Consider the following 57,402-nt stretch of genomic DNA (forward strand, 5'->3'; position numbering starts at 1 on the left):
CCCGCCCGTCCACTCATGACGGGCGGGACGCCCATCCCACAATCTTGTGGAAGTTATTTAATTCTCATTCCTTAGACTGCGACTGGTGCGGGTGCAGGCTACCTTACCATTCGGGTAAAATCACGCCGTGATAGGCATAAATCGAAACACCGTCGGCCAATTGTACCGCTGGTTTTCCTTCGGCGTGCAAGCGGTGGTTGCTGTCATGGCACGACCTCCTTTAACTATATTTATAGCAATTTGAATTCACCAAAGTTTGCCAGCACATTGGTATGGTGTGTCCGATCCCAAAAAAGATATTTAAATCGAAACGATAGATTTCTGACGCACCATACAAGTTGATTTAACTATTATATTATCCTTGAAATGTGGCAACCGAAACCCGATCGCGCCCTGCTTCTTTCGCCCGATAAAGTGACTCATCGGCCATCGCAATTAGCTCACCAGGCTGCGATTTCGCCCCCGGAATGCAGCAAGCTACACCCAAACTCAGCGTCACATATTCGCTGACAGCAGACTTATCGTGAGCTATGTGCAAACCCCGCACCTGTTGTGCGATCATTTCAGCTACGGAAGTGGCACCTTCAATATCGGTATTCGGCAAAACTACTACAAATTCTTCTCCACCGTAACGCGCTACTAAATCTGCCGCTCGCTTTACCGAATGCTGGATCACCGTCGCCACTTGCCGCAAACATTCATCCCCCGCTTGGTGCCCATAAGTGTCGTTGAAAAGTTTGAAATAATCAATGTCGCACATAATTAATGACAGCGGTGCTTCTTCCCTCGCCAAACGCCGCCATTCCGTATCGAGGTATTCATTAAAAGAGTGGCGGTTTCTTACCTCAGTCAAACTGTCGTAATTGGCCAAATACTGCAAGGCTCGATTCACTGTTTCTAACTGCTGTTTCTGCTGCTGCAACTGACGGTTGAGCTCCGCCAACTGCTGTTCGGCTGAGTGCGATCGCAACAAATTTCTCACCCTCGCCAGCAATTCCCTCTCGTCAAAAGGCTTTGAAATGTAATCGTCAGCACCCGCATCCAAACTTTCGATCCGAGCGTCCATCCCCGATCGCGCTGTCAAAAAGATTACCGGAGTAGATTTCAATTCTGGCGTGTTCCGAATCTCCTTGAGCAAATCCAGTCCGTTTTGTCGGGGCATGATTTGGTCGCTCACAATCAAATTTGGCTGCAAACTTTTTGCTTTTTCTAAACCTTCAACCCCGTCCCTCGCCACAGCGACTCGATAGTACGGAGTTAATAAAGTTTGGAGGTAAGCCAGCAGAAAATTGTTGTCTTCTACTACCAGCAACAGCGGTAATTCTCTGCTGTCACTTGTTAATTGTTCTAGATAATTTTTGTCGTCAAAACTGTTAGGTTCCGGCAGCGTGGCCTGGGGTGTGGCCGCCCGGATATTTCCCGAACCCCACTCTCCAGATCCGAATCCAGTCAGTCCAGCCAATTGGGCGATCGCACTCACCAACTGATTCGCTTCCACCGGCTTCGACAAATGCCTCTGAAACCCCGCCTCCAGCGCTTCGGCCGAATCTTCTTCCTCAATCCCTCCCGTCAGCGCCACGGCCGGCAGCAGTTCCCTGTGCTCGGACATTTCCATGGCTCTGATGCGGCGGATTAAATCGCAGCCGTCGGCTCCCGATACCGTCATATCGCTCACCAACACGTCGGGGCGCGACTGTTGCAACTCCGCCATCGCTTCGGCGGCGCTACCCACCGCTGTTACCTTGGCTCCAAATGCTTCGAGGCCAGTTTTGAGAAATTGCCGGATTTCGGCGCTGCTTTCCACCACCAGGACTTGCTTTCCCGCTAGGGGTTTGGAAACCGATCCGGGTCTGCTTTCGCTTTGGGCGATCGCAGCAGTGCGATCGTCGGGTGCATTTTTGTTGGCGCCCGGTAGCAGCACATCAAAGGTCGCCCCCTGACCGAGACCGGGACTCGAAGCCCAAACACTTCCCCCGTGCAGTTCCACCAACTGTCGCACAATTGAGAGTCCGAGCCCAAGCCGATTTTGTTCCTTGTTCTGGAAGTTGTCTGCAGGGCGGAAGTAGTCAAAGATGTGCGGCAGAAATTTGGGGTCGATGCCGCAACCGCTGTCGCTGACCCGAATCAACACGCCCGACTCAGTAGGCTCGATCCGCACTTGAACTGGGTATGGTGTGGATTCTGGGGTGAATTTGATGGCGTTGGCCAGGAGGTTCCAGACTACTTGCTGCAAGCGTTCTGCATCCGCCAAAACGTAGCTGACGGCGGGGTCGAAATGTTTTTCTACGCGGAGGTTTTTAGCATGGGCGGTGGGACGGAGGGTGTCGATCGCAGATTCCACGATCGACGGGAGGTGAACTTCGCCGATGTTCAGGCACACTTTCCCCCGCAGCAACCGCGAGAGGTCGAGGAGATTGTCTATTTGCCTGTTTTGTAATTTGGCGTTGCGCTCGATGATTTCCAAAGCGCGGGTGGTGGTGGCTTCGTTTAAATTGCGGGATCGAGCTAGCTGCGCCCATCCCAAAATCGCGCTCAGGGGCGATCGCAGTTCGTGGGAGGCGATCGCCAGAAATTCGTCTTTTGCCCGGTTGGCTTCGGCTTGGGCTGCTTCCACGGCTTTGCGATCGGTGATGTCGAATCCGATCGCCAAATACTGACAGGGTTTTCCCTTACAGTCCAACAGTGGAACTACTGCTGCGTACACCCAATAATCACTTCCATTCTTGGCTTTATTCTGAATGTCTCCTTGCCAAACTTCACCTTTGGCAACAGTTAATAGCAGATTTTTGATTATTTCCGAAGATTTATATTCCGAATGGAGGATGCCGAAGTGGCAGCCGATTAGTTCGGCTTGCGAATAGTTGGAGATTGAGCAAACTCGATCGCTGACATAGTTGATAATTCCTCGCGCGTCAGTCCTCAGCGCCAGTGTCGATCGGTCGATCGCTCTTTTAAAATCTAAACATTCTTGTAGCGACCAATCTAGTTCTTTTGTCGTAGAAAATTGACCGAGCCGATCGGACGCGTTTTGTTGCGGGCGATCGGGCTTATCCTTACTCCGTTGTTGGATTTCCATTGCTTCTATTTTCCCCTGACGGCTGACACCTAATCTACTCGCATCCTGATTCATTATCACAATTTTCTTTCCCGCACCGGCGGGTGTAATATTTTGTATCTCTTCATCTTCCTGACAAATTGGCAGGTACCACATCCACTCGGGAGTCACCTTAATTTTTGTTTATAGTTGGCTAAAGTTTGTCAATCTGAGGACTGATTTTTTCATGTCTAGCCGATCGTCGGCTGCCGGCTCATTCCTTTTTATCTGGTATCTTTTATATTTTACTAAGGGGAATCACTGATAATTTTATGGTGTGGATCACACACCGACAGTTGCATTCTTGTTTAAAACTGGTATCATAACCGTCAACTTTTTGCTCACAATTACTCCTAGTATCTGGCACAAAGTCTGGTCTTCGGCAGGCTTTCGCGTCTGTGGCATTCTGCCTCATCTGCACTGAAGGAGATATATGTGCAGGGCTAGACAGTTCCCAAATCACGGGCGGGTTTGGGCGCACAAAGTCCCTGTCTGGCGATCGTCCCTAACTTCTTTTAAATTATTTTCTTCAACATCTTGACAGGTCTGTATATTTTTTGTATTATCAAATGTAATATGCTTTCAGAGAAGACAACCGGCAAACTGCCTTGGTGCACTCAACTATTAACAATTTGAGGAAAATCGTCTGTGAATTTAGACGCTGTACGCGAACAATTTGAACAAACAGCCTTTGATTATGACCAAGAATTTCTTCATGTGGTACCCGCCACGTGATTTATCAGTGGAATCAATCCCAAATCGAAAATCGAAAATCACTTATTGCCCCCGCATTTATCCGTGGGGTCGCCTCTAAAATCTAAAATCTAAAATCTAAAATCGATTGACGGCTTAATTCCTCGCCTCATTCCGCGCTATCGCGAGCAACACGATGTAATATTGCAGTTAATCCCTTCTGAAACGAATGGTAACATAAAAGTTCTGGATTTAGGCGCGGGAACTGGCATACTGTCGGCTCTGATTCTGTCAGCATTTCCTCAAGCAAAAGTCCTAGCCTTTGACATGGCACAAAATATGCTGAAAACTTGCCAAACTAACTTGTCAGCTTTCGGAGAACGGCTGACCTTGCAGCAAGGAAATTTCGCCGAAGATGATTTCGGCAGCGGTTACGATGTGGTAGTTTCTGGGTTGGCAATCCACCACCTCGACAGCGCAGGTAAACAAGAGCTATTTCACAAACTTTTCCACTCCATGAATCCAGGGGGAATCTTGCTAATTCGAGATATTGCGACAGGTGCTACCCCAAAGCTGACTGAGCAATACGAACAGTTGTGGCGGCAGTACATGAAAGCTAACGGAGAAGACGATGCAGCCTGGTTTCAAAAATATCGAGAAGAAGATATTCCCTCCTCTGTGGAAGAGCAGACAAAGTGGCTTGCAGAAGCTGGTTTTGCCGACGCAGGATGTCACTGGCGCTATCTAAATTTTGCTGTTTTTGGCGGAGTTGTCCCCAGGTAGAAGGCCTTCGGCAAAATGCAGAGTTTTGGATAATTATCAAAAGATAAAACGCGTAAAAAACTGCACCCATAAAAGTTTTTGGTTCCCGGACGCCTCACCTAATTATGTAAGTGCTTAAGGCTGAACCTTACCGCTATAATTCGCGCGTGAGACCATTTTTTACGTCCGGGAATCATTTTCCCAAACCTGTAGAGGCGGGTTCACTCAAACGCCCTCTGGCAGTGCAAACAGATTCAACAAACCCGCCTCCCATCAACAAGATAACCCGTTATTGACATTTTGTAAAAGGTGATTTAAAAGCTCAATAAATAAAGTAAAACTATGAACGATTCTCGATTAGTAAAAATCAGCAGATATCTCAGCAAACACCTGCGTCACGCGCCCTCGCGCATCGGCATTGAACTCGCTCCCGGTGGCTGGGTTCCTGTTAGCGAACTCCTCGCTGCGTGCCAAAAAAATAACTTCCCTGTTCAGCTTGCAGAACTCAAGGAAGTAGTCGCGGAAAACGACAAGCAGCGCTTTTCATTTGACTCCACAGGCACTCTAATTCGTGCCAACCAAGGGCACAGCGTAGAGGTTGACTTGCAGTTAGAACCCGCTGTTCCCCCGGCTATTTTATACCACGGAACAGGTAGCACTGCCGTCGAGTCTATTCTCAGTCAAGGAATGAGGAAAATGTCGCGGCATCATGTTCATTTGTCGGTGAATATCCAGACGGCGCGCCAAGTAGGTGCAAGACATGGCATCCCGGCAGTCTTTACTGTAGATGCCGCAGCCATGCAATGCGATGGTCATACATTTTACTGCTCGGAAAACAAAGTTTGGTTGGTAGATTTTGTGCCGCCAGCTTATCTCAAAATAACTTGATAATTTTCCTTCTTTTTGTAGAATGTGTGCCACAAAAAATGTAAAATAAGAGTAAGTAGGACTTTGGCAAAATGAGTGCGGAATATATGGGCGATCGCGAAAACAATTTTCATCAAAACAATTCTCAAAATAGAGGTCTGCTAGGCTCTGGTTGGCGACCTTTTTACCGTCAATTTGATTGGCAACACCTGGTACATTTAGCGTCTAGCGACCCCCAAGAACTAGCTCAAAAAACTTTAGGGGCAGCTAGCGATATTGCTGACGCAATGGGACGACACCAATATACTTGGTGGGCAAATATTTTAAATGTATTTTCGGAAAATACTCGCTACGAAATGGATGAATTTTGGGATTACATTACTCCGCAGCCAGTTTACCCGGATTACCGCTACAAAGACGTTTTAGTTACCGAAACGCCTGTGGTGCAATTGGTCAGCCGCGCTAGCATTCCCATCGACTACGTTCTCAACAAACTCCAAGAAATTACTGTTTTCAAAGTTCTGGATTTGCTAGGGAAACCGGATGCAATTACCCAGTCTTTTATGGAGAGACATTTTTCTTATCCCCCGGAGCGGTTTGTTAGCTGGGAACGCTTGGAAGTTTTGGGTACTGTTTATGCTTCTTGGGCTCGATTCGGCTGCTGGCTGCAAATTGACAGCTACGATAGGGGAAGACGCTGTTACACTCTGATTTGCCAAGATATGGCGCCGCTCGTTAGCAAGGCAACTTATAATTTAGCAGTGATTCTGGGCGGGTACAAAAGCCGCGTCGGACAGGTTCACAGCCAGTTCCCAATTCGCACGTTTTCTGCGGAGGTTCAAAGTTTTACTGATACAGTTCAGCAGGCAATTTTGGATCAAAATCAGTTGGCTGTTTTGGTTAGTGGCGAACCGGGAACAGGCAAAACTGCTTGGACGCAAGCGGTAGCCAAGGAAATTTTAGTGCCGCTGGGTTATGTGATTTTTATCTTAGACCACGATGCTGTGGAAAATTTTGTGCCACCGAGTTATTTGGAGCGGATTTGTATTATTATCAATGAGGCTGATAATTTGGCTCAAGATCGATCGACTGCAGAAGCACAACGCACTAACAAAACCGAACATATTTTGAGTTTGCTGGATGGCACTTTGTATCAAAGCGTTATCGACGAAAACGGCATTCAATTTCAGCAAAAACTCGTAGTTTTGATGACTTGTAACACGACGGAAAGATTAGATCCTGCAATGTTACGGAAAGGGAGAGTGGATTTTACCAGTGAATTTACGCACAAATTTGTTTGAGCGCTATCTTGGATTATCAAGCTATCTGGCGATCGCACTGGCTACACGATCTCATAGTCGGGGGACAAAACAGAGCACTCCAGTCCCCTCCGACTATTCCGGCGGCGCCGACGCGATCTATGCCTAATGGTCAAACAGCAGGCGGGCACTAGATTTGCTCTTAAATTGACACTAATGCCTATAGACATATCCCCATCAAAAATGATATCAATGATGGGTGATACCCTCTAAGGGTATCGTCCGAGAGAGCAAATCAGGGAAAAACAGCATTTTTGGTCTCAAACAGAATTTTTCAAACTTGACAGCTATGGAGGAAATCCCAAACCGTGCAAACTAAGCCAGTTCAGCAAAAAATTCAGGGACTGGGAAGGTACGTTGACGGGACTTTCCCGATCGCCCAACAACCCGCAGAGGCAACCGTGTCGGAGAGTAAAGACAGATTTCGGCGGTTTGTGGAGCGCTCCGCCGAGGCCGTGGCAATGGTAGATTGTGAAATGCGCTATCTGTCGGTTTCTCGTCGCTGGGAAACAGATTGCGGGTTGGGCGACGGCGAGGCCATCGGCCGATCTCATTGGGAACTGTTCCCGAATCTCCCGGAATATTGGGAGCAAAATGCCCAGGCTTGTTTGAGGGGAGTTTTGGAATACAGCGAGTTTGTGGCAGGGCGATCGATCGCATCTGTATCAGGAAAAATCGCAAGCGGCTGTGTTAGCGAGCCGGTAAGATGGGTATTTCAACCTTGGAAAAATAACGAAGGTGCGATCGGCGGTTTGATTTTGTTTGCATCTAAGGTAGGTGAGGCTTCCGCTCAAACCAATTGCTATAATAAATTTCAGTCCGAGGTCAAAAGTAAGCAGTTAGAAACAATACCGCAACTAACTCAAATTGCCCTCGAAAATGCTGCTGATACAATCTTTTTTAGTACCTCCGACGGTCAAATTTGCTACGCGAACAAAGCCGCTTGCCATCTTTTTGGCTACTCGGAATCGGAACTGCTAAACATGAGGGTTAGCGACATCGATTCGCGGTTGCCAGCATCGGATTGGCGAGAACACTGGGCTCTTCTCAAGCAACAAAACAACCTCACTTTTGAAACCAGTTACAAAACCAAAGACGGCGCCAGTTTTTCCGTCGAAGTTAAAGTCAATTATTTAGTATACGGCGGCTGCGAATACCGCTGCGCGATCGCCCGCGACATTTCCGCCCGCCTCGCAGCAGAATCAGCGCTCGTAGAGGCAAAAGAGCAACTTCAAGCAGTTTTGGACGCGGTGCCGGGATTAGTTTCTTGGGTAAGTTCCGATTTGCGTTATTTGGGAGTAAACCGACATTTAGCTAGCGCTTACAAAATGCCAGCCGAACTATTTTTCGGTCAAAAAGTAGGTTTTTTAGAGACAAGTCCCAAATTTAACGATTTAGTATACGATTTCTTTGCAAACCATAAAAAGAAAACATCTCAAGAAGTAACAGCGAGCATCAGAGGAGAAAATAAAACTTATCTAATAGTGGCTCAAAAATACCATAATAATACGGCGGCGGTATTTGTGGGATTGGATATTACAGACAGCAAACAGTCTCTTTTAGCTTTGCAAGAATCCGAAGAACGCCTGCGACAACAAGCGGCAAAATTAGAGCAGACGCTGTTAATTTTGCAGCAAACTCAAACTCAACTGATTCAAACAGAAAAGATGTCATCTCTGGGGCAGTTGGTAGCAGGAATAGCCCACGAAATTAACAATCCAGTTAGTTTTATTTCTGGCAATGTCAGCCACGCCACTGGCTACATTCAAGAACTGCTGCGAACGATCGAGCTTTACCAAAAGTATTATCCCCATCCCGTGCGGGAAATTCAAGATTTGATAGAAGAATTAGACTTAGACTTCATCAAAAAAGACTTGCCAAAACTGCTAAATTCCATGAAAGTCGGTTCGGAAAGGATTCGCGATGTCGTGCGATCGCTCCGCTTGTTCTCGCGTACCGACGAAGCCCAAATGAAGCCGGCTGATATCCACGAAGGTTTGGATAGCACTGTGCTGATTTTGCAAAATCGCCTGCAAGCTAAAGGGGGACGGCCAGGAATTTCTCTAGTTAAAGAGTACGGAGATTTGCCACGAGTTCACTGCTATGCGGGACACTTAAACCAAGTGTTCATGCACTTGTTGACAAATGCGATCGACGCTTTGGAAGAAGGGGGGAGAAATGCCGAAAAGTATGGTAAAATTCAAAATCAGTCTTACTTAGCTTCAGCCAAGTCGAAATCTGAAATATTCAATCCCGAAATTCGGATTCGGACTTCCGTGGTAGGGGAAAACGAAGTTACGATCGCCATTAGTGACAACGGCCCTGGCATGACTGAAGAAGTCCTCGACTGCATCTTTGACCCTTTGTTTACCACTAAATGTTCAGACACGAGCACTGGTTTGGGTCTAGCAATCTCCCAGCATTTAGTAGTAGAAAAGCACGGCGGTAAGTTGCACTGTGTTTCGCGTCCGGGAGAGGGAACGGAGTTGATAATTAAAATTGCGATCGGCAACGATTAATTGGCTATTTACAAATAGGAAATAAGATGGTAATTGAGTGGCTAAAATTTAAAGTACCTCAAGAAAAGTGGGAGCAGTTTATTCAACGAGATCAGGAAGTTTGGACGGCGGGACTAAAAAGTTGGGACGGTTTTTTAGGCAAAGAAATTTGGGTAGATCCGGTGGAAAATGAGGTGGTGATGTTGATTCGCTGGGAAACTAGGGAGAAGTGGAAGTCGGTTCCGCAAAGCACAATAGATGAGTTGGATGCCCAAATGGGCGATTTGCACATTGCGATCGCCGAAAGTCGCGAATATCAAGTTCGCAAGTTTTTACATTAGTTAGTCACCAGTCAGTTGAGCGTGGTAATTTTTGAAAGATTAATCATGCGTTTTACCTTGATTGTACCGCAGACATCGATTTGGTATTTGGTGTGAAGGGCGATCGAGCTGGGTACAATCATCGCAGTGTTTGGTATCTGGTGTTAGGGGCGATCGCACCACCCCTTGCTTTCCACCTATGCAACCACAGATAACCTGGAAACTTTCGGATCTGATTTGTTGTGCTCTATGCGCTACCTAAACAGTGACAGACTTGGCAATTTTTGCCAGCAATCGCAACGCTTCATTGACAGAAGCTGAGTCTCGAAATATTTCTGCTACGTCTGGATCGAGAATCACAACATTACTTGATTTCATATAGGCTTCATAGTATTTGCCACGGACACCACCTGAAAAATCGTATTCAGGTCTCATCTCGTCATTAATTGTTACTTCAGGTTCCTGACTCATAGCTTTTTCTCTCTTGTCGGGTGGCTAAACGGGCGCTGATTAAACGCACTTCACCTTGTCGTTCTGTATGGGACACAACAAAAAGGCGCTGTAAATTTGATTGACCGATCGTTAAAAGACGGAACTCACCTACAGAGTGGTTAGGGTCAGAAATTGTAATAGCCAGTGGATCTCCGAAGACAGTGACAGCTTCTTCAAAAGACACACCATGCTTTTTGGCATTACTAATCGCTTTGTTTGAGTCCCACTGAAACTTCATAGATCTATTGTACTCTCAAGCAGAAGAGGGAGGTTGGCAATTGCCTAGCTTACTTCTGTATTTTACTATTTAGGGCAAAATGGCGAAAATCAAAAATGTCAATGTGACTGACTTCTAGGAACTCATAGACTCTGAGGAATGTTGAACTGCTGCTGTAGCGCTGTCATGGCTTTCTCGACTGGGATTCCTTCACCTCGATCGAAGCTTTCGAGTCCTTTGCGAATGCCGATGATAGCTTCGAGGTAGTCGATTCGTTCTAGCAGTTGTTCGTAGGTATTAAGTTGGGGGTTTGGAGTGGATTTTAGCGATCGTACCAAACTGAGAAGATCCGCAAGCAGTTCGTCAGGGGTGCTATCTATTTCTTGGATGAGGAGTTCTTTGATGGTCATCGCGGCATCTCACGAGGATTGATACTTTGATTGTAACGGCGATCGCTATGAGTTTTGATGGGCGATCGATCTTGGTAGAATCATCGCAGTGTTGGGTATTTGGTGTGAAGGGCGATCTGGCTCCCTTGGACAAGCCTTGAAAGAGCGCGATCGCACGCTACGCAATCTGCCGATCGCTCTGCGGGCAATGATTTTGAGATATACTTGTACATAAATATAGGAGGTAAACTTTACACTTTGAGTTTAGATCGGAGTAGTTTAGATGAAATTCGAGAAGATATCGCTAAAATTGCCAGTCGCTATGGGGTTTTTCAGTGTGTTGAATGTAGTCAGGCTATCAAAGAGTTCTTGACGGTCAGAAACCTACATGGTAAGCAGATTAAACTGGATTTAGAAAGGCAAGACCTACCTTGGTCAGTGATTTATGATTTACGACGACAGCAGCAAATTGCTACTAATGGCTACCATCAAGGGATATCAATTACCATCGACGAACAGGAAATTGTTTTTGATAATATAGATTGTAGTGGTGTGACTCGGCAGGAATGGCTGCAAAATTTAACATCTCCTACTCTGGAACTGGGCATGGGAAGCTTTAAGATTATAGAAGAGGAGTTTTGAACTGCAAAATTTGCAGTTATTTTAAAAATATTGAGGTAAAAAATGCACGATTTATATACCCTGATTGAGAAAATAAAGAAAGCTCCTTCAATGTACTTGGGACGACATTCAATTATTTGTCTTCAGGCTTTTTTATCGGGTTACAGCGTCGCTAAATATGAGTTGGGAGAACAGCCAACGAAACAAGATAGCGATTTTAGGGAGTTTCCTGAGTGGATACGAAAAAGATTCAACGTGCAGACTAGCCAATCTTGGGCTAATGTCATTCTGTTTTATTCTGAGGATGAAAGCAAAGCACTTGATAAGTTTTTTGAGCTGTTATGTGAGTTTATGGATCGTCATGCTTCGGCTGATACTTTAAGCGAAGGCGGATTAGATATAGAGGAAAAAGCGCAAGTTCTTAGGAGTTGATAGAAAGGGCGATCGCTCTTTCATTTTAGGCTATCGATCGTCAGAAACAAGAAAGGGCGATCGATCTTGATGGGCGAAGGGCGATCGCTCTTGGTAAAATCATTGCAGTGTTTGGTATTTGGTGTGAGGGGCGATCGCTCTTTCATTTTAGGCGATCGGTCATCTGAAACAAGAAAGGGCGATCGCACCTGTTTGAAGAAAATCATCAGGGCGATCGCTCTTATTTGAAAAGAATCAGAAAGGCGATCGCCCTTTCTTTCGCTGTGGCGATCGCCCAACGGGATAGCTACACTTCACACCCTGCGTGCAATCCTCGCCCTTTGGGATGGTGGAAATCGATCGGATTGTCAGTGGAAAGAGAGGTTGGGGTGACAGGAGGGTTAAGGGAATATGTAGGATGGGCGATCGCCCTTTTATTTGCTGTGGCGATCGATCTGATTTGAAAAAAATAAGAAGGGCGATCGCGCTGTGAATCAGTTCGTAATAACAACCATCAGGTTATCTGAAATTACCATCATCATATATTCTGCACTTTCCTGGTTCAATTCTTCCCATATCAACAATGCCTCCCAGGTCAATTGTTCTACCTCTACTATGATTAACGTGAATCGAAAATTTGACGGGTGAGTCAACAATTGATTGAAGTGGGAAAAACAGTGAACTTGTGTCGTAGAATCTTTTATCACGCCGTCTACTATTAGACTCAATCCTCAGCCTTCGCCAGTTTTCACCACTAGTAAGACCAAATGGTTGTCCTAATGCATTTACACCGAGACTATATCTTGTGTACATTTGAAATTCTACGCTCTGAACTCTTGAATCTCTACTACCCGCTTCGGCAATAACTCTTGCCCTCAGATTACCAGATATATTACAGAATTCAGCAAATTTTATTTCGCCATAGATTCCGTCTCGTTCTTGATAGTTAGGAGAAGCTTGCCCAGGAATAGCTGAAAAAGGTAAAACCAGTGCTGCCAAAAGAAGGCTTTTATAAAAAAACGCCAAACTGTTAGCTCTATCGACTACTTTGACTAAATTGAAAAGCATTGTTAATTTTTGTTGATAGATATTTCTCCTATCATTATTTCAAAAATCCCAGCTTTGTCTAGGCCAAAAAGCTTAATTTTGTTGGCAATTTTGTCTGCTAATCTAACCCGCCCTGTGTAAAAAATGTTAGAATATGCCAGAAAATGTTGGAAAATGTTAGGTATAATACGGAAAATCACAACATCCACGATACTGCATGAATCTTAAGGAAGTGCTACAAATGGCTGACGAGATGGTATTTGCCAAAACTGGTCAGCACCTCGATAACTTACAAGAGGCCATTCTGCGAGGAACCATGCAAGGTGAGAAATATACCAAAATTGCCGAGGATATTCACTTTAACGAGAGTTATCTTAGGCAAGTTGGATCGCAATTATGGCAGATACTTTCAGAAGAGTTGGGAGAAGATGTTAATAAAACGAATGTTCGATCGGCAATGGAGAGGTTGCAAGTCTCGATAGTTTCACATTATGCACAAGACTCTGTGCAAATAGGCTTCGTTAATTTTTGTGGAGAAAACAGAGACCCGCCAGATAGACCAAACTCCCACCCACGAAATCAGGAAACATCTAATTCAAAACCAATTAAAACTCCACATCAAGATTTAAGCGAAATGCCCGAGTTGGGCGACTTCTACTCGCGCACCCACGAACTCCAAACCCTCACAACCTGGATTCTACAACAAAACTGCCGCCTCATCACCCTCACCGGTATCAGCGGCATCGGCAAAACATCCCTAGCAGTACAACTCGTACAACAAATCAAAAACGAGTTTGAGTACGCAGTTTGGTACACACTAGACGAATTCCCCACCATAGATAAATTGCAATCCAACCTAACACAGCTTTTTTCCCAGTCAGAAAACCCTGATTCATCCGCAACAAACCAGAAACCCTTACCGCTGATTAAATATTTACAAAACCATCGCTGTTTAATAGTCTTAGATGACATTCACAACCTTTTCTGTAGTGGCGAATTGGCAGGAAAATATAAACCAAAATACGAAGAATATCGCTCCCTATTCAAACAAATAGAAAAATTATCCCATCAAAGTTGCTTTCTGCTAGTCGGTTGGGAACCGCCGAAAGAAGTTCCTCAACTCACCAGCGAAAATACTCCCATTCGTACCTTACAACTCACTGGCTTAGACACCGCAGCCGCAGGAGAAATTCTCAGAGATAAAGGATTAGTAGAAATCGATAACTGCGAAGCACTCATTCACCGCTACCAAGGCAACCCCTTCTGGTTAAAAAGCGTGGCGACTTTGATTCAAGAGTTGGGAATCGGCGCGAATGAGTTATTAATAGATGATACCATATTGTTACCCGAAGATTTGAAAGATGTTTTACAACAGCAGTACGATCGCACTTCCGAACTAGAAAAACAAGTCATGTCATTGTTGGCGACAGAAAACCAGCCAGTCAACGTCGCCACATTGCTACAAAATGCACAAAGATCATCATCCGATTTGCTAAACGCATTGCAATCTCTATCGCGGCGCTGCTTGATCGAAAAACAGGAAAGTCTTTACACTTTGCCACCTGTACTAAAGCAGTATATCAAAACTAGACGATCGCACTTAACAAACATCGACAGTGAATAAACATTTCAAACAACACCGCTTGTCAACTCTTGTTTCCTCAAATTCGGCAACAATGCCAAAACATCCAAATACCACCACCAACGCTGAGGTGTAATCTCCTCAAATTTGCGCTTCTGCATTAAATCCACAAATCTCGACAACTCCTCATAAAACTCCCTTGCTTGTTCAACTAACCGTCGATCTGCATTTGCTAATACACCTTTCTCTTCCTCACTCAGTTGAGATTCAACTTTTGCCAACTCATCTCTAAGTTGCAACATTTCTAAATGTTCAGCCCCACTCACATCAGGAAATTCAACCATTACACAATAGTTTTTTACCAAAGTATTCATAACAAATCCTTAACTAAACCTACATAAATAAACATTGAATTAGCCAGGTAGCTTTCCGGTTCCTTTGGAGGAAAAGCCGTTTCTAAAACTCCATCCAAGCCCATCATTACCAGCCATATTGTGTTATTTACACTGCTGGTAACTGTCGGATAAAACGTTTTTCCGTAGACATACACATAAACTTTAGCATCAGCATTCCTAACAATAAAACTGATAAGTCTATTATATTCTTCAAGGGTCGCGTCCGGCCCTAAATGGCCTAAATTAATCCTTTTGAGTAAATGAGACATTGCTTTTCCAGGTTTCCAGAGAATTCCGTCTCTCACCCGCTCAATTGCCTGCACAACCTCTAATTGCCTACCTTCGTCAAAAATCAACTTTAACCTTATCTGAGAAAAACTGAACTGCAAACAAATATATCATAACCTATTGGGCATTATGGCAAAATTGCTACAAAACGGACAAATATCATCATCAGATTTGCTAAACGCCTTGCAATCTCTATCGCGGCGCTGTGCGAGCGAAAAACAGGAAAGTCTTTACACTTTGCCACCTGTACTGAAGCAATATATCAAAGGGTTGTAACGGAGATGTCGCACCAATATCAATAAGGGGCTTTTTCGTGGGTGGGGGCGGGTTTACGAGATTGTTCGTTTTAGGCAATTATTGTTGGTGAACCCGCCCCTACAAATTTTTGACAGAGGGTAAGATTTCAGTTATACCCAATCCGGCTTAAACACCTCCTTTATTTCTTAGTCTGCAGAGGCAGACTTTGTTTGACAAGAAGCGGTTTCAACCGCCCCATCATAAAGAGTGGTGACTGTGCTATCATAGAATACAAAACTTATTGAGTCGAGTTATATGACCACAATAACTACAGTCACAACAGCCTCAAAACTCGCTGATTACTACCTCTGGTTCGCGAATGATGTAGGCTCCTATCTCAGCAACCACAAGCTACAAAAACTATTGTACTACGCCCAAGCATGGTATTTAGCCTTTGAGGATACACCGCTTTTTGATGAAGATTTTGAAGCTTGGGTGCACGGGCCGACTATCCCGGCTTTATTTTATGAATACAAAGAACAATTTGACTGGAAGCCAATTCTGAAAGAAGTCGAAAAACCAGAGTTTCCCAAAGAAGTACAAGAGTTTTTAGACGAGTTATCCGACGAGTATTTCTTTTGCGATGCCTATGAGTTAGAATTGATGGTGCGCCGTGAAGACCCTTGGATTAAGGCTAGAGGGAATTTGCCAAAAGATGAACCTTCTCGTGCTATTATTACCAAGGAATTAATGAGAGAATTTTACAAAACCCGTGTCATCGAAGAAAATTAAAAAAGCAGATATACGCCGCCAGCCATCTTTATCTAGCATCAATCGTCTGGATGTAAAAATACCGGAAGGAATTAGTTTTTCTTTCCGGTATTATCAGGATGATAAAGATAAGTTTTCCATTGGCGGTAGAGATGCTAAGTATCTAGCATCTCTATTGAGAAGGCTGCGCGATTTGTCACAATTGAATGCTCAAGAAATTATCAATAATCAGAGTAAAAGTCTGCGCTGTCATGGCAGAGTTTGGAAAAATACTACTCAACCTAATGGCTTTGGCATTCCCAATGAAGACGAGCTAGTAAATGTTCCCTACCAGTTTCAAATATCTGCTAATGAATACGGCAGGGTGCATGGCTTTTTTAGTGAAAATGTTTTTTATATTGTCTGGCTAGACCCAGACCACAATCTTTACAGTTGAAATTATGATAAATTTTGAAAAAAACACAATATTCCACATTCCCGACAACTTCGGCGAAATTGGAAATCTAAAAAAAGAACGTTACTCATCAGTCATTTTCAGGACTTACGCATCAAAGCCAAAGAAACCGGGTTTTTCAGGGAATCTGTGGCTGCGACCAAATATTCTCGCAAAAAACCCGGTTTCTGGGACACCATGCGTCCAGGACTAATTTTAAGAAAATTTTGCATAGAGAGCTGAAATAAAATTCACGCTTAAAAAGCCTACTCCTAGTACGAGAATGATAAAGATGGCGATACTGAAAATAGACTTTAGCCGATCGCCAATTCCGGGTTTTTCTGAATTCATTGGTCAATTTTTACAGTAAATTGGAGAGGGGCAATTGAGAAAGAGTAGATTATACCAATGCGCGAACAAAAAGGCAACTCCCGACAAGCTCCAAACGACGATCGCCCTGAGTAGGTCGCATTTTTTAACTTTTAATCTAAAATCTAAAATCTAAAATAGTCTTAGGCATTTTTCGGTGAGCCTGGGCAGCCCGAAGTCGATCGCCCGAACCCGATCGCGCTAACTCCTGTAAAATAGAGGGCGCGTGGGGGCGAAGCTTTTAACAGCCGAAATTAGGGGCGATCGCCACAGGCTCCCAAATACATAATAATATGTCAGTCATCCTTAACTTACTCACAAAGGTAAAAATAGAAGAGTGCCAAGAAATAATCTAAAACATATAACTGAAAAAAGGATAGAAATCGATGCTCCACCCAGTCTCGCAACCTTACCCACAACGAGCAAATACTATGACCCAAAGAGCCGTGCGGAAGCCAAAACCCTCTGTTGCAAACCACTTGAGACCAAGTTTTCCTCAAAGGCACTGGCTGGAGATGGCAGAGTACGCCTCTCTGGCGGCCTCTGGTGTGGGTTCCCTGGCGGTGGCAGTGTCGGGTCAAGCTTTTTACGGGGTTGCTCCCCTAACTTTGGCTTTGTCGCTGAATGTTGCTAACCGGTATCGGTTCGAGCAGCAAGTGCGGGTGCATCAAAATTCGGAAATGGCCCAAGTCCAAAAGTCTGTCAATAAAGTCGAAAAAACGGCGGTGACGGTAATTGTTAAATTACGCAAGCAGTTGTCTGCAGATATTGCAGCGCTGCGCCAGCAAATGGCTGCACTACCTAGGCATGAGGCTGTTGAGGAGTCGATCGATATTCAGCGGCAGTTACTGAGTTTAGGAGAGTCGGTAGCTTCTTTGCAAGAAATCGTGGCGTCTGCTGTGCTCGATGTCCGCCAGCAGGTGAGCGAACAACTGCAAGATTTATCGGTTGGCCAACGGGCGAATCTCCAAGCTGTGGAACAGGCTATAGAGCAACTGCAAAGTGCGACGCAAGGCTTGGCAGAAACTTCTATCACCAGAGACGACTGGGAAGTAGTAAATACTAGATTTTTGGAAATCCAGAAAGTCATGGCCAATTTGCAAAGCCAACTGCAAGCTCCCGCACACCAATCGAGTGCGGATTTGTCGATTGTCCAAGCTCAAATCCACCGTTTGGAACACGAGCAGCAAGAAGTTGTCAAACCTCACCTCAAGCGCTTAATCTCAGTTGTCAAGGAGTTGCAGCACACACCAGAGAACCGTCAGTAGTCATTAGTCAGCAGTCATTAGTCATCAGTCAGAAGGAATACTTTTGCCCTCGGACACGCTCGACACTCTCCGACTCTCCGACTCACGCCCGATCGAGTCCTACTTTTTCGACAACTGTGTTAAAAGATTAAAAGCTAATCTGTCTAGTTCAACTGTTTTCAACCTGTTACAAGAAAAATCAATGACTGCAACCGTAACTATTGCTGATAACCCGTTACTAATCGGTCAAGGATTGCCCCCATTTGACGCGATCGAACCACAACACGTAGTCCCCGCCATCACCCAACTGCTGACCGAACTAGAAGCCTCGCTAGCTGCCTTAGAAGCCTCTGTAGAGCCGACTTGGAGCGGCTTAGTAGAACCATTGCAGCGACTCGGAGAGCGTTTAAATTGGAGCTGGAGCATTGTCGGACATTTGATGGGCGTGAAAAATAGCCCGGAACTGCGATCGGCTCACGAAACAGTGCAGCCGGAAGTAGTAAAATTTTGGAGCAAGCTCAGTCAAAGCAAACCGCTTTATGAAGCTTTTAAAGCGCTGCGGGCAAGCGAAAATTGGGACAGCTTAGAGTCAGCTCAAAAGCGAATTGTCGAAGCCGCTCTCCGAGACGCCCAACTCTCCGGCGTCGGTTTAGAAGGCGAGCAAAAAGATCGTTTTAATGCCATTCAATTAGAATTGGCCGAAATTACTACCCAGTTTTCTAATCACGTCCTCGACGCTACCAAAGCATTCAGCATCACCCTCACAAACAAAGACGAAATTGACGGTTTGCCACCGAGTTTGTTGAGTTTAGCAGCTCAAGCCGCTCGCAGCGCGGGCGAAGAAAATGCGGATGCCGAAAACGGCCCTTGGCGGATTACTTTAGACTTTCCGAGTTACGGCCCTTTCATGCAGCACAGCACCCGCAGTGACTTGCGCGAAAAGTTGTACAAAGCTTTTATCGGCAGAGCAAGTAGCGGAGAATTGAATAACTGGCCGTTGACCGATCGCATTTTAGCTTTGCGCCAGGAAAAAGCTGCTTTGGTAGGGTTTAGCAGTTATGCCGAATTGAGCTTGGCGAGCAAAATGGCTCCCGATGTTGCAGCAGTGGAAGCTTTGTTAGAAGAATTGCGTCAGGCTAGTTATGATGCTGCTGTCAAAGATTTAGAAGAATTGAAAGCTTTTGCTGCCGAAAAAGGCGCGGCGGAAGCTGGGGATTTGAAGCACTGGGATATTGGTTTTTGGTCGGAACGGCGCCGGGAAGAAAAGTTTGCTTTTAGTGCCGAAGAATTGCGGCCTTATTTTGCTTTGCCACAGGTATTAGAGGGATTATTTGGATTAGTAAAGCGGCTGTTCGGTGTGACAGTAACTGCGGCGGACGGTCAAACTCCTGTGTGGCACAAAGATGTGCGCTATTTCCAAATAGATGATGCAGCAGGAAATACGATCGCCAATTTCTATTTAGACCCCTACAGCCGCCCCGAGGAAAAGCGCGGCGGTGCTTGGATGGACGAGTGCGTGGTGCGCGCTAAATTTGTGGAAGCGGGAAAAACAACCACGCGGTTGCCGGTGGCTTATTTGGTGTGCAACCAAAGTCCTCCGGTTGACGGCAAACCGAGTTTAATGACTTTCTTGGAAGTCGAAACTTTGTTTCACGAATTCGGTCACGGTTTGCAGCATATGCTGACAACGGTAGACTATCCGGGGGCTTCGGGCATCAATAATGTTGAGTGGGATGCGGTGGAATTGCCCAGTCAATTTATGGAAAATTGGTGTTACGACCGCGCGACTTTGTTCGGGATGGCAAAGCATTACGAAACCGGGGAAACTTTGCCGGAACACTATTACCAAAAACTGCTAGCAGCGCGCCACTACATGAGCGGCACCGTCATGCTCAGGCAAGTACATTTTAGCAGCGTTGACATCGAATTGCACCACCGCTATCGATCGGGCGGCAGCGAAACTGTGGCCGATGTCCGCAACCGTATCGCTAAAACTACGACTGTTTTGCCTCCTCTGGAAGAAGACGCATTTTTGTGCGCTTTCGGACACATTTTTGCGGGTGGCTATGCGGCGGGGTATTACAGTTATAAATGGGCGGAAGTGCTCAGCGCTGATGCTTTTGCGGCGTTTGAGGAAGTGGGTTTGGAAGATGAAAGTGCGATCGCATCTACAGGCAAGCGCTTCCGAGATACAGTGTTAGGATTGGGCGGCAGTTTGCACCCGATGGAAGTGTTTAAAACTTTCCGGGGACGCGAACCGAGCACTAAAGCTTTGTTGAGACACAGCGGTTTAGTTGCTGCTTAATCTGGCTTAATCTAATCTGGAATAATTGGGGATTAATGCGGGTGAATTTCTTTGCATTAATCCCTGTTTTTTTGTTGAATAAGATTTGGGCATATGCTGTATGTTTAGGGTGTTTATACAGCATATTCCATGTATATGTAGTACACACTATCTTGTAGTAAATAAGGTGCGGATACACCCATCAATCTGCAAGTTCTATTTAAAAGGTCGATAAAACTTACAGATTGACGGGTGTATCCGCACCAAACAGCAGGCGATCGCTCTTCTTGTGTGTACCACATCTACATGGAATATGCTGTATCTCAAATGAGTTCAAAAGAACCACTCTTGACACGATGATCCTTTATATCTTGCCCTTAAAGTCAAGTACAATTTATCCCAAATTAGATGAGCTTACCCTGCTGTTTCAACCCCCATACAGTCCGGAAGTAAACCCCATAGAATGACTGTCGGGCTACGTAAAAAAACATTGAAATGGTTGAGATTTGACCAAATAGAAGAGTTGAGAGCAGCGGAGAAAAAATAGTTAAATAAGTTGACGTTGGAAGTTATTGCTTCTTTGAGGGGATGGAAATTTATTTGATAGGATATCTCTGTAGCAGGACTTTAGGAAATTGGTAAGCAGTCGCGCATTTAAATTGTATATTCAGGGCGGGCAGGACGCCCATCCCACAAGACTTTGATTTTTTTTTGACATACAATTTAAAGGCCGCAACAGCTTATAAGTCGGCGCTTTAAAACGCCACTATGTAAACGATGTAAAATGTCTAAATGATCTCTACTGGCTAACTTAAGCCTATTTACATACTGTTACAGTATTCGGTTTAATCCCGCCTACCTACTTAAAACCCCTGTTAGTTTTGCCAGTTCCGGTGGAAAGGAAAATGAGTTGGTCGCTCCATTGTTTATAGTTGCTGTGGGATCTGATAGTTGCCAAGAAAATGTAACCCACTAAAGAATACTTGATAACCTATGGAACAAGTGCGATCGCCCAGTCGAGTTGGATGCTATTAAGTTTGAGAAAAACATCTAAATCTAATGACGATCGCTCGCCTCAACCATTGCCTTTACAAAACCTCCGATTTCCGTGGCTACCTTAATGAAACCTGTCTCAATCATAGGCAGAAGGATTCTTAAGGCAGTTGACTGTACGCCAAAACCATATCGGGAGCATCACATACTTGACTTTCGGTGACTGGATTAGGCCGCGTTGAGTAGGCAATAGCGTGCATATGTTTTACGCGAGCTTGAAAAGTCTTCTCAAATGTGTGCTGTTGAGCAAACTTGAGGGACTTGAACGACATCGATTTAATTTCTTCCCGGTTGTGGCTGAGTTCTGCAATTTTCTTCGCCATCTGTTTAGGCTGATTCATTGGCACAACCCATCCCGTCTCCGACATTTCTGCAATTCCCTCGAATGCTTCGTTAGCATAGCCAACAATCGGCACGCCAGCAGCCATAGTTTCTATGTAAGTACAAGAAGGATCGCCCTGCCGGTGACAGCAAACAAACAAATCAATATTGTTCTTCACAAAGGGGAAGAAATCTGTTTTAAAGTCAGGCACTCCAAGCATTTTTACACAATCATTAAGTTGATTGGCCGCTATTTGCTGGTGCATCATCTCTTCTAATTCACCAATACCACTGATGAACATTTCAAATTTCACCTTCAGTTGTTTGAGTTCTTTAGCGACCTCAAGTAAATGATCTGCTCCTTTCATCTTAATTAGGCGACCTGAGAATACTAGCCGCAGAGGCATATCTGGAGAGCGGTTTTCAGTGCGCCGTTCAATATCAGCTTCTGTTGCTAACATATCCTCGCTAATCCGCGTGTCAAAGAAAAACTGTGGATTGCGATTGATATGCTTGTATTCTTGGTAAGTAGGGGTGCCGTTGCACTGCAATCCATCTGCCATTGCGATTGCCTTGCGCTGCTTATATTCCTGAATGTAAGTCCAAATAATTCTTCGCAAACGGAGCAAGGGATTGCTCGTACTCACATTCACGATTTGTTTGCGAGTTTTCAGACTGTATTCGGAAACGTAAATACACGGTACTCCCGCTATTTTACACACTTTACTGATATGGTTCTGTCTGTATTCCGGGGCTGCCAATACCAGCGAACTCTGATGCTGATGTAGTAAAGCTGGGGTGATTTTGTCAAAAGAAATTATTTCCAGTTTGAATGGCAATTCATCAAGTTTGAATATTTTTGAATCTATCTGGTCGTTGTCTTTTTTCGTTTCTTCCATCATCACCGTAATAGATCCCGACCAATACTCGGCTAACTCACCAACTGCTTCAATCAATTTGCGGGTGAGTAAAACTTCACCGTTTGGCAAAAGCTTTACTTTGAGTGGCTGTACGATAGTCAGATTGTTGTTAGTAAGCATAGGTTAGGGACTCCCTGATTGTAAGTTTTTACGGTTGATGCGGTAGTGAATCTTTGCTGTTCTTGGCAAGGGCTGTTTATCAATATAACAGACATTTACCGAATTTTAATTTCGCCGCCTGATACGAGAAGCATTTCAGACTCGGTTTCGGAGATATCTAATACTTAAGATTGATTCAGCAACTGGATTAGACCTTTATTATTTAATGGGAGGTCTGTTTGATATGTAGCAATCATCTGCGATCTACGTATAAGTGTCAATAATCTTTTCCGAGCTTTACTAAATCTTTATAGTTTAGGGGTAAATTATAAAGAAAAGTGCAATTTTAGGGTGAATTTGGTTAAAGCAATGGCTGTTCTAAGTATTTTTACTTAAGTAAAATCATCTAACTAGCAAGAATGAGCGCGAGTTGCGAATACGGCGATCTCAATGCTTTAAGTAAGTCGATGGGAAAAAACGCCCCTAGGTAAACGAGGGCAAAGTCTCCAAATGCTCTCTAATGGCTGACTTAAACCTGTTTACATGGTGTTACATTATGCGGTTTAAGCAGGTCTACGTAATGAAACCATAGATTTATAACAAATTTATTATAAACTTTACATAAATATATATCTTGTAATATAATAATATTTTTTGACAATTACCCTGGCGAAGTAGAAGGAGTAAAAAAAATTTTTACCCCTTCTGTCTTCGCTAATGCGAAGCCTTGATGCTGAACTTTTCTTTTATAAACCGGATATAAAGGTGCTTGAAAGCCGACTTCACCACGCGGGGCATACCAAAGTCGATCGCCATCATGCTTTCGGGCAACTTCCAATCCAAAACCTTGAGATTTTCCGGCTGCAAAAGCGGAAAATCAATCGCCTCTAAATTCGAGCAAAGCCCCAATCTCATCGCCGCAGCTACAGTGGGAACCGCCTCCGGATCGGCATTAATAATTTCCACTAAAGTTCTGTCCAAAGCAAACACATCATCAGAGGCGGCCAAAATTCCCAAAAACTTAGGTTCGCCCCCACTTGGCCCGTTACCTTCGTGACCGATAATTCCATCCAAAATCGTCAAATTTGGGTTAATTGCCCGAGCAGTTTCTACCAGCATTTCACCGAATCTGGCGCTATCTTTGCCAGCTTCCATGTGCCACCAAGCCTTCATTTTGCCGGGAACGCAGCCGAACAAATTTTTCACGCCCATTGTCACCGTTAATTGAACGTGAGATTTGAGTTTGGGCAAATTAATCACTACATCCGCTTCCATTGCTTCTTTGCAAATTCGCAGATGATTGAAATCTTTGCTGACTGTTTCGTAGCGTTTTCCTTGAAACTCAACAACTGGCAAATTCAGTTCTTCCAACAGAGGCAAATAACCATTAGCTTTTGCCACACCCATCGCGCTACCAAAAGCCGGACTATCGCCTAAAAAGGGTTTTCCTCCCGCCTCAATGACCATTTTAGCGACGCAGTAAACCAATTCTGGGCGGGTGACACATTCTTTTGTAGGGCGAGAACCGGTGAGGAGATTGGGTTTGAGTAAAACCCGATCGCCCGATTTGACAAAAGCCGAGATTCCGCCCAAGGGTGCGAGCAAACTTTCTAAAGATGTTTGTAAAATTTGGCGATCGTAGGAATTGGCCTGAATTAAGCTAACAGCAGACATAATTATGAATTCCTTGGTAATTGGTTATCGATCTGGAATAATATACCTCTTGCAAAAAAGATATATGTTATCATCACAGGTGTTAAATTGAATCCCCTAGAGCCAACTCATAATTGTAAATTGCTGACAACAAATTACAAAGCAGACCATAACGACTCGACAATATTTTAAAAAATTTGAGACTTCGATTAACCTGTTCAATTCCCTATTCGCTCCTGTGCTAAAACTCTATTGTAGTCTTTTTCTCAAAGATACAGTTTCCCCTTTTTAGGTTGATTTTTAGGGAGATAACTATTGGTGCGCTCATTCTTTATCCCTTGATAGCCACTATCTTGTAAGCTATTTGTTTCGGGATGAAAATTAATTTTATTTTTTTAGTCGAATTAAAATCGTGGTAATGCTCCGAGCCAAAAGCAGTGAGGAGTTGGGATTCAATCAACTAAAGCAAACATTTTCATTATATCATAAAAATCTTTTGCAAGAGGTCTAATAGGGACTTCTCCAGTGCGCTTTTGAGGAGATATCGCAGGAGTCACCCATTTTTTTGCACCTTCCAAAAATAAATCATATCAAATCCTTGATAGCAAAGGATTTGATATGAAGCGAATACTCTTCGCCAGGATTGGGTATAGCGCGGTTTCTACAATTTGTCGATCGACCTTTTGGCTTTATCTGCCAGATTTTTCACCGCATTTTTAGCATCTTCTGCAGCGTGGCGGGCGGCAGCTTCCGCTTGTTTGGCTTTACCTTCAACCTGGTCTTTTCTGTTGCCCGTAATATTACCGAAAATTTCCTGAGCTTTGCCTTCTAAATTTTTGCCGATCGCCTTCGCTCTGTCTTCTGTAGTCATGATAAGCTCCGTTTGGCAAGTTGCTATAGTAACATTGTAAAATTAACTCACCTGCAATTGCCTTTAACTTCATATTAATTTATATTCTGCTTGACCTCGGTCTTCTGCTGATGATTTACTTTGTGCAAATTACTCACTCACAAAGCGAAGGCTTCCTTTTTTTTACCACTGAATACGTCGGCCAAATTCGTCATAACTGAGATGTTGCACCATTCTCAAGAACGGGCTCTCCGGCCCGTTCCACAAAAGATAAATTTTCTTGTGGAACAGGCCGAAAAGCCTGTTCATAAAAGCCTAATTGAGAATGGTGTAAAATATGAGTCCTAAAAAACTATTTCAAACTCGCCGCAGCAACTTTAATCGGTTCGAGTAATTCTAACGGCAAATGCAGCATATTCAATTGGGTGCTATCTGCGGCTTTCCTTTCCGGATCGGGGCCGTGATAATCGCTGCCACCAGTTGCTAGCAAACCGTAATGAAGACACAAATCTTTTAACTTTTGGATTTGGCTAGAACTGTGGGTGGGATGGTATACTTCAACTCCCATTAAACCAGCATCTACTAATTCTTGTAAAACTTCCTCAACACCGCCGCCGCGAAATAAATAAGGGTGAGCCCAAACTGGTACTGCGCCGCAACTTCGCAATAAATCAATGCCTTCGACGATCGAGAATTTCTCGTAATGCACATAAGCCGGGCCGTCATCTCCCAGCCAGCGATCGAATGCTTCCCGCGATGATTTCGCGTGACCTGCTTTTACAAGTGCAGAGGCAATGTGAGGCCTTCCCGGTGCCATTCCTGGCGATGTTTTTGGCAGTTCGATCGCGTATCCCATTGCTGCTAATTTTTCGACCATTTCCTGCGATCGGCGAAACCTTCCTTCCAGGCGATCGTTCAAAGGAACGCGCAACTTATTTGCATCAGGATAAAAACCTAAAATGTGCAGGGAACGGCCGTTGTGAACGGTGCTGAGTTCTAGTCCGGGGACTATTTCAATACCGTGCAAAGCAGCAGCGGCGAAGGCTTCATCCCAACCCGACATCGTATCGTGATCCGTGACAGCCAAGGCGCGAACCCCCGATGAAGCGGCCGCGGCTACGAGTTCGGCAGGAGTGAGAGTGCCATCGGAATAAGTTGTGTGACAGTGGAGTTCTAGCATTTTTTTTGGTAAGTTAAAGTCTGCGAAATCTGCAATTATTCCCCTCACTCACGCCACATATATCGTCATACTATTTTAGATTTTAGATTTTAGATTTTAGATTGGGCATGAGTGACAATATAAGGGTTGGGAGCTTGTCTACTGTTGCATTTTTTTTCGTAACTGGTTTCACAACCAGCAACATTTTTTTTATGTTTATCGTTATTTGTAATAACTTCTTGCGCCTTTAATGGGTACACATTTATGCTTATTCAAACTCGGCATGACATGGGTTTCAGCCCGCCTTTGCAGTTTAATTTAGATGCAGAACACCTTAGCTATTTCTTGATTTCTCGCATTGGGTAAAGCACACCCTCTGGCAATTTGGGAGGAACCGGCGATATTTCAATACTTTGTATGTTGTGAACTGGGATAACTACCAGTTTATCTGCCAATTCGAGAATTATCGGGTCTGCCGTCAACATTTTGTGCAGGCGAGTGCCTAAAGTTGCTTGCTCTCCTACTGTTCCCTCTGGCGCAATGAACTGGAAGTGTTGCTGTTTGCCGTTGGTATAGTGGATTGTCAGATTGATAATTCCTTCTTGGTTGGTTGCTTGCATAATTTTTTCCCCCTAACAGTCGATCGGGACTTGGCAAAATTAACAATAAATCAAAACTGGCGATCGCACCACCGTTGGAAAGCTCGTTGCAAAGCTTTTGACCAAACCAGGCTGTCGGTACGAAAGTCCGGTTACTGCTAATTTTACCACAAAAACTGTACGGAAACTCGCCAACTTACCCAGTATACAATTGGCAGTCGCGCTGTCTTCGCTCCTTAATGCGCGAGCTCCTTCGCCAACAATATTTGGTCGATCGGGCTTTCTTCTATGCCAGTTGGCAAAGTGGCTCAATTTAGCCTCTGTAGCGACTTGACTCAAAGCGGTCTCAAGTCTTACAGCAGAGGCATTTGAGCGCTTTGGGTGTCAAGGTTTTTCGAGGTGGGAACTGTGGAGGTTAGGATAGTGGCATTCTGCTTTCACTGCCGTAGAAGATTTTTTTATAAATTAATAACATAACATTCAGGTACAGCTTATGAAATCCACACTTTGTTTTCCCGAAACTTCTCTTCACTCTAACGCAGTCACTGTTAATAATAATGTTATTGACTCTTGTATCCTTACAGCTTGGATTGACTTAGTAGGAGGAGATTTTGAGAGCTTGGGAGGAGATGATTGGCTTCCCTTGTGCGGCGACATTGATGACGGCGAAATTTACCGGGAATGGTTTTTGTGGCAAGACAGCGAAGTGACTCAAGAATGGGAAGCTTACGATCCCATTACTAATTATCGAGTTGTGGCACCTAGCCGAGAAATGATGATTGCTAAAATCGACCAAATAGAAGATACCAGAACAATTTAGTTGAGAAGGAGAAGGTTAAATCTTGATTTTCAACTTTAATAAAAATTATGTAAACAAACCCGGTTTCTCCCAACCACACTCAAGAAACCGGGTTTTTCAGACCTCAAATCTAGGTGTGAGTTGAGTCCAACTGGTTGAACATAATAATTTATCTCGCTACTGCTTTTTGTTTTTCTCGTTCTAATTTGCGCTGCTTCAAGGCTGCCAGATTTTGTTTAATCGTGTCGATCGCAAATCCAGCCTCCTGCTGTTGGTATAATTCGCTGGCACGGATCAAATCTGCAACAGCCTCGTCATCCGATCGCAAATTTGCAAAAGCTAAGCCGCGATTGTGGTAAGCTTCTGCCAAAGTTGAAACTTGTTCTACAGCGCTGCTAAATTTATCTTTGGCTTTGCGGTACTTTCCCGACTGATAAGCCTCAATTCCTTGTTGAAAATAAACGGAAGCTTTGCTGCCACTGTCGGTATCGGGAAATTCTGGGGAATTTAAAATTGGTTCTTTAAATATTACAGAAATGCTGCCCTTGCCGAAGTAAGCCCAAGTCATTGTTCCAAACCCAATCCCCAGCACAAGGGCAATAATGACAGACAGAGCAATAAAATTGGTGAGTTCCATAGAGCAATATTTGTTGTATTATAATATGATAAGTTAATTCCTAACTTCTGCAACAATGGCTGCACGGATTTACCTTAACTGGAAATGGTTTTTCCGGTCGCTAGCTTTAGTATTGTCGATCGGCTTAATGATTGCAACTGCAAGTTCTGACGCAGCAACCAACGCCCAAACTCAAGCAGGGTGGCAATTGTTGCAGCGGGGGGAGACAGGGTTGGTGGTAGCAATGCGACACGCGATCGCCCCAGGTACGGGAGATCCTGCTAACTTTAAGTTAGGCGACTGTTCCACCCAGCGCAATTTATCAGCACAGGGACAAACCCAAGCCAAGCAAATTGGAGCCGAATTTCGCAACCGCAACATCAAAGTTGCCAGAGTTTTATCGAGTCAGTGGTGTAGGTGTTTGGAAACAGCAAAATTGATAAAGTTAGGCAAAGTCGAACCCTTCCCAGCGCTGAACTCGTTCTTTAGGGACAGCAGCACAGAAGCCAGACAAACAGCGACAATCCGCAAATTAATTGTTGATAATCGCAACACAAAAGGCGCGATTATTCTGGTAACTCATCAAGTAAATATTACCGCGATTACTGATATTGTACCGCAAAGTGGCGAAGCTGTGATTCTCAAAAGCGATCGACAAGGTAAAATCCAAATACTCGGACGAATTGGAGGATTTTAAATAGATAGAAAGTTATAATATTATCAATTCCCCATCACCAACTACGCAGTGCCAATTTATATGAGTTTCCAATACAGCGCCGCCCTAGTGACTTTAGCAGACCTTGATAAAGAAGTTCTCGTTAAATTTTATACAAAATTTCTCGACATAGAACCAAACCCTTACATTCCCAATACTTATGCGGAATTTCAACTCAACGGCTTAAGACTCGGCATCTTCAAACCCAAAGATTCCCACAAATCGGAATTTGCAAATCGAGCAAAAACAGGCATGAGTTTGTGTTTGGAAGTCAGCGATATCGAAACTGCGATCGCCCGAATTTGGGCTTTAGGTTATCCGCCCAGCGGAGAAATTATCAAAGCTTCTCACGGTCTAGAAATCTATGCCTTCGATCCTGCCGGGAACCGCATAATTTTACATCAATCTAATTAGAATGTAGGATGAGGTCTAATTATTGGTGAACTCTCGATCTTTTCTTCGCGTCCTTCGCGTCTTCGCGGTTAGTTCAAAAAAATATCTAGTTCACAACCCGCTGAGGATTGCTATATAAGTTATGCAATTGCTTCACCACCTTCGCAATCACATTGTCAAACCCGCCTCTACAAATCAAAACGGCCTTAACTACCTAATCAGTTCAGCAAAACTATAAAAACTGATAATTAATAACAGCAACGCTGTCAGATGAGTTAGCTGAAATTGAGGCCGTGGGCCGATGGATTCCCGCACCAAAATTGAAAAAGACGAACCAATTATATAACTCAAAGACAACGTTAAATATTGCCACTGCAATGTTACACTCCACAGCCCCAGCAACATCATCGCCAAAGTCAACATCACCAACTCAACAAAGCGAGGCGGATTGTGCTGAGTAGACAGAATCAAAGTGTCCAACCAATATTGCCAAGGTCTCATGTTTTAGCGATCGAGCTTTTGGATTTAGCCTTCTAGCTTAACCTACGATCGCCATTCAGTTTGTTGCTGCAAACACCTTAAAGCCTCCGCCGTCTCAACCTGCGGAAATTGCCCATAAAAGCGACTGACACTGTAAAAAGGGTGAGGAGTCTCCAGAACGATCAACTTATCGCCCATTTGGGCCAAAAATCCCATCAAATCTGCCGGGGCGACAGGCGCGCAAATCCACAAAGCCAGCGGTTGCTGCGACTCCAAAGCCTTAGCCGCCACAGCCATCGTCATCCCCGTAGCAATGCCGTCATCTACCAAAATCGCCAAAGCCCCAGCCGCGCTTATATTTGGGCGTCCAGGAGACAAATCTGCCAGCAGAGATTGAGCATTATTTTGAGCCAGAGGCAGGGCTGATTTTTGCAAGCGTAAATTGTGCTGCTTTTGCTTTTCCCAGAGGACGTGACCATCAGCAGTTGCAGCCCCGATCGCCAATTCTAAATTATCTGGGCGAGTAATTTTCTTGGCGACAACCACATCCAAAGGACAGCCCAAGCGGCGCGCAATCGGCACAGCAACGGGCAAACCCCCGCGCGGCAAGGCGTAAACAATCGGTTTCACCGCCTTCTGTGTCATTAAACTCAACTTGCCGAACTCGTCCACAACTGCCTCGGCCAGTTTTTCGCCTGCATCGGCGCGATCGTCAAAAAACGGGTTAGAGAACATATTTTTGCCTGTACGAGCTCAACCAAACAATTGGAGATTGTGCGAGTGTTAATTGGAGATTGTACGCGCGTGCGTAGCTATCCCGTAGGGAATCGACAGCATCACCTACAAGCTTCTAGCCAATCTCAAATCACACAACCCGATCTAAACTATAAACTCTAGGCTCAAAAATATCTCCCTAATTGTAAAAAGTATGTCCAGCGACTTGCAACTCAGCCTTTTTGACAACAATCAAAGTGCCACTTTCCAAACAGACTCAATACCAGCAAATGCCAAAATTCCCATTCCTCCCGGCACTTATCAAAATATGGAACAAATCGGCGAGCACTGCAACCGCTGCTACCGCTGCGAATTGGGCAACAGCCGCACTCACGCCGTCATCGGCCGCGGCAATCCTCAAGCCTCAATTTTGATTGTGGGAGAAGCGCCCGGACAAAACGAAGATGAAACCGGATTGCCCTTCGTCGGGCGATCGGGCAAACTGTTAGATAAGATTTTAGAATCCGTGGGATTGAGTGCAGAAACCGACGTATTCATTGCCAACGTCATCAAATGTCGCCCTCCCAACAACCGCCCTCCGACAGCAAAAGAAATCGAAGCTTGCAAACCTTACTTGCTCGAACAAATCCGCATCTTAGACCCCAAAATTATTTTATTAACCGGTGCAACCGCCCTCAAAGGTTTGCTAAGCGACAAGCGCCCCATTAGTAAAATTAGAGGTCAATGGATTGAATGGGAAAATCGTTTGTGTATGCCAATTTTTCACCCGTCGTACTTGTTGCGAAACCCCTCCCGCGAACCGGAAACTCCGAAATGGTTTATGTGGCAAGATATGCAAGCTATCAAGGCTAAATTGGATGAATTCAAAGAGCAATTCTAATCAATTTTTCTTGTTGATTTGTAGGCGGGTTTGAGGCACAATCTCGGATTTTTACCCACAATCTTAAAACCCGCCCCCACCCACCGAAAAATTATAATTAATTTTCATGTGCAATTAGTAGGGGACGGGTTTCACCAACAATCTCTGATTTTTACCTGCCATCTACAAAACAAGTTCCCGCTTTCCATTCATAAATTCACGCCCCGTAGTAAAAATCCGAATTATGGTTGTCTCTAGTATTTTTAGTGAAACTCCTATCAATAGACAAGAAATTCCTCAAGAACTATTAGACATTGAAGATAAACAACGTACTAATCCACTTCCTTGGAAAGGGCAATTTTCACCCCAGTTCGTCCAAACTTTGATTGATAAATACGCAACTAAAAATAGTGTTATTTTTGATCCATTTTTAGGTAGTGGAACAGTTTTATATGAGGCAGGAAGATTCGGAGTGGAAGCCTGCGGAACAGAAATCAATCCAGCAGCTTTAATCCTAGCTAACACTTATAAATTCATCACTATTTCACCCGGAAAGCGTGAAAAATGTATCAATTGTTTTCTCGCTCAACTAAAAACAGAGATATGGGAGAGAATGCCACTCTTCCAAACAATACAAAAAGAACTTACACCTAATGATTTAATAGATAAAATTGTAGATGTAGCCGTTGATGATGAAGAAAACTTCCTTAATGTTTTACATGAAGTATTAGTGATATTGCTAGACTTAGAAAACAAAAAACTTACCAAATCAAGAGTTTTTACACTTGCGGAAAATATCGCTACTTTTGTCCTTAAACTACCCTATAGTAAAAAGCCGATAAATGCCTACAATGCCGATGCAAGACACGTTCCCTTACAAAACTCCAGCGTCAATCTTGTGATTACCTCCCCCCCTTATATCAATGTATTTAACTATCATCAGCAGTATCGCGGTTCTACTGAAGCACTAAATTGGAAAATTTTAGAGGTGGCAAAATCAGAGTTTGGTTCTAATCGCAAGCATAGAAGTAATAGATTTCTAACTGTCATTCAATATTGCTTAGACATCGCCTATACTTTGCAAGAATTGTTAAGAATATGCAGCCCTAACAGTAGAATAATATTTGTACTAGGTAAAGAATCAAATATTAGAGGAACGCCTTTTTTAAATGGGGAGTTAGTTGCAGAAGTTGCTCGTCAAGTCTTGGGGATTAGCTTAGATATCCGTCAAGAAAGAAGTTTTGTAAATCGTTATGGAAAAATTATCAAAGAAGATATACTACACTTTACAAAAAGAGAAGACTTACAGTATTATTTTGCCATACATCAAGCCAGAACTCTTTCTATAGAAGCTTTAATATCTGCTTATTCCGTAGCCAATGAACAAGTAAAAGATGAAATCAAGGATGCTATCGATAAGGCTGCCACAGTACAGCCCTCACCTTATTTCGATCTGCAGCGTTCACGAAAAACCATTGAAATACTCAACCCAAAAGCAGAAAATTATGTTTAATTTAGCTCAACCACATGGGGACAAACTAGCAGCATTACTTGATAACGTGAAATTACCTCCTACAGATAAACGGCGTGTTAATCAAGCAATCGAATACTACAAAAAATGGTTGGAAACGCTTAAAAACATCAGGGGGGATGATCTGAAAGTTGTTCCAGAGATGGTATCCCATCTAACCTCCTATAAGCGATACATTGACGTTGAACTAATTTTTGACAGTGACAATGATTTTTTGTACCGTCAAAAAGGGCAATTAAAACTTGACAACTCAATTATTGAAGAATTTATACCTATCTTAGTTACAACCGTCTTTGCAGATTCATTAAAGGACAAAGAATTATCCTTTGGCCCAACACAGTGTTTTTCATCACTACGATTTGAGTCAAGTTTAAAACTCAGTCCAAAAGGCGGCGGGATGAGTATTCGAGCCAAGGATCAAGATTTTGCGATTAGTAGAAAAATATTCCTAAAAGCCTCTCATAACCAAGATTTTAAGGAGACTACCTCCCGTGAGGCAAATATTGCTTATGTTGCGGCTGAGTGTAAAACAAATCTTGATAAAACCATGTTTCAAGAGGGCGCAGCAACTGCCCTGGATGTAAAATTGAGTGTACCAGGAGCCAAGTATTTCTTGCTATGTGAGTGGCTTGATATGTCGCCGATTAGCTCATCACTCACAGCTATTGATGAGATACTAATTTTGAGAAAAGCAAAACGCTTATCGTCTAATATAAGAAGTGCTTTTAGTACGGTAGAGGGAAGAAAGAAAAATAAAGATTATTTTGTCAACCATCTCGATAACAACCCCTTTGCACCGGAAGTTTTTATGAGATTTTTAAGTGAGATTGAAGGGATGATTGGTAAAGATGAACTAGACGAAGATGACGTGCTGTCAAGAGGCTATTTTTAAGTGTAAAAAAAATCATCGGAACCAGCGAAAGCTATGGCTTTGCCTGACAATCGCGCAGCCACAAACGAATCGCCTCAGCAATTTCGCTTTTCTCCCCCTGTGGCCGCAACAACGGACTAACAGCCGCCACGGTATCATACCTAGAAACAATTTTCACTAATTCCCACCCGTTCTCCGTTTTAGTGAAAAATAACCAATGATATTGCTCAATTTCAACTCGTTTTCCCCCGCGATACTGCCGTTCCAAAGTAGTAATGAAAACTTGACTGGCATTTTCAGGAAGCGCATCTTCAAAATTCAAAGGTAGCGGTTCAAACTCCGGGCGGCCGGCTAAAATTATTTGAGGCAGCGCGTAACCGGGCGGTGTGTTAGTGTTAGGAGAAAAGTGCGATCGCACAATTACGCGATTAGCATAACTCGGCAAATCTTGCAACAGGCGATCGACCAAAGTTTCTAAATCAGCGGGACAGGGCGATCGCGCTAACCAACCATACCCACTTGCGTTTATAGTGCGATCGGCATTTGTGACAACATTAGCAGCCAAAGTCGGAGTTGCAACCGCAGATATCAGCAGATAAACACAGATGAACGCAGATAAAATTCCATTGGCGTTCATCGGCGTTTATCGGCGGTTAAAACTGAGATGTTGCACCATTCTCAATAAGCCTTTTATGAACAGGCAAGATGCCTGTTCCACAAAGAGTGAATTTTCTTGTGGAACAGGCATCTTGCCTGTTCTTGAGAATGGTGCAAGATGTGAGTTAAAAACAACATTCATATTGTTACTCCAACTCTTCACAAATACGCGCAAAAGCCGCCGCCGGATCGTCCGCAGCAGTAATCGGGCGCCCAATCACCAGATAATCCGCACCAGCTTTCAAAGCCGCCTTCGGAGTCATCGATCTTTTTTGATCGCCTCCCTCAGCCCATTTCGGACGCACACCGGGACAAACTAACACAAAATCATCCCCGCAACTCATTCTTAACTGTTCCACTTCTTGCGGAGAACAAACAGCCCCAGCTAAACCAGTTTCCTTAGCCAACAATGCCATGTGTAAAGCATATTCCGGCAACTCCAAAGGTATTTTCAACTCAAAAGCCAACTGTCGCGAATTCAAACTCGTTAATAGAGTAATAGCAATCAACTTAGGACTCGGTTTATCCACAGCCGCCGCCCCTTCAGTCAAAGCCAACTGTGCCGCTTTCAAAGCATCTTTACCACAAGTAGAATGGATCGTCAATAAATCCACATTATACTTACCAGCCGCCCGACAAGCACCAGCCACAGTATTCGGGATATCGTGAAACTTCAAATCGAGAAAAATCCGCTTTTCCCGTTGTTTTAAAATTTCCAAAATCCCCGGCCCGGAACTCACAAACAGTTCCAAACCCACTTTACAGAAAGATACTTGCGGCAGTTTGTCCAGAAGCGCGATCGCCTCTTCTTGACTCGAAACATCCAAAGCAACAATAATTCGATTATCAGCGTTCATCAGCGTTCATCTTCAGTATTCATCTGCGGTTAAAAAAATAGATTAGTCATCGCAATAATTGCCTGCTTTGAACAGGCAAGATGCCTGTTCCACAATAATTATTGGAGATGTCTATTCAAGACACCAATCGCACAAACTTATTCTTCCCAACCTGCAAAACCTTACCGCATAAATCAGCAGGTGATTCAAAGGTGAGGTTAACATCAGAAACTTTATCGCCCTCCAACTTCACCCCGCCGCCCTGCATCAACTTCCGCGCATCACCGCTGCTTTTACAAAGCCCGCTAGCACTCAGAATATAAAACAACTTAGCCGGAAATTGCACACTTGCCAAAGAAAACTCCGCCACAGCATCAGCTTGTCCCGCAGCACCTTTAACCAGCGCCATTGCATCTTGTTGTGCGCGATCCGCCGCTTCCTGCCCCCGATACTGGCGCACCACATCCACAGCCAAAAGTTTCTGTTTTTCTCGCGGATTTTCTGGCAATTCATCAAGTGGCAAATCTGTCAATAGTTCAAAATATTGGGCGATCGAACTATCAGCAATTTTCTCCAACTTAGAATACATCGTCAGCGGGTCTTCCGACAAAGCCACATAATTGCCCAAAGATTTCGACATCTTCTGCACCCCGTCAGTCCCTATCAAAATCGGCATCAGCAAACCAAACTGCGGCTTCATCCCAAAATGCCGCTGCAAATCTCTCCCCACCGCAATATTAAACTTTTGGTCAGTTCCCCCCAACTCCACATCAGCCTCCAAAGCCACCGAATCGTAACCCTGCATTAGTGGGTACAGAAACTCGTGCAGATAAATCGCATTTTCCTGCTGCATCCGATTATCAAATCCCTCTTTAGCGAGCATCTGCTGCACCGTCATCGTCTTCAGCAGTTCCAAAATCTTCGCCAAGTCCAATTTCGACAACCACTCGGAGTTATAGCGAATTTCCAAACGTCCGGGCGTGTCAAAATCTAGAATCGGACGCACTTGGTCTAAATAAGTCTTGGCATTTTCCGCCACTTGTTCGGCTGTCAACTGGCTTCGCATCTCGGACTTCCCTGTCGGATCGCCAATTCTTGCGGTAAAATCTCCGATGACCAGTACCGCTGTGTGACCGGCATCCTGAAAAGCCCGCAGTTTGCGGAAGCAAATGCTGTGTCCCAAGTGAATGTCCGCCCCTGTGGCGTCGATTCCCAGTTTGACTCGCAAGGGTCGATCGACTTGGGCCAGCAGTTGGGCTAAATTTTCGTCAGAGTTGCTAGAATCAGGTCGATCTGGAAAAATCTCGCTGATGCCGCGGTAAAGTGCTGAAAGGTTAGGAGTTATCATCGGGGAGCGATCGTTCATCATATTTTGCCAAAGTGCAGCAGAATTAGTTACACTCACTGGTTGACGCATAAAAACATAACTATCACGCTACTATAATCCGAAACCTGACCGGCTTTCATTAGCTGACCCCGCCCAAAAACGGATACCAGCCCCGACAACAGTCGCCGACATCCCACAATTTTAGACGCTAGTTCAAACTCCTAAATTGATCTGTGGAGTAAATCTAAAATCTAAAATCTAAAATCTAAAATCTAAAATCGATCGACTGACAGTCTCTAGGTTTCGCATCTAAAATTAAAAGTCTTAAACCCCAAATCGAGTGAGGAAGTGAAATCCACGTGTCAACCAACGCAGTCCGCAATAACACGGAAAACTCAGCCCCCGTATTCGAGTTTGTTCAGTCAGTCAGTAAAGTGACCGCCGGAACCATACTCAGCATGACAATGCTTGCCAGTTCCGTAGTCGCTGGTGGACTGGTTGGCTTAGCGATCAGCTTCCGCAATTTGCCAGATGTTCGGATCTTGCAAACCTACTCTCCCACAGAAACTACCCACATTTACGACATCAACGGCAAGCCGCTAGCCAGCATCCACGACGAAGCCAACCGGGATGTCGTACCCCTTGACCAAATCTCCCCGAACCTGAAACGAGCTGTTCTGGCGATCGAAGATAGCAACTTCTTCACCCACAAAGGTATCAACCCCGGCGGGATAGCCCGAGCTCTGATGGTCAACCTAGAGAAAGGTAGAACCGTTGAAGGCGGCTCGACTATGACTATGCAGCTAGTCAAGAACCTGTTTCTCTCTCCCCAGTCAAAATTTAGTCGCAAGGTAGCTGAAGCGGTAATGTCTATCCGCTTGGAGCAAATTCTCAACAAAGACCAAATTCTGCAACTATACCTGAATCAAATCTACTTAGGTCACAACTTGTACGGCGTAGAGACAGCCTCTCGAAGCTATTTCAACAAATCCGCAAGTAATTTGACTCTTTCAGAAGCAGCGATGCTGGCCGGCTTAATTTCTGCCCCCGAAGAATACAGTCCTTTCGTCAATTACAAATTGGCAAAAGAGCGGCAAGCCCTCGTTTTAGGCCGCATGAAGGATCTTAAATGGATTACGCCGGCCCAAGAGACAGCAGCCCGACAGGAAAAAATTAAGCTAGGCAAAATTACCTCTTTTGGCGGCTCTCAAGTTCCTTACGTAACACAAGCCGTAGTCCAAGAACTGACAAGGCGTTTTGGGCGAGATGCCGTGGTTAAGGGAGGAATGCGCGTTCAAACCACGATCGACCTCAAAATGCAGCGCATAGCCGAAGAAACCGTCAAAGCGTGGCACAATCGGCTTTACTACCAAGGGCTGTTTTACGATCGCGATGAAGGTCAAATTGCCCTAGCCGCCGTCGATCCCCGCACCCACTTCGTCAAAGCAATGGTTGGCGGCGTCGATTACGAAAAGAGTCAGTTCAACCGCGCCATTCAAGCACGCCGCCAGCCCGGATCTGCTTTTAAACCTTTTATCTACTACGCTGCCTTTGCTAGCGGCAAATACGCCCCCGATTCAGTTGTCTACGACTCCCCTGTCGGCTACCGCGACGGCGACGGCTACTACTACCCTCAAAACTACGGTGGCGGCTTCTCCGGTGCTGTCAGCATCCGCAGAGCATTGGAAGTCTCTCTGAACATTCCCGCCGTCAAGCTTGGCCAAGAAGTCGGATTGAATAAAGTGATTGAGATTTGCCGCGTGCTCGGCATCAGAAGTCCGATGGAACCGGTGATTTCTTTGCCCTTGGGTGCAGTTGACCTCACTCCTTTAGAAATGGCCGGATCTTTTGCTACCTTCGCCAACAACGGCTGGCATTCTGACACCACGTTTATCGTGCAAGTCACTGACAGCAGTGGCAACGTCTTGCTCGACAATACGCCCAAACCCAAATTAGTTCTCAATTCCTGGGCGGCGGCATCTGTCAACAGCGCCCTGCAAGGCGTAATTACCAGCGGAACTGCAAGGGCGGCTCAAATTGGCCGGCCGGCTGCGGGGAAAACAGGTACAACTTCCTCAGAACGCGATATCTGGTTTGTGGGTTACGTGCCCCAGTTGTCGGTGGCTGTTTGGATGGGCAACGACAATTATAGACCGATGAGCTACGGTGCTACTGGCGGTGGGATTGTCGCCCCTGTTTGGCGTGATTTTATGAGCCAAGCTTTGCAGGGAGTTCCCGCAGAAAGTTTCAAACCTGCTTCATCTTTTGAGCGGCCTTAATTATCAGTCAGTTGTCAGTTGTCAGTTGACTGTTGACTGTTGGCAGTTGGTGTTTGACAGTTGACAATTGACACTTGGCAGTTGACAATTACCCATTATTTCTCCTCTGACCGAAAGAATCCAGGATACCCGCCACGTGATTCATCCGTGGAGAAATAAAAAACCTGTATCAGATGAAACTTGCCGAACGTATTTATGCGTGGGGTCAATGCTTCAATCTAAAATCTAAAATCTAAAATCTAAAATCGATTGACTTCTGGCTTCTGGCTCACACTCGATAATTAATCCGTGTATCCGTATCAACATCCGTGTTGTGCCTTCCTTCTTCCTTCTGACACTAGGATTGTTTTTCCAGCTCAGATTTCATCCGCTCCAGCGTTGAGTTCATTTGCTCAAACATCTGCTGGGGCGTGATGCCAAATTGATTGAGCTGTGTTTTTAACTGTTCTACAGTCATCTGAGCCATGAAGTCCTCAGACAGCTCAAAGCGCTTCATAAAAATACGGTAGCGCTCCATCATCGATTCCATCTGAGCGATGAACATTTTCTTGCCTTCGCGATCGAATTTGCCGTAATTTCCACCTAGTTTGATGAGAGATTGATAGTCTTCAAACAACAGCTTGGCTTCTTGCTGAACAATTTCCGAATCAAAAAATCCCATAGCTTTCCTAATTTTTTAATATTCAACTAATTTTGATCGAGGCGAGAAAACCCGCTGCTTTTTGTACCATTTTATCAGTTGCCGGAGGAAGTCCCTACCCCTCAAGGTACAAGAATTAGTAGAAATTTCCGTACAGGAGAGGCCGATGCCCGCGCAGGGCCGATGCCCGCGCAGGGCATCGGGCCCCAAAAGCGTTGGTTATTGGTTATTCAAACTAACAACCAACCAATAACCAATAACTAATGACTGATAACTGATGACTAATGACTTCTTCAAACTTCCCCGATGCGTTCTAGAGGCCAAAACCGCACTACAGCACGGCCGATGATATTCTGCTTAGGTAAAAATCCCCACCTGCTGGAGTCGTTGCTGTTGTTGCGGTTGTCTCCCATCACAAAGTATTCATTTTCTGGAACGCGATAAGGCCCCCACTGGTATTTAGGAGGTTCGGCAATATATTTTTCGACCAGGGGTTTGTCGTTGAGATAAACTAAACCTTTTTTAACGGCGACTGTTTGACCCGGTAAGCCAATTACCCGCTTGATGAATGCTTGGTCTTGGGTAAAGCCTTGTTCTTGCAACTTTTCGGGCGGGGCAAATACTACGATGTCGCCAGTTTTTGGAGGTTCGAGGTAGTAGGAGATTTTTTCGACTACGACGCGATCGCCCACGTGCAGAGTGGGTACCATAGAATCTGAGGGTATGTAGCGCGGTTCGGCGACCAAGGCTCGAATCACTATTGCTAAACTTAAAGCAATAATCACTATCTGAAGATTTTCTCGCTGTGACTTCCACGCTTTCTGCCACCAGCTTTCAGGCGGATTTTCTGCTACTTCTGTACCCAAATTCTTTTTTTCAGATGTCATGAAAGTCCTCGCTAAATAGTTGCCACTAATTATCTGATTAAGCTCGCTCAGCATTTAAATTGCATCTCTACAAATCATCAAACCATGACTAGCTGCACACGCGAACCAGCCCAAAATATACAATTTAAATGCAGTACAGCTTACCATTGAAGTATGTCGCTGTTAATTACTAGACGTGAAGTGCAGGCATTTGCAAAGTTGCAAAGTATCTAGAAAGGCATCGGCGTTGCACCTGCGATTTCCCTATCAATCAAAGATTTATACAATAACTCTCATCTTGATATTAACTCATAAAAAAGGCAGAGAATTTAAATTCTCTACCTTTTTTATGTGAGGATTTTGAGTTGTTTGCGATCGCGAGATTGGTTATTTCAAAACTTTACTCGCGATCGCACTTACTCAAACTTACTCAACGCCTTGGGGCAGCAATTCCCGCTTTTGACCTTGCAGCACCTTAACAATTCCGTCCTCGCCCACATCAACAACAGCGGTGTCGCCGTCTTTGATGCGGCCAGAAAGGATTTCCTCAGCCAAACTGTCTTCCAGCAAGCGCATAATGGCGCGGCGCAGGGGTCGGGCTCCGTAGCTGGGGTTGTAGCCTTCTTCTACCAGCCGTTCTTTGAATTTTTCGGTCACTTCCAGGGTGATGCCCTGTTCTGTCAAACGGCTGAACACTTCTTTGAGCATAATGACGGCGATTTCTTTGACTTCTTCCCTGTTCAACTGGCGGAAGACGATAATTTCGTCGAGTCGGTTGAGGAATTCGGGGCGGAAGTAGTTTTTGAGTTCTTCGTTAACCAAAGAACGAATGCGGTTGTAATTAGCATCGGCTTGGTTGTCGCTGAACTCGAAACCGAGACCGCCGCCGCCTTTTTCAATCACCTTAGAACCGATGTTTGAGGTCATAATCAGCAGCGTGTTTTTGAAGTCCACGGTGCGACCTTTGGCATCTGTTAAGCGGCCGTCTTCCAATATTTGCAACAGCATATTGAAGACATCGGGGTGGGCTTTTTCGATTTCGTCGAACAGCACGACGGTGTAAGGACGGCGGCGGACTGCTTCTGTGAGTTGGCCGCCTTCGTTGTAGCCGACGTACCCAGGCGGAGAACCGATGAGTTTGGAGACGGTGTGCCGTTCCATGTACTCCGACATATCCAGCCGAATCATGGCATCTTCGGAACCGAAGAAGTAGCCTGCTAGGGCTTTGGTGAGTTCGGTTTTGCCGACGCCGGTAGGCCCGGAGAAGATGAAACTGGCGATCGGGCGATTGGGATTTTTCAAACCGACGCGGGCGCGACGGATGGCGCGGGAAACGGCTTTCACTGCTTCTTCCTGGCCGATCAAGCGCTGGTGCAAGGTATCTTCCATGTGCAGCAGCTTTTCGGATTCGGATTCGGTCAGTTTGTTGACCGGGACGCCCGTCCAGCTTGCCACGATTTGAGCAATGTCTTCTTCGGTGACAACTGGCGATGGGTCGGTTTCGCCGGTGCGGGCCGAGTCGGTTTTTTTAGCTTGGGAAATTGCGCGAATTTCGGCTTTGATCGTCATTTCTCGATCGCGCAATTCGCCGGCTTTGTCAAAGTCTTGAGAACGCACCGCTTCGTCTTTATCTTTGAGGACTTGGCGCAGTTCTTTGTCAAGTTCTTTGGCTGCGGGGGGCAGTTGGGAGTTGATCAGGCGAACTCTGGAACCAGCTTCGTCTACCAAGTCAATTGCTTTGTCTGGGAGGAAGCGATCGGAGATGTACCGATGTGAGAGTTTGGCTGCAGCTTCCAGGGCCGTGTCCAAAATTTTCAGCTTGTGGTGCTGTTCGTAGCGTTCCCGCAGACCGAAGAGAATCTCGATCGTCTCGTCTACAGTCGGTTCGCCGACCATAACGGGCTGGAAGCGCCGTTCTAGGGCTGCATCGCGCTCGATGTGCTTGCGGTACTCGTCTAAAGTTGTAGCGCCGATACACTGGAGCTCGCCTCTTGCCAAAGCCGGCTTGAGAATGTTGGCCGCGTCGATCGCGCCTTCCGCCGCACCAGCACCGATCAAAGTGTGCACTTCGTCAATCACCAAAATCACGTTACCCGCTGTGCGGATTTCGTCCATGATTTTTTTGAGGCGTTCTTCAAATTCGCCCCGGTATTTGGTACCAGCGACGAGCAAGCCGATGTCGAGGGTAACGACGCGCTTTTCTTCGAGGATGTCTGGGATGTCGTTGTTAGCGATGCGCTGGGCCAGACCTTCGGCGATCGCGGTTTTACCGACTCCGGGTTCGCCGATGAGCACCGGGTTATTTTTGGTGCGGCGACCGAGGATTTGAATTACCCGTTCGATTTCTTTTTGGCGTCCGACTACTGGGTCTAGTTTGCCATCGACCGCCATTTGAGTCAGGTTGGCTCCAAATTCATCCAGGGTTGGAGTCTTGGTGCGGGCACCGCCGCCCGTGGCTGCGACTTCTGCGGTTTCTCCCAGCATCCGAATCACTTGGGTGCGGACTTTCGACAAGTCTACTCCCAGATTTTCCAGGACTCTGGCCGCTACTCCTTCACCTTCGCGGATCAGGCCCAGCAGCAGGTGTTCAGTACCTATATAATTGTGTCCGAGTTGGCGAGCTTCTTCTAGGGATAGTTCTAGAACCCGCTTGGCGCGGGGAGTGAACGGAATTTCGACTGCTACGAAGCCGGAACCGCGCCCGATGATTTTTTCCACTTCAATGCGCGCGTCTTTCAGGTTGACGCCCATTGATTTGAGGACTTTCGCTGCAACCCCGGTTCCTTCTCCGATCAGACCCAGGAGGATCTGTTCTGTCCCTACGAAGTTGTGACCCAGGCGGCGAGCTTCTTCCTGGGCCAACATGATTACTTTTATTGCTTTTTCTGTGAAGCGTTCAAACATGATTTATTCCCATCACCTGCTGCTATGTGCCCGTTTCGAGGTCACGCTCGCACAACGAGCGTTTGTGTTCGAGTGTTAACTCGTACTGCTTATTCTAGCGCGACACTCCCAACCTATCTGCCGCACTCGGCTGCGGTTGCAGATTCCAGGCTCATGTTGCAGGGTGGCTTTCAACTGGGAAGACCCAAATGGTGGCTGACCTACAACCTCCCCTAGACTGCAAGAAGATTGCTCTTCTCGGCCCGTGCCCAACCTACGACTGCGTATTGATGGATTCTAGCATAATCTTTTTGGCTGTCATGCAGGCGCAAAAGTGATAATTCTCGCAGTACAGGCCGGGTTTTGCACAAAACTTATTAGTTTGATGGGCGATCGATCCCCTAAACTCATCCTTAACCGGCAGCCCATATCAAGAATTTGTTGCTTTGGGAGGCCCAGAGCTAGCTGGGCTTTTTTTATCTAAAATTTGGCCTCAGATGCGTGGGGAATTTGGGTAGTATTCATATTGTCAGTTGTGCGATCGCTCCCGATCGATTAGTAAGTGTTGCTACACTCCGAGGGGTTTGGCTCAGACTATAATCTGCACGGTTCAAACGAGGGCGAAGCAAAGCGGTAAGTACGATCGTGCAGGCAGAGGTTTCTTCCCATGCTGAGGTTGATTGCCTATGAGGATTTTGAACTAAATTTATATCGAGTAACCCATTATTGGTCAATGCAAGTTAAAGACTCAATAAATTACATTTAAAACTCAAAACTATCGATCGCCAAATGCCAGTTTTTCTGATGCAGCCGATCGCACATCTCCCGTTTCTCATCCGCCAAATCTCGCTGAAATTCCGGTTTTTCCAGACCGCTGCGCCACATCACCAGAGCATCTTCTCCGGTGTCTTCGTAGTATCGCTTGCGCCGTCCAGCCTCTTTAAAACCAAACTTTTTGTACAGGGCAACTGCGGCTAAATTCGAGTCCCGCACTTCTAAAGTCGATCGCTCTAATTGCCTGTCACAAGCCGATTTTAGCAAAGCCAAAAGCAGAGCTTGTCCCAAACCCTGACGTTGAAACTGAGGATGAATTGCCAGCATTATAATGTGAGCTTCTTCTAAAATCGCCCACAAACAACCGATACCGATGAGAGTTGGGGGAATCTGTAGGGGCGGTGTCCCCGTGCTCGCCCGGTTTTGAGCTGATTCACAGTCGTCAGTTTCCCATGTCCAAAGACCTAATAAATCGCTGTTAGGACTGTCTAACTCGCGCCTGTAGCCTTCGATCGTCCAAAGTCCCGCAAAACAAAGCCGATCGAGTTCGACTGCACTGTTGAGGTGTTCTGCTGCGAGATGTTTAATTTGTAGAAAACGCACAGTCGATTTTAAATTTTAGATTTTAGATTTTAGATTTGATAATTACTCACTGCAAGGATGCTCCAGTTCGATCGAGTCTCAGTCAGTCAGCCTGCTTGCGGAATGAATCTGGGGGCAACTGACCCAATTGCTTGCGGTCAATTGTACACTGGGAAAGACCGTAAGGATAGTTATTGCGCGATGGTATCAACTCAATCTTTCGGGGTGGAATCGGGACTTAAGTATCTGTCTGAGTCTCAACAAGCTCTGCAAACTCGATCGCCCAATCAAGAACTGTTACCGCTGACAGCCAGTGTTAACAGCAGCGATCGGTTGGAAATCGGAGGCTGCGAGGTGACAGCTTTGGTGGAGCAATTTGGCTCGCCGTTGTATATTTTAGACGAAGAAACGTTGCGGGCGGCTTGTACCCAGTACCGGGATGCTTTCGGGCGTTACTATCCGGGCGAATCTCAAGTGCTCTATGCTTCTAAAGCTTGGAGTTGTTTGGCAGTTTGCGCGATCGCAGCTTCCGAAGGTTTAGGGATAGATGTCGTATCCGCCGGAGAAATCTACACTGCACTGCAAGCCGGAGTCAGTCCCGACAAAATCTACTTCCACGGTAACAACAAGTCCCGCGAGGAACTGCGGCTAGCTGTCGAAAGCGGCTGCATTACCGTAGCCGACAATTGGCGGGATTTAGAGACTCTAGCAGAGTTGGGACAATTGGGTGTCAGCAGCCTCACAGGTGGGCCGACACGAGTTATGGTGCGGTTTACTCCAGGAATTGAGTGTCACACCCACGAGTACATTCAGACGGGTCAAATCGACAGTAAATTTGGCTTTGATCCCAACTCGCTCGATCGAGTATTTACTTTCATCAGCCAACAGCCGTCCTTATTTTGCGTGGGAGTACACGCTCACATCGGCTCTCAGATTTTTGAACTGCAACCCCATGACGATTTAGCCGAAGTCATAATTCAGGCCTTGACAAAAGCACAGAGTTATGGTTTGCCAGCAACAGAAATTAATATTGGCGGTGGGTTGGGCATTCGCTATACTGAAGCGGACGATCCTCCCAGCATTGAAGATTGGGCTCGTACAATTTGCTCCGCAGTGGTAGCAGCTTGCGAGCGGCAGCAATTGCCATTACCAAAATTGCTTTGCGAACCGGGTCGATCGCTCGTCGGTACAGCCTGCGTCACTGCTTATACCGTTGGCTCTCAAAAAGTCATTCCGGGAATGCGGACGTATCTAGCTGTGGATGGAGGGATGTCGGACAATCCGCGTCCTATTACCTATCAATCAGTTTATCGAGTCCTCGCAGCCGGTAAAATGTCTGCTGCCTTAACGGAAACAGTGACAATTGCTGGGAAACACTGCGAATCAGGCGATGTTCTGATTAAAGATGCCAAATTGCCCGAGTGTCAGACCGGAGATGTCCTCGCGGTTACGGCCACAGGGGCATACAATTACAGTATGGCTTCTAACTATAACCGAGTACCCCGACCGGCAGCGGTTTTAGTGAGAAATGGGGAAGTTAACACGATTATACAGCGGGAAACTTACCAGGATTTGCTGAGGCTTGACCGCCTTCCTGAACGACTCGGAGCTCCAAAGTAAAAACTTAGAAGTTAAAAGTTAAAAGTTAAAAGTTAAAAGAAAGACAATCTATGTTTACTTAGTGACGATTGCCTTTTCACTTTTAACTTTTGCCTTGTTCAGTCACGCGATTGGATTGACACTCCCCGGTCTAAAAACACGGGGATTTTCAGAGTATTCCTTATAACAACTGTTCATGGTTCACGGGTTCGAGTGCATCACGGTTCGCGGTTCACAGGCGGTAGCGTTCGATGAACCATGAACAATCAACAATCTGGCTTTGACTTGGCCCTGGTTCAGTCCTTATTGATTCAAGGGATCGATATTGGACTGGTTTTTGCCCTTGCGTATTTGGTGCTCGTCATTGTTGGCGAGCGCAGAACGCTGTGGATGGTACGGGGATTTATCATTTTGATGCTGGCGGCGGCGGTGAGCAACTGGGCTGGATTGAGGCTGTTGCACGTTGCGCTAAATAGCTTGGTGACTGGTTCGGCTGTGGCAATGGCGGTAATATTGCAGTCGGAGTTTCGCCGATTTCTGGAACAATTGGGTCGGGGGGAATTTCGGCAATTGTTTGGACGCGATCGCCGGCCAACTCCCGAACCGGACAGCGTAATAGATGAAATTGTGGACGCAGTAAAAGAACTTTCGCAAAACCGCACGGGCGCTTTACTAATTATAGAAACAGATTCTCCGATCGACGATCGAGATTTTTCAGTGCCGGGATTAAAGCTAAATGCTGAAGTTTCTAAAGAATTGTTGCAGACTATCTTTCAGCCGCAAACTTTGCTGCACGACGGGGCTGTTTTGATTCGAGGTTCGCGGATCGTGTCGGCGGGGGTAATTTTGCCTTTGTCCGATCGCACTGCGTCGCGGCAGTTGGGAACGCGCCACCGGGCGGCGATGGGGATTACGGAACGGGTGCAAGCTTGCGTGTGCGTGGTGGTGTCCGAGGAAACGGGTTCTATTTCTTTAGCCCAGATGGGACTTTTAAATCGACCTTTGACTAGCAACAAACTTAAGGAATTGCTGGAAGCAAAGCTGTTTCCGTCCGAGGGAGAAAGAGTTGTGGCTCCAATTCCGATCGGCAATCTCGGACGCCAGATAGGATTGAAGGGAGTGACGCTATTAAAACGGATACTGCGCCGTTAGTCGGGTAATCGGGAGAAACCATGAGTCAAGGAATTTGCTTGGAAAAGTTGCCGGAGGATCTGCAACAGGAACTACTGCCTAAGCACATAGCAGTGATTATGGACGGGAACGGGCGCTGGGCTAAGAAGAAGGGCTTGCCGCGGATTGCGGGGCACCGCCGAGGAGCTAGCACTCTGAAGGAACTGCTGCGCTGCTGCAAAGATTGGGGGATTCCAGCTTTAACGGCCTATGCTTTTTCGACGGAGAATTGGGGGCGGCCTGCCGGGGAAGTGGATTTTTTAATGAGTTTATTTGAGGGAAAGTTGCGACAAGAATTGCGGGAGATGGTGGACGAGGACGTGCAAATTCAATTTATGGGGAATTTGCAGGCTTTGCCGAAGTCTTTGCAGGCCCAAATCGAGCGTTCTGTGACGGCCACTCAGCATAATCAGGGGATTTTGTTTACGGTGGCGACGAATTACGGGGGGCGTCAGGAGATTGTACAAGCTTGTCGGGCGATCGCCACTCAGGTGAAAGAGGGCAAGTTGCAGCCGGAGGAGATTGATGAGGTTTTATTTAAACGCTATTTGTATACTGCTGATATTTGTGACCCGGATTTGCTGATCCGGACGAGCGGGGAAATGCGGTTGAGCAATTTTCTACTATGGCAAATGGCTTATTCGGAAATTTACATTACTGAGACGCTGTGGCCGGATTTTGATCGATCGGAGTTTCACCGCGCTTTGTCTGATTATCAGAAGCGCAGCCGCCGATTTGGCAAAGTCTAACGATTTTGGATTTTGGATTTTGGATTTTAGATTTTAGATTTTTTGGTTGATTTTTCAGTTTCCAAGTAGGTGTGGATTCTGAGGGAGCATCTCCATAAAAGTAAAAAACGTTTTTACGCCACCTGCGAGCGTCCTGCACAGCAAAATAGAGCGACCGGGACGATCGCAATCCCATGTAAATGCTTGCAGGGTTGAGGCTTTTTACCTGGATTCCCCATCTAAAATCTCATACCAATTTCACTCAGTTCCTGCTCAACATAACGATTTTAGATGTGAGATTGGAGGACAAATCTAAAATCTAAAATCTAAAATCTAAAATCAAATTAGGGGCCGGAGAAAACGGCCGCTTCAATGTCCTGACGTGAGAGGGAGTATTTGAATGCTCGCTGAATGTCTTGGCCGTCGGCTCCAGCATCGATGTAGCGGACGGTAAGTTGGTCAATATCGAGGGAAAGTTCTGCTTTCCATGTAAGTTGCTCGATCTGCCAGCAGTGGAGTTCTCGCCGATCTTGCTGGCAGCCGCGGCTTTTTAGCCACTGCTCGATTTCTGGGAGTGGATGGTTGTACAAAGGAGTGTCGGCGGAAGGAAGAGTCATGGGATTTTAGATTTTAGATTTTAGATTTTAGATTTGGGATTGAGGATTGAGGATTGCCGATTTTAGATTGGAGATTTGGGATTTGAGGGTTTAATTGCCGCGAATTAAGCCGATCGCGATCGCCAGTACCAAACATCCGATTAAGCTAGCTCCCATTATAAACAGGGCGAACATTTCTCCGGCGGAAAGAGGGCGATCCGTGGGGTCTAAGTAAGCGGAGTTGGAAGTTTTTTTGCCCGAACCCGAAACCGGAGTATTGAAGCCAGGAGGTGGCCCAATCACATTGAGGCGAGAATAGCCTATTTTGAGGTCGTAGGCGAGGCGACGTTCTGGGTTGCTGAGGGTGGCGTAGGCGTTGTTGAGCTGCTGAAATTTGGCGGTGGCGACTGCGGGTGGCAGCTCGGTGGTATCGGGATGGTAGAGTTTGCTCAGTTCCCGGTATGATCGCCGAATTTCGATCTGCGATGCGGAAGGATGCAGCCCTAACAAGCCGTAGTAGCTAGAACCCAAGGGGGTTTTGCCGGGTATTTTCTGACTTTTGCTGTTTGCCGTTCCCTCGTTAGGAGTCACCTCAGCGCCTCTGGGCTTGTTGTTTATAATTTTTGATTATTTTAGAGCAGATTTGAGGCTAGCGCCACTGTTTGCGATGTCGAGGGGTTTAGGGTGGGCGATCGGCTCAAGGTACGATCGCCCACTTTAAACTATGAATTGGTCGAGCGCAAATTCTGCACATCCTCAACGCTAAGCCCCGTAACTTGGGCGATCGTGGCATTATCTAGCTGTGAAAGTAATTGTCTGGCGATCGCGATCGCCTTTTCTCGCATTCCTTGTTCTCGTCCTTGTTCTATGCCTTGTTCTCGTCCTTGTTCTATGCCTTGTTCTCGTCCTTGTTCTATGCCTTGTTCTATGCCGTCTTGAACAGCCTTAAGAATTGCTCCCTGTTGGTCATAAATAAACTGTTCTCTTCTGTCCAAATCTTCCACTTCCTCTCTGCTCAAACTGGCTTGATTCGCAATATTAAAAGCTTCATGTATTTCTGGTATGCTATCCATTGTTTCTGGAACCGATGTCAGACTTCTGGCATTTTTCATAAAATAAATCCATTTGTCTGCTAAAGTTTCAAGTTCCTCCTGTCCTTTGGTAAACTTCGGCAACTCTACAAACACTAAATCCAGATTGTTTTCGGGATACGTAAAGTTTTTATTGACTTCTTTGAACACAAATCGGGAAATAAATTCGGGGCTCTTAGGAAACATTTCAAAATCCGTAATTGTCAAAGCAATCACTGGCTTCAGCAATCGATATCCTTGTGCTGCTTCCAATTGAAAAGCGTAAGTCTTCGCTGCATTGTACAAAACTCGTTTCCCAAAAGACTGGACGTTGAGCACTTGCATTTCAATAATTACTAAAGTGCCATCGCTGAGTTTGGCTTTCACATCCAGATAACTATCTTTTAAGCCTTCTAGTTTGGGTGGTAGATTCGGGTTGATGATTTCTAAGTCTTCAATCGTGGGATTGCCTTCATAAATCAAGGCGTTGAGAAAGCTAATTAGAATCTCTTTGCTTTCTGAGGAACCGAAGATTTTTTTGAAGGCGTAATCGGTTTTCGGGTTGATAAATATCATGGTTGTGAGATTTAGCTTTGAGGTTATTGGTTTTGTGACGAACCAACGGGATTGGAGCTGGGTCAAACTGCTGATTTTGTTTCAGGTAATGGTTTGACATTTTCCGGCAAATGTGCATTGGCGATCGCCAGCACTGGCTCCTCGATACTGTGTTCGCCGTCGGTGGGGAGTTGGCAAGAAATCAGTTCTGTGACGATGCGATCGCCCAGAACATCTTCCCAATCCTGCAACTGTTCTCTGGCTTTGATCGGTGTATTGACAGCCACGTCTACGCCCATTTGCTGAAGGTTGAGGCTGTGGGCTGTCGATCGGCGGTTGACACACTCCACCAGCCAAACGCTCAATCCGACTGCTGCCATCAAAGGCAAGACAATCCGGTAATCGCGGGTTAATTCAAACATCAATAGGATGGCTGTCAGCGGTGCTCTGGCGCTGCCGGCGAGGACGGCGGCCATTCCCACCATTGCGTAGGCGGCAGGGCCAGCGACTCGATCGCTCATTGCCGGCAGCATTTCCAAAAAGAGGCCGTAAGCCGAACCCAGGGAAGCTCCCAAAAACATCGCCGGAGCGAATATACCGCCCACTAAACCACTGCCGAGGCTGATTGCGGTCATCGCCAGTTTGACAAACAGCAGCAGCAACAGCAAAGGCAAGGAAAATTTAACATCTTGGAGCATGGCTTGGACTGTTTCGTAGCCAACACCCAAAATTTGAGGCAATTGCAGGGCGACTAAGCCGACTGCGGCCCCGCCGACGATCGGGTGAAGCGGCCGGGGCAGTCGTCCGAGCCAAGCAAATCCTCGGACTTTTCCTTGAAAACAGCCCTCGGCTAATTGAATTGCTTCTGTGTAGGCTAGAGACACTCCGCTCGCTAAAAGTCCCAATCCCATGTACAGAGGCAGTTCTAGGGGGCTGCGGACATCGTATATCGGCAAAGAAAAGGCCGGCTGAGCTCCCAAGCAGATTTGAGCGATGAGCGCCGAAACTACGGCGGAGAGCAAGACAACGCTGACTGACGAAGTGGCGAAGGTGCTGCCGAGCACGACTTCTAAGGCAAAGAAGACTCCGGCGATGGGAGAGTTAAACCCGGCGGATAAACCTGCAGCAGCTCCCGCGCCCAGGAGCAAGCGCTGCCGTTCTGGGGATAGCTGTAAAACTTGAGCCAGCAGCATTCCGAAGTTGGCGCCGATTTCGACGCTGGGGGCTTCCGGGCCGAGGGAGGCGCCGGTGCCGAGGGAAACTGAGGCTGCCACCATTTTGGTGATGGGTTTGAGGGGGGAGAGTTCTTGCAGGCCGCGGGTGGCTGCAATTAAGGAAGACATATTCGGGCCAAAGTCCCGAAACCGCCACCGCATCAGCCCGATGATGACTCCGCCGATGGTGGGAATGCAGGCTAGCGTCCAAGAGCCTTTCGAGGCGATCGCCCCCATGAAGTCTTCCAGCATCAGGCTGTGGATGAAGTGGATGAGGTAGTGAAAGGTGACGACGCCTGCGCCCGTAACTCCCCCTATGACTAGGGAGAGGATGAGCAGGAGGGTTTCTGGGCTGGGGTGCAGGCGGTTGAATAGCGGGCTTAGTCGGGAGGCTTGGGGAGTTGCTGCGGTTGGCCCGGGTGGCGGCAGATCCACAGGAGGGATGGCTCTCATTTAGCGGTTAATTCTTCGGTGAGAAGTTATATAATTATTACAATTTATTTCTTATTTTCATTTTGAGTGATTTTAGGGGAATTGACAACTTAATTAAGGCGTATTTTCGGGTAATTTTTTGGGGCTAGCCGCTGAGGTGGAATGACTGATTATGAGGAGCGACGGATTTGGCGTGATTGTATGCTCAGTTACATTCAAACTTAGATATACTCTGGCTATAATGGTAATCAACTATATTTACCTTGTGGGTGGCTATGCCGATCGCATCAGTGAACTAGCAATATCATATAACTCAGTAAAAAACAACTTTCAAATTAAAGAATTGTCGATGGGAGATTTTCCCTGATAACCACAAATCTCAAACCACAAATCTCAAATCTCTAATTTTAAAATCCTCGCTCGCGCATACTATCATATCGGTTGTTGATTGGGCGGGATTCTTGGTCTGGGTTTGGCGATCGACATTAGCGGATCGCCGATGGTGGCGACTTTCCAGGGTGGGGATTCGAGCTGACGTGCTGCGATTAAAAAGGGTGCTCCTCGCTTTAGGCGATCGACGATTATTTTAGGTGGAATAAATGCCGATAAAAAAGGTTCGTTGACGCTGCCAATATATGCGTAAGCACCATTCTCTAGCCACCTTCCGGCAACGGTGTTTGTGTCATCTGGCGCTGCTGCTGACCAACTGTGGATCATGTGGATTGCTGCGGGAAATTGTAGTTTTGGTATGTCTTCAACTAAAGCGTCGCCGTTGCCCACTTGGAATGATTTTGGATAGCCTTTGGAATTAATTAATATTAAGTCAAATGTCCACGGTTTTGAGGCTAAACTCCGCCACTTTTCTAGGCTCGATTCGGGTTTCTGCACTAATTCGACATTTAAACCTATGGTTTTTAGTTCGCTAGCTGCTTCCTCCATTTCATATTTTGCCCAATTTCCTTCCTTGGGGTAACTGTCATAAAGCATGGCTGTTTGGCTGTCTAGAAATATGGCACACATGGCTTGATAGATCGATCGTACCTCGGAACCGTAAATCCAGCCGACAGCAGCCCAGCGTTGGTCGTTGGGGTGCCTTCCCAAACCATCGGTAACGGCTAGTTGTTCGTCTGGTTTTTCAGGAGATTGATATTTGACTGCTTGTTGGCGTACAATGGTTATTGTGTCGATCGGGTCTGCGAGTTGAGAATAAAAAAATCCGGTTGATTCGACAGCTTTTGTAACGGCTAGTTGCAGATTTTTCCACTGTGTGTTATTGAGGGTATCATTGGGTTTTCCGAAGTTGCCTTCTAGAAATACTAAAGGTTGGCCGTGAGCGGCTGCTAAGGCAACTGCTGCTGAGCGTGCGGGGTCGTTTTCTGATGTGATTACTACTCCTGGGGGTTCCCAGCCGAGTTGCGTCCATTTTGCTTTTAAGGTTTGAGTATCCGTGGCATTCCAGGCTGCTGCTGTGGCGTTCAGCATTAATTGCTGGAGTTTTTGATTGGTGGGCAATTGCTGTTTGATGCTTGGCAAACGGACTATTTCTTCGGGTTGAAAGCGCTGCAAAAACATGGGCGCATATTTTTTATCTTCGATGAGAATCGGCCAGTTTCCTTTGAGATTCCATTTTTGGATGGCTGCTAAAAATGTGGCTTCGTCGGGTACTAAAACTACGCGGTTGACTGTTGGTATGTTTGATCGGAGGATGGCGGTTCGGAGGCCTGTTTGAATTGGCCAGGGTTCTTGTTTGGCTGAGGCGGGAAGTTGAAAGGGTTTTTTGAAAAGGCGATCGCACCCGACACCGATTATTGCTAAGCTTACAATAAGGGCGATCGCGAGTAATTTAAATTTTAACTGTTTTTTCATAGGGGCACGGGAAGGAAGGAACTAGGTTATAAATACGAACAATTATCGAAATATTTTTAGGGGCTGCAAGCGGATGTTTAGAGGCGCGGGGCAAAGTAAGATTGTAAGTGCGATCGGGCTGGCAACTTTTAGTATTATTGCCTTAGCAACTACAGGTTTAATAATTTTCGCAGCGAACCGTTCGTCAGTCAAGCATCAAGTCCGGCAATTGCTGACAGCGAGGGAATGTCAAGGTTGCAATCTTTCCGGGGGGAATTTGAGCGAAGTTTTTCTGGAAGGCGTCAATTTAGAAAAAGTCAACCTGAAAGATGCCAATTTGTGGAGCGCGCCTTTGGTAAATGCTAACTTGAAACAGGCCAATTTGGCTGGGGTTTACCTGATAAGCAGCAATTTGGCTGGGGCAATTTTGGAGGTAAGCAATCTAGAAAAGGCGTTTTTAGAGGATGCTTATTTGGGAGGGAGTAATTTGATAAGTGCTAACTTAAGATGTGCTTTTATGAAAGGTATTTTTCTCGTTAACGCTGATTTGGAAGGGGCGAATTTGGAGGGGGCTAATCTGTGGATGGCTAATCTGGAAAGTGCTAATTTGAAGGGTGCTAATCTGAGAAATGCTTTGCTGTTGGATACTAATTTGGCAGGGGCGAATTTAAAGGGGGCGGTGATGCCTGATGGTACGCGGCAGGAATGAAAGTCAGTTGACAGTTGACAGTTGACAGTTGACAGTTGACAGTTGACAGTTGACAGTTGTCAGTTGACAGTTGACAGTTGACAGTTGATAGTTGATAGTTGACTCCGAAAGCAGTCATTAGTCAGTAGTCATCAGTCATTAGCATTAGTCAGGAGAAAGAGCGATCGCACCTGCAATCTTCATTTCCCGTTATTGGGTGAGGGAATGAAGGGGTGAGGTGCGATCGCTATTCTAATAGCTAGCAGTTTGGGCTACGAAGGGCGATCGGCAGATCGAGCAAATCAGATTTGACAAGCACGCAGGCTGCTGTGATAGCTCAACTGCTGAGTTTTACTTGTTGGTATCAATTCTGTTCCGCATCGGATGTAGATGGCATTTTGATTACTAAATCTCCTATCATTACTTCTGCTTCCATAAAAGCTTGGGTTAAAACCTTCACAGAACTTTCACCTTCACGAAATCTAATTGTTTCGGCTTTTAAGTGTCTTTGGGCTTGACGAAATCCATTACCTTTTCGTCCAACGCCTGTCGTCTCAATGATAGCCACTGAAGCTGCGCTTAGTCCAGCAAAAACTTTTGTCCTGAAGCTTCCTAGTTCGTCGATAAAGGTAGCGACAATTATTGATGAGAGTACAGAAGTTACTCCTAAAATTACAGAAATAGAGTGCAATATTACGGCAGATCGATGCCATCTATTGGTTTGATTTTCCATTTCTTCAACCAGTTCTTGTGTCATACATTTAACTATTGATACAATTGTCGTTATGGGGTCAAGGGCGATCGCACCTGCAACCTTGATTTCCCGTTATTTGGTGATTAAAGTTAGGATAGATGAAACTCTACCCTAACCAACAATATCTACAGTCCCCAGTCCACAACTAACAGGCGCGGATCGTACTTGCGGAGCAATTTCACAAGTTTTGTCAAATCATCAATTGTAGTAACACACGCACATCCTGCACTGCCCGGACTTGTACGACTTTGAATCCAGTTCCAATCAGCATGAAAGCCGAATGCATCGCGACAACCAATCTCTTTGAGCCGACAACTTTCGTGACGCTCTTGCGGTTTAACAAGAGATACCCATACAGCTCCGAGTCCGTCCCCGGGTATCGGGTGTGAAGCATTGTAATTGTCTTTGCCATCTGCCCAGTCGATATCTGAGATGTAGTAATTATCTTGTGGGATAGGGGCCAGATTGCCCGGTTTACTTTCAGGATCGTTCCACATTAAAAATCTCTGAGCAGCCGGTACACCAGAAATAACGTCTAATGAATCAACAACTACATCCCCTTGAGGATTTACGAAGTCGAGTTTGCACCATTCAAGTCCTGCGTAGGCATCTCTTCGAGTGCGCGTGAGACGGCAGTATACACCTCCATCTATTCCAGATGAAATGTTAGAATGCTCTCCGCGCGCACGCCTGAGAGCATTTTCTATAGCCCTCCTCGTCTCTGGACCTACCTTACCATCAACTCGGCTAAGAGCTTCGCGAGTTTGAAACAGCTTGACTGCGCTATCAGTAATGTCAGTAAATTCGTTAAGCTGAGAACCTAAACGAAGAAATTTTAGTCCTGCAAGAGCGCAGTTGAGTATGTAACAATCTTCTCCAATATGTCCTTTCTCAAGGGTACGAGTGAACGGCAATGGTACAGAAGCTGGTTTATAGGGAAATGCTCCCTTCGGCGGTTGAGCCAAATCTTCAGGCTTTGTCACAAAGCCTATTGCTGAATCTAGACCTAAAAAACCATCGCGCCGAAATAAAGCTTCTTCGTCGTTTCGACGATTGATCAATCCTGGTAATGGTCTTCTTGTGCCATTATCTTCACCATTTACCCAACGATCGAATTCCCTTGCTGAGCCTTCATAATTGCCTTTGTTTAATTCTCGCAACAGAGTTGACTTGCCGAATGCGCCAATGCCGATGTTATAAGTGAAAGAAACCAAGGCATCAAACATACATTGTTTTAGTTTAACTTGGCACAAGCGATCGACATCTTCTGCTTTTTCGGCAACCTCAATTTGCAACCACCGCTCTGCTGCTTCTCGGGTGATAATATCACCCTCTAAAATTGGTCGGTTGCGATCCAAATGCTCGATCGAGCCATAACCAATTGTCCAAATCCGAACAGGGTCTCGGTATGCTTGAATCCGTCCATCAGGAAGCTTTTTATGGAGTCCTTCCCAATTTTTGATTAGTTCAAAGCATTCGTTAGAAGGTTTCATATTTCTCCTTTAGTGTCAAAAGATTGAATGTGGTTTAAATTTCAACAGTCGGATCAACTCTTGGTCGGACTTAACTCAAAGAATAAATCACCCCGATCGCCTTGTCGGTGAGAAAAAGTGACAAGCTTTTGTACGACTGAAATTATCAGTTTTGAATGGTCCCAATAGCTTTTCCTTTGCCTTAATTCAAAGAATAAACTACCCCGATCGCCCTGCCGGTGAGAAGAAGTGACAGGCTTTTGTAAACTTACGTAAATTCACTCGATCAATCGAAAAAATCACTGATACAATGATTGAATGATTGAGTTGGCTTCAGCTCGTTTGTTTGAGCTGATATTTATACAGTAGCGAGTTGTTATTGTAAGGTCGATATAGATAACCTAAGTTGTTAAAATTCAATCCAAAAACAAAAAAACTGAGGCAAC

The 57,402-nt window shown here is 45.6% G+C and carries 57 protein-coding genes and 2 pseudogenes; 25 read left to right on the forward strand and 34 right to left on the reverse strand.

Annotation, left to right across the window (positions count from 1 at the left end; translation table 11 throughout):
• Positions 1-355: 355 nt before the first annotated feature.
• On the reverse strand, positions 356-3,226 hold the full coding sequence (locus tag QUA88_RS09635) for a diguanylate cyclase (protein WP_333271417.1): 2,871 nt from the start codon (positions 3,224-3,226) through the stop codon (positions 356-358).
• A gap of 765 nt (positions 3,227-3,991) precedes the next feature.
• On the opposite strand from QUA88_RS09635, the gene QUA88_RS09640 reads away from it, so the two are divergent.
• The 5 genes from QUA88_RS09640 to QUA88_RS09660 all read left to right on the forward strand — a co-directional run bounded on the left by QUA88_RS09640 (position 3,992) and on the right by QUA88_RS09660 (position 9,574).
• Positions 3,992-4,570, forward strand: coding sequence for a class I SAM-dependent methyltransferase (locus QUA88_RS09640; protein WP_333055910.1), 579 nt, complete (start codon positions 3,992-3,994; stop codon positions 4,568-4,570).
• Positions 4,571-4,891: 321 nt separating this feature from the next.
• On the forward strand, positions 4,892-5,437 hold the full coding sequence (locus QUA88_RS09645; protein WP_333271420.1) for an RNA 2'-phosphotransferase: 546 nt from the start codon (positions 4,892-4,894) through the stop codon (positions 5,435-5,437).
• Between the two features lie 71 nt (positions 5,438-5,508).
• Positions 5,509-6,717 (forward strand): AAA family ATPase, encoded by a 1,209-nt coding sequence (locus QUA88_RS09650; protein ID WP_333271422.1) that lies wholly within the window; start codon positions 5,509-5,511, stop codon positions 6,715-6,717.
• 326 nt (positions 6,718-7,043) lie between these two features.
• Entirely contained in the window at positions 7,044-9,254 is a 2,211-nt protein-coding gene (locus QUA88_RS09655; protein WP_333055913.1) for a PAS domain S-box protein, read from the forward strand.
• A 26-nt stretch (positions 9,255-9,280) separates the two neighbouring features.
• Positions 9,281-9,574 (forward strand): TIGR03792 family protein, encoded by a 294-nt coding sequence (locus tag QUA88_RS09660; protein ID WP_333055914.1) that lies wholly within the window; start codon positions 9,281-9,283, stop codon positions 9,572-9,574.
• Positions 9,575-9,811: 237 nt separating this feature from the next.
• On the opposite strand, the gene QUA88_RS09665 is transcribed toward QUA88_RS09660, so the two are convergent.
• From QUA88_RS09665 to QUA88_RS09675, 3 genes are all read right to left on the reverse strand, one after another.
• Positions 9,812-10,024: a hypothetical protein gene (locus QUA88_RS09665; protein ID WP_106147613.1), complete on the reverse strand. Its 213-nt coding sequence runs from the start codon at positions 10,022-10,024 to the stop codon at positions 9,812-9,814.
• Positions 10,008-10,283, reverse strand: coding sequence for a BrnT family toxin (locus QUA88_RS09670; RefSeq protein ID WP_333055915.1), 276 nt, complete (start codon positions 10,281-10,283; stop codon positions 10,008-10,010). The genes QUA88_RS09665 and QUA88_RS09670 overlap by 17 nt, the downstream gene beginning before the upstream one ends.
• Before the next feature lie 122 nt (positions 10,284-10,405).
• Complete coding sequence (locus QUA88_RS09675) at positions 10,406-10,672, reverse strand: prevent-host-death family protein (protein WP_194011533.1); 267 nt, start codon at positions 10,670-10,672, stop codon at positions 10,406-10,408.
• A 237-nt stretch (positions 10,673-10,909) separates the two neighbouring features.
• On the opposite strand from QUA88_RS09675, the gene QUA88_RS09680 reads away from it, so the two are divergent.
• Positions 10,910-11,293 carry a papain fold toxin domain-containing protein gene (locus tag QUA88_RS09680; protein ID WP_333271426.1) on the forward strand — a complete coding sequence of 128 codons (384 nt, stop codon included), beginning with the start codon at positions 10,910-10,912 and terminating at the stop codon, positions 11,291-11,293.
• A 42-nt stretch (positions 11,294-11,335) separates the two neighbouring features.
• The gene (locus tag QUA88_RS09685) at positions 11,336-11,704 is read left to right on the forward strand and encodes a hypothetical protein (RefSeq protein ID WP_333271429.1); all 369 of its coding nucleotides are present in this window, start codon (positions 11,336-11,338) and stop codon (positions 11,702-11,704) included.
• A 20-nt stretch (positions 11,705-11,724) separates the two neighbouring features.
• Here the strand turns inward: QUA88_RS09685 and QUA88_RS09690 are convergent, their stop codons facing one another.
• The gene (locus tag QUA88_RS09690; RefSeq protein WP_333271431.1) at positions 11,725-11,910 is read right to left on the reverse strand and encodes a hypothetical protein; all 186 of its coding nucleotides are present in this window, start codon (positions 11,908-11,910) and stop codon (positions 11,725-11,727) included.
• A gap of 18 nt (positions 11,911-11,928) precedes the next feature.
• Here QUA88_RS09690 and QUA88_RS09695 point away from each other — a divergent pair, with 18 nt between their 5' ends.
• Complete coding sequence (locus tag QUA88_RS09695) at positions 11,929-12,147, forward strand: hypothetical protein (protein ID WP_333271434.1); 219 nt, start codon at positions 11,929-11,931, stop codon at positions 12,145-12,147.
• 55 nt (positions 12,148-12,202) lie between these two features.
• On the opposite strand, the gene QUA88_RS09700 is transcribed toward QUA88_RS09695, so the two are convergent.
• Positions 12,203-12,751: a hypothetical protein gene (locus tag QUA88_RS09700; protein ID WP_333271437.1), complete on the reverse strand. Its 549-nt coding sequence runs from the start codon at positions 12,749-12,751 to the stop codon at positions 12,203-12,205.
• A gap of 196 nt (positions 12,752-12,947) precedes the next feature.
• Between QUA88_RS09700 and QUA88_RS09705 the strand changes: the two genes are divergently transcribed.
• Positions 12,948-14,354, forward strand: coding sequence for an ATP-binding protein (locus tag QUA88_RS09705; RefSeq protein WP_333271440.1), 1,407 nt, complete (start codon positions 12,948-12,950; stop codon positions 14,352-14,354).
• A gap of 5 nt (positions 14,355-14,359) precedes the next feature.
• Here the strand turns inward: QUA88_RS09705 and QUA88_RS09710 are convergent, their stop codons facing one another.
• Together QUA88_RS09710 and QUA88_RS09715 are read right to left on the reverse strand one after the other, a co-directional pair.
• On the reverse strand, positions 14,360-14,686 hold the full coding sequence (locus tag QUA88_RS09710) for a hypothetical protein (protein ID WP_333055918.1): 327 nt from the start codon (positions 14,684-14,686) through the stop codon (positions 14,360-14,362).
• Positions 14,683-15,063: a hypothetical protein gene (locus tag QUA88_RS09715; protein WP_333271443.1), complete on the reverse strand. Its 381-nt coding sequence runs from the start codon at positions 15,061-15,063 to the stop codon at positions 14,683-14,685. Before QUA88_RS09715 ends, QUA88_RS09710 begins: the two co-directional genes overlap by 4 nt.
• Positions 15,064-15,124: 61 nt before the next feature.
• Here QUA88_RS09715 and QUA88_RS09720 point away from each other — a divergent pair.
• From QUA88_RS09720 to QUA88_RS09730, 3 genes and pseudogenes are all read left to right on the forward strand, one after another.
• Positions 15,125-15,271 (forward strand): annotated as a pseudogene (locus QUA88_RS09720) (ATPase); the annotation flags it as partial.
• 276 nt (positions 15,272-15,547) lie between these two features.
• Positions 15,548-16,024, forward strand: a complete 477-nt coding sequence (locus QUA88_RS09725) for a type II toxin-antitoxin system antitoxin SocA domain-containing protein (protein ID WP_333271446.1) — start codon at positions 15,548-15,550, stop codon at positions 16,022-16,024.
• Positions 16,005-16,439, forward strand: a complete 435-nt coding sequence (locus QUA88_RS09730) for a hypothetical protein (protein WP_333271450.1) — start codon at positions 16,005-16,007, stop codon at positions 16,437-16,439. The genes QUA88_RS09725 and QUA88_RS09730 overlap by 20 nt, the downstream gene beginning before the upstream one ends.
• Positions 16,440-16,537: 98 nt before the next feature.
• Here QUA88_RS09730 and QUA88_RS09735 read toward each other — a convergent pair whose 3' ends face one another.
• Positions 16,538-16,669, reverse strand: coding sequence for a hypothetical protein (locus tag QUA88_RS09735; protein ID WP_333055924.1), 132 nt, complete (start codon positions 16,667-16,669; stop codon positions 16,538-16,540).
• Between the two features lie 567 nt (positions 16,670-17,236).
• Here QUA88_RS09735 and QUA88_RS09740 point away from each other — a divergent pair.
• Together QUA88_RS09740 and QUA88_RS09745 are read left to right on the forward strand one after the other, a co-directional pair.
• Entirely contained in the window at positions 17,237-18,073 is an 837-nt protein-coding gene (locus QUA88_RS09740; RefSeq protein ID WP_333055925.1) for a hypothetical protein, read from the forward strand.
• 181 nt (positions 18,074-18,254) lie between these two features.
• Positions 18,255-20,357 (forward strand): M3 family metallopeptidase, encoded by a 2,103-nt coding sequence (locus QUA88_RS09745; RefSeq protein WP_333271453.1) that lies wholly within the window; start codon positions 18,255-18,257, stop codon positions 20,355-20,357.
• 113 nt (positions 20,358-20,470) lie between these two features.
• Here the strand turns inward: QUA88_RS09745 and QUA88_RS09750 are convergent, their stop codons facing one another.
• The 8 genes and pseudogenes from QUA88_RS09750 to QUA88_RS09785 form a co-directional block, all read right to left on the reverse strand.
• A complete protein-coding gene (locus QUA88_RS09750) occupies positions 20,471-20,638 on the reverse strand; it encodes a hypothetical protein (RefSeq protein WP_333055927.1) in 168 nt (55 codons plus the stop codon).
• A gap of 852 nt (positions 20,639-21,490) precedes the next feature.
• A complete protein-coding gene (locus QUA88_RS09755; RefSeq protein ID WP_333055928.1) occupies positions 21,491-22,750 on the reverse strand; it encodes a glycosyltransferase in 1,260 nt (419 codons plus the stop codon).
• Positions 22,751-23,443: 693 nt separating this feature from the next.
• Positions 23,444-24,403 (reverse strand): DUF362 domain-containing protein, encoded by a 960-nt coding sequence (locus tag QUA88_RS09760; RefSeq protein ID WP_333055929.1) that lies wholly within the window; start codon positions 24,401-24,403, stop codon positions 23,444-23,446.
• 82 nt (positions 24,404-24,485) lie between these two features.
• A pseudogene (locus QUA88_RS09765) lies at positions 24,486-24,827 on the reverse strand (transposase family protein); the annotation flags it as partial.
• Positions 24,828-25,043: 216 nt separating this feature from the next.
• Positions 25,044-25,253, reverse strand: coding sequence for a CsbD family protein (locus tag QUA88_RS09770; protein ID WP_333155612.1), 210 nt, complete (start codon positions 25,251-25,253; stop codon positions 25,044-25,046).
• A 331-nt stretch (positions 25,254-25,584) separates the two neighbouring features.
• Positions 25,585-26,412: a PHP domain-containing protein gene (locus tag QUA88_RS09775; protein ID WP_333055932.1), complete on the reverse strand. Its 828-nt coding sequence runs from the start codon at positions 26,410-26,412 to the stop codon at positions 25,585-25,587.
• Between the two features lie 317 nt (positions 26,413-26,729).
• A complete protein-coding gene (locus QUA88_RS09780) occupies positions 26,730-27,011 on the reverse strand; it encodes a hypothetical protein (protein ID WP_333082156.1) in 282 nt (93 codons plus the stop codon).
• 39 nt (positions 27,012-27,050) lie between these two features.
• Positions 27,051-27,329: a hypothetical protein gene (locus QUA88_RS09785; RefSeq protein ID WP_333208105.1), complete on the reverse strand. Its 279-nt coding sequence runs from the start codon at positions 27,327-27,329 to the stop codon at positions 27,051-27,053.
• A 154-nt stretch (positions 27,330-27,483) separates the two neighbouring features.
• Between QUA88_RS09785 and QUA88_RS09790 the strand changes: the two genes are divergently transcribed.
• On the forward strand, positions 27,484-27,810 hold the full coding sequence (locus QUA88_RS09790; protein ID WP_333055934.1) for a hypothetical protein: 327 nt from the start codon (positions 27,484-27,486) through the stop codon (positions 27,808-27,810).
• A gap of 148 nt (positions 27,811-27,958) precedes the next feature.
• Here QUA88_RS09790 and QUA88_RS09795 read toward each other — a convergent pair whose 3' ends face one another.
• On the reverse strand, positions 27,959-28,426 hold the full coding sequence (locus tag QUA88_RS09795) for a hypothetical protein (RefSeq protein ID WP_333055935.1): 468 nt from the start codon (positions 28,424-28,426) through the stop codon (positions 27,959-27,961).
• Between the two features lie 55 nt (positions 28,427-28,481).
• Between QUA88_RS09795 and QUA88_RS09800 the strand changes: the two genes are divergently transcribed.
• Positions 28,482-29,102: a histidine phosphatase family protein gene (locus QUA88_RS09800; protein ID WP_333231165.1), complete on the forward strand. Its 621-nt coding sequence runs from the start codon at positions 28,482-28,484 to the stop codon at positions 29,100-29,102.
• Between the two features lie 60 nt (positions 29,103-29,162).
• Positions 29,163-29,534, forward strand: coding sequence for a VOC family protein (locus tag QUA88_RS09805; protein ID WP_333271457.1), 372 nt, complete (start codon positions 29,163-29,165; stop codon positions 29,532-29,534).
• Between the two features lie 189 nt (positions 29,535-29,723).
• Here QUA88_RS09805 and QUA88_RS09810 read toward each other — a convergent pair whose 3' ends face one another.
• Together QUA88_RS09810 and QUA88_RS09815 are read right to left on the reverse strand one after the other, a co-directional pair.
• Complete coding sequence (locus QUA88_RS09810; protein ID WP_333164903.1) at positions 29,724-30,014, reverse strand: hypothetical protein; 291 nt, start codon at positions 30,012-30,014, stop codon at positions 29,724-29,726.
• A 42-nt stretch (positions 30,015-30,056) separates the two neighbouring features.
• Positions 30,057-30,728: a phosphoribosyltransferase family protein gene (locus QUA88_RS09815; protein WP_333062723.1), complete on the reverse strand. Its 672-nt coding sequence runs from the start codon at positions 30,726-30,728 to the stop codon at positions 30,057-30,059.
• A 193-nt stretch (positions 30,729-30,921) separates the two neighbouring features.
• Between QUA88_RS09815 and QUA88_RS09820 the strand changes: the two genes are divergently transcribed.
• From QUA88_RS09820 to QUA88_RS09830, 3 genes are all read left to right on the forward strand, one after another.
• Complete coding sequence (locus QUA88_RS09820; protein ID WP_333271461.1) at positions 30,922-31,608, forward strand: uracil-DNA glycosylase; 687 nt, start codon at positions 30,922-30,924, stop codon at positions 31,606-31,608.
• 223 nt (positions 31,609-31,831) lie between these two features.
• The gene (locus tag QUA88_RS09825) at positions 31,832-33,100 is read left to right on the forward strand and encodes a DNA methyltransferase (protein ID WP_333271464.1); all 1,269 of its coding nucleotides are present in this window, start codon (positions 31,832-31,834) and stop codon (positions 33,098-33,100) included.
• Complete coding sequence (locus QUA88_RS09830) at positions 33,093-34,010, forward strand: Bpu10I family restriction endonuclease (RefSeq protein ID WP_333263263.1); 918 nt, start codon at positions 33,093-33,095, stop codon at positions 34,008-34,010. The genes QUA88_RS09825 and QUA88_RS09830 overlap by 8 nt, the downstream gene beginning before the upstream one ends.
• Before the next feature lie 31 nt (positions 34,011-34,041).
• On the opposite strand, the gene QUA88_RS09835 is transcribed toward QUA88_RS09830, so the two are convergent.
• The 3 genes from QUA88_RS09835 to tyrS all read right to left on the reverse strand — a co-directional run bounded on the left by QUA88_RS09835 (position 34,042) and on the right by tyrS (position 36,851).
• Positions 34,042-34,626 carry a hypothetical protein gene (locus QUA88_RS09835; protein WP_333208100.1) on the reverse strand — a complete coding sequence of 195 codons (585 nt, stop codon included), beginning with the start codon at positions 34,624-34,626 and terminating at the stop codon, positions 34,042-34,044.
• 166 nt (positions 34,627-34,792) lie between these two features.
• Positions 34,793-35,503, reverse strand: coding sequence for an orotidine-5'-phosphate decarboxylase (gene pyrF, locus QUA88_RS09840; protein ID WP_333208187.1), 711 nt, complete (start codon positions 35,501-35,503; stop codon positions 34,793-34,795).
• A gap of 115 nt (positions 35,504-35,618) precedes the next feature.
• The gene (gene tyrS, locus QUA88_RS09845) at positions 35,619-36,851 is read right to left on the reverse strand and encodes a tyrosine--tRNA ligase (RefSeq protein WP_333271561.1); all 1,233 of its coding nucleotides are present in this window, start codon (positions 36,849-36,851) and stop codon (positions 35,619-35,621) included.
• Between the two features lie 317 nt (positions 36,852-37,168).
• Here tyrS and QUA88_RS09850 point away from each other — a divergent pair, with 317 nt between their 5' ends.
• Positions 37,169-39,088, forward strand: coding sequence for a transglycosylase domain-containing protein (locus QUA88_RS09850; protein ID WP_333055945.1), 1,920 nt, complete (start codon positions 37,169-37,171; stop codon positions 39,086-39,088).
• Between the two features lie 337 nt (positions 39,089-39,425).
• Here the strand turns inward: QUA88_RS09850 and QUA88_RS09855 are convergent, their stop codons facing one another.
• The 4 genes from QUA88_RS09855 to rimI form a co-directional block, all read right to left on the reverse strand.
• Positions 39,426-39,749, reverse strand: coding sequence for a DUF1825 family protein (locus tag QUA88_RS09855; RefSeq protein WP_006632589.1), 324 nt, complete (start codon positions 39,747-39,749; stop codon positions 39,426-39,428).
• 272 nt (positions 39,750-40,021) lie between these two features.
• Positions 40,022-40,615, reverse strand: coding sequence for a signal peptidase I (gene lepB / locus QUA88_RS09860; protein ID WP_333055946.1), 594 nt, complete (start codon positions 40,613-40,615; stop codon positions 40,022-40,024).
• A gap of 405 nt (positions 40,616-41,020) precedes the next feature.
• On the reverse strand, positions 41,021-43,498 hold the full coding sequence (locus QUA88_RS09865; protein ID WP_333055947.1) for an ATP-dependent Clp protease ATP-binding subunit: 2,478 nt from the start codon (positions 43,496-43,498) through the stop codon (positions 41,021-41,023).
• Between the two features lie 741 nt (positions 43,499-44,239).
• Entirely contained in the window at positions 44,240-44,854 is a 615-nt protein-coding gene (gene rimI / locus QUA88_RS09870) for a ribosomal protein S18-alanine N-acetyltransferase (RefSeq protein WP_333231149.1), read from the reverse strand.
• Positions 44,855-45,034: 180 nt separating this feature from the next.
• Here rimI and lysA point away from each other — a divergent pair, with 180 nt between their 5' ends.
• The 3 genes from lysA (at position 45,035) to QUA88_RS09885 (ending at position 48,351) form a co-directional block, all read left to right on the forward strand.
• Positions 45,035-46,453, forward strand: coding sequence for a diaminopimelate decarboxylase (gene lysA, locus QUA88_RS09875; protein ID WP_333271564.1), 1,419 nt, complete (start codon positions 45,035-45,037; stop codon positions 46,451-46,453).
• Between the two features lie 237 nt (positions 46,454-46,690).
• Positions 46,691-47,584: a diadenylate cyclase CdaA gene (gene cdaA / locus QUA88_RS09880; protein ID WP_333055496.1), complete on the forward strand. Its 894-nt coding sequence runs from the start codon at positions 46,691-46,693 to the stop codon at positions 47,582-47,584.
• 20 nt (positions 47,585-47,604) lie between these two features.
• On the forward strand, positions 47,605-48,351 hold the full coding sequence (locus QUA88_RS09885) for an isoprenyl transferase (RefSeq protein ID WP_333055497.1): 747 nt from the start codon (positions 47,605-47,607) through the stop codon (positions 48,349-48,351).
• Between the two features lie 323 nt (positions 48,352-48,674).
• Here the strand turns inward: QUA88_RS09885 and QUA88_RS09890 are convergent, their stop codons facing one another.
• From QUA88_RS09890 to QUA88_RS09910, 5 genes are all read right to left on the reverse strand, one after another.
• Positions 48,675-48,947: a DUF3143 domain-containing protein gene (locus QUA88_RS09890; protein WP_333039717.1), complete on the reverse strand. Its 273-nt coding sequence runs from the start codon at positions 48,945-48,947 to the stop codon at positions 48,675-48,677.
• 90 nt (positions 48,948-49,037) lie between these two features.
• Complete coding sequence (locus QUA88_RS09895; protein WP_333271471.1) at positions 49,038-49,517, reverse strand: J domain-containing protein; 480 nt, start codon at positions 49,515-49,517, stop codon at positions 49,038-49,040.
• 131 nt (positions 49,518-49,648) lie between these two features.
• Positions 49,649-50,572 carry an Rpn family recombination-promoting nuclease/putative transposase gene (locus tag QUA88_RS09900; protein ID WP_333271474.1) on the reverse strand — a complete coding sequence of 308 codons (924 nt, stop codon included), beginning with the start codon at positions 50,570-50,572 and terminating at the stop codon, positions 49,649-49,651.
• Between the two features lie 62 nt (positions 50,573-50,634).
• Positions 50,635-52,218, reverse strand: a complete 1,584-nt coding sequence (locus QUA88_RS09905; RefSeq protein WP_333271477.1) for a chloride channel protein — start codon at positions 52,216-52,218, stop codon at positions 50,635-50,637.
• A gap of 411 nt (positions 52,219-52,629) precedes the next feature.
• A complete protein-coding gene (locus QUA88_RS09910; RefSeq protein ID WP_333271479.1) occupies positions 52,630-54,063 on the reverse strand; it encodes a hypothetical protein in 1,434 nt (477 codons plus the stop codon).
• 73 nt (positions 54,064-54,136) lie between these two features.
• Here QUA88_RS09910 and QUA88_RS09915 point away from each other — a divergent pair, with 73 nt between their 5' ends.
• Complete coding sequence (locus QUA88_RS09915) at positions 54,137-54,751, forward strand: pentapeptide repeat-containing protein (RefSeq protein ID WP_333055502.1); 615 nt, start codon at positions 54,137-54,139, stop codon at positions 54,749-54,751.
• Positions 54,752-55,094: 343 nt separating this feature from the next.
• Here QUA88_RS09915 and QUA88_RS09920 read toward each other — a convergent pair whose 3' ends face one another.
• Complete coding sequence (locus QUA88_RS09920) at positions 55,095-55,487, reverse strand: hypothetical protein (RefSeq protein ID WP_333231134.1); 393 nt, start codon at positions 55,485-55,487, stop codon at positions 55,095-55,097.
• A 122-nt stretch (positions 55,488-55,609) separates the two neighbouring features.
• Positions 55,610-56,977, reverse strand: coding sequence for a glycoside hydrolase family protein (locus QUA88_RS09925; RefSeq protein ID WP_333231132.1), 1,368 nt, complete (start codon positions 56,975-56,977; stop codon positions 55,610-55,612).
• Positions 56,978-57,402 lie beyond the last annotated feature (425 nt).

Source organism: Microcoleus sp. D3_18_C2, assembly GCF_036702395.1.
Classification (GTDB): Bacteria; Cyanobacteriota; Cyanobacteriia; order Cyanobacteriales; family Microcoleaceae; genus Microcoleus.

Coding starts and splice junctions, on each gene's coding strand:
- QUA88_RS09645 (WP_333271420.1), top strand. CDS start 4,892: ATGAACGATTCTCGATTAGTAAAAATCAGCAGATATCTCAGCAAACAC.
- QUA88_RS09650 (WP_333271422.1), top strand. CDS start 5,509: ATGAGTGCGGAATATATGGGCGATCGCGAAAACAATTTTCATCAAAAC.
- QUA88_RS09660 (WP_333055914.1), top strand. CDS start 9,281: ATGGTAATTGAGTGGCTAAAATTTAAAGTACCTCAAGAAAAGTGGGAG.
- QUA88_RS09665 (WP_106147613.1), bottom strand. CDS start 10,024: ATGAGTCAGGAACCTGAAGTAACAATTAATGACGAGATGAGACCTGAA.
- QUA88_RS09670 (WP_333055915.1), bottom strand. CDS start 10,283: ATGAAGTTTCAGTGGGACTCAAACAAAGCGATTAGTAATGCCAAAAAG.
- QUA88_RS09675 (WP_194011533.1), bottom strand. CDS start 10,672: ATGACCATCAAAGAACTCCTCATCCAAGAAATAGATAGCACCCCTGAC.
- QUA88_RS09685 (WP_333271429.1), top strand. CDS start 11,336: ATGCACGATTTATATACCCTGATTGAGAAAATAAAGAAAGCTCCTTCA.
- QUA88_RS09690 (WP_333271431.1), bottom strand. CDS start 11,910: ATGATTTTCTTCAAACAGGTGCGATCGCCCTTTCTTGTTTCAGATGAC.
- QUA88_RS09700 (WP_333271437.1), bottom strand. CDS start 12,751: ATGCTTTTCAATTTAGTCAAAGTAGTCGATAGAGCTAACAGTTTGGCG.
- QUA88_RS09705 (WP_333271440.1), top strand. CDS start 12,948: ATGAATCTTAAGGAAGTGCTACAAATGGCTGACGAGATGGTATTTGCC.
- QUA88_RS09710 (WP_333055918.1), bottom strand. CDS start 14,686: ATGAATACTTTGGTAAAAAACTATTGTGTAATGGTTGAATTTCCTGAT.
- QUA88_RS09725 (WP_333271446.1), top strand. CDS start 15,548: ATGACCACAATAACTACAGTCACAACAGCCTCAAAACTCGCTGATTAC.
- QUA88_RS09735 (WP_333055924.1), bottom strand. CDS start 16,669: ATGCAAAATTTTCTTAAAATTAGTCCTGGACGCATGGTGTCCCAGAAA.
- QUA88_RS09740 (WP_333055925.1), top strand. CDS start 17,237: ATGACCCAAAGAGCCGTGCGGAAGCCAAAACCCTCTGTTGCAAACCAC.
- QUA88_RS09745 (WP_333271453.1), top strand. CDS start 18,255: ATGACTGCAACCGTAACTATTGCTGATAACCCGTTACTAATCGGTCAA.
- QUA88_RS09750 (WP_333055927.1), bottom strand. CDS start 20,638: ATGTGGTACACACAAGAAGAGCGATCGCCTGCTGTTTGGTGCGGATAC.
- QUA88_RS09755 (WP_333055928.1), bottom strand. CDS start 22,750: ATGCTTACTAACAACAATCTGACTATCGTACAGCCACTCAAAGTAAAG.
- QUA88_RS09760 (WP_333055929.1), bottom strand. CDS start 24,403: ATGTCTGCTGTTAGCTTAATTCAGGCCAATTCCTACGATCGCCAAATT.
- QUA88_RS09770 (WP_333155612.1), bottom strand. CDS start 25,253: ATGACTACAGAAGACAGAGCGAAGGCGATCGGCAAAAATTTAGAAGGC.
- QUA88_RS09775 (WP_333055932.1), bottom strand. CDS start 26,412: ATGCTAGAACTCCACTGTCACACAACTTATTCCGATGGCACTCTCACT.
- QUA88_RS09780 (WP_333082156.1), bottom strand. CDS start 27,011: ATGCAAGCAACCAACCAAGAAGGAATTATCAATCTGACAATCCACTAT.
- QUA88_RS09790 (WP_333055934.1), top strand. CDS start 27,484: ATGAAATCCACACTTTGTTTTCCCGAAACTTCTCTTCACTCTAACGCA.
- QUA88_RS09795 (WP_333055935.1), bottom strand. CDS start 28,426: ATGGAACTCACCAATTTTATTGCTCTGTCTGTCATTATTGCCCTTGTG.
- QUA88_RS09800 (WP_333231165.1), top strand. CDS start 28,482: ATGGCTGCACGGATTTACCTTAACTGGAAATGGTTTTTCCGGTCGCTA.
- QUA88_RS09805 (WP_333271457.1), top strand. CDS start 29,163: ATGAGTTTCCAATACAGCGCCGCCCTAGTGACTTTAGCAGACCTTGAT.
- QUA88_RS09810 (WP_333164903.1), bottom strand. CDS start 30,014: ATGAGACCTTGGCAATATTGGTTGGACACTTTGATTCTGTCTACTCAG.
- QUA88_RS09815 (WP_333062723.1), bottom strand. CDS start 30,728: ATGTTCTCTAACCCGTTTTTTGACGATCGCGCCGATGCAGGCGAAAAA.
- QUA88_RS09820 (WP_333271461.1), top strand. CDS start 30,922: ATGTCCAGCGACTTGCAACTCAGCCTTTTTGACAACAATCAAAGTGCC.
- QUA88_RS09825 (WP_333271464.1), top strand. CDS start 31,832: ATGGTTGTCTCTAGTATTTTTAGTGAAACTCCTATCAATAGACAAGAA.
- QUA88_RS09830 (WP_333263263.1), top strand. CDS start 33,093: ATGTTTAATTTAGCTCAACCACATGGGGACAAACTAGCAGCATTACTT.
- QUA88_RS09835 (WP_333208100.1), bottom strand. CDS start 34,626: ATGAACGCCAATGGAATTTTATCTGCGTTCATCTGTGTTTATCTGCTG.
- pyrF (WP_333208187.1), bottom strand. CDS start 35,503: ATGAACGCTGATAATCGAATTATTGTTGCTTTGGATGTTTCGAGTCAA.
- tyrS (WP_333271561.1), bottom strand. CDS start 36,851: ATGATGAACGATCGCTCCCCGATGATAACTCCTAACCTTTCAGCACTT.
- QUA88_RS09855 (WP_006632589.1), bottom strand. CDS start 39,749: ATGGGATTTTTTGATTCGGAAATTGTTCAGCAAGAAGCCAAGCTGTTG.
- lepB (WP_333055946.1), bottom strand. CDS start 40,615: ATGACATCTGAAAAAAAGAATTTGGGTACAGAAGTAGCAGAAAATCCG.
- QUA88_RS09865 (WP_333055947.1), bottom strand. CDS start 43,498: ATGTTTGAACGCTTCACAGAAAAAGCAATAAAAGTAATCATGTTGGCC.
- lysA (WP_333271564.1), top strand. CDS start 45,035: ATGGTATCAACTCAATCTTTCGGGGTGGAATCGGGACTTAAGTATCTG.
- cdaA (WP_333055496.1), top strand. CDS start 46,691: ATGAACAATCAACAATCTGGCTTTGACTTGGCCCTGGTTCAGTCCTTA.
- QUA88_RS09885 (WP_333055497.1), top strand. CDS start 47,605: ATGAGTCAAGGAATTTGCTTGGAAAAGTTGCCGGAGGATCTGCAACAG.
- QUA88_RS09890 (WP_333039717.1), bottom strand. CDS start 48,947: ATGACTCTTCCTTCCGCCGACACTCCTTTGTACAACCATCCACTCCCA.
- QUA88_RS09900 (WP_333271474.1), bottom strand. CDS start 50,572: ATGATATTTATCAACCCGAAAACCGATTACGCCTTCAAAAAAATCTTC.
- QUA88_RS09905 (WP_333271477.1), bottom strand. CDS start 52,218: ATGAGAGCCATCCCTCCTGTGGATCTGCCGCCACCCGGGCCAACCGCA.
- QUA88_RS09910 (WP_333271479.1), bottom strand. CDS start 54,063: ATGAAAAAACAGTTAAAATTTAAATTACTCGCGATCGCCCTTATTGTA.
- QUA88_RS09915 (WP_333055502.1), top strand. CDS start 54,137: ATGTTTAGAGGCGCGGGGCAAAGTAAGATTGTAAGTGCGATCGGGCTG.
- QUA88_RS09920 (WP_333231134.1), bottom strand. CDS start 55,487: ATGACACAAGAACTGGTTGAAGAAATGGAAAATCAAACCAATAGATGG.
- QUA88_RS09925 (WP_333231132.1), bottom strand. CDS start 56,977: ATGAAACCTTCTAACGAATGCTTTGAACTAATCAAAAATTGGGAAGGA.